This window comes from Streptomyces sp. NPDC034085, assembly GCF_055575555.1.
On the sequence record NZ_JBVISL010000015.1, the window covers coordinates 1 to 57,671 of the forward strand.

Here is a 57,671-nt window from a genome sequence, read left to right on the forward strand (position 1 = left end):
GCGATCGTCCGCGACCTCGACCTGCTGCGGCCCATCTACGCCCAGACCGCCGCCTACGGCCACTTCGGCCGCGAACTCCCCGACTTCACCTGGGAGCGCACCGACCGCGCCCAGGCGCTGCGCAAGGCCGCGGGGGTCTGACATGCGTATCGCGGTCACCGGATCCATCGCCACCGATCACCTGACGACCTTCCCCGGCCGCTTCACCGAGCAGCTGATACCCGACCGGCTCGACACGATCTCGCTGTCGTTCCTGGTGGACGACCTGGAGGTGCGCCGCGGCGGCGTCGCGGCGAACATCGCCTTCGGTCTGGGATGTCTGGGATTCTCGCCGCTGCTGGTCGGCGCCGCCGGCACGGACTTCGCCCCGTACGACGCCTGGCTTCGCGAGCACGGTGTCGACACCACCTCCGTGAAGGTGAGCGCGACACGCCACACAGCACGTTTCATGTGCACCACGGACGCCGACCAGAACCAGATCGCCTCCTTCTACACGGGCGCCATGGTCGAGGCCCGCGAGATCGGGCTGGCCGACGTGGTCCGTCGTTCGGGAACGCCGGACTACGTCGTGGTGGCCCCGGACGACCCGGAGGCGATGCTGCGGCACACAGCGGAAGCCCGTGAGCTGGGCATCCCCCTCGCCGCGGACCCGTCGCAGCAGCTGGCCCGGCTGAACGGCGAGGAGACCCGGCGTCTGGTGGACGGCGCGGAACTGCTGTTCACCAACGAGTACGAGGCCGCCCTGCTCCAGGAGCGCACCGGCTGGACCGAACGCGAGGTCCTTCAGCGGGTCGGCACCTGGATCACCACCCGCGGCGGCGACGGCGTCACCCTCCTGAAGGCCGGCGCCCAAGCGGTCAGCGTCCCGGCGGTCCCCGCCAAGGACATCGCCGACCCGACGGGCGTCGGCGACGGATTCCGCGCCGGCTACCTGGCGGGCCTCGGCTGGGGGCTGTCCCAGGAACGCGCCGCCCAGCTGGGCTGTGCGCTGGCGACGACCGTCCTGGAGTCGGTGGGCACGCAGGAGTACCGGCTGGACCCGTCCTCCTTCACGGCCCGGATGGCGGACGTGTACGGGAACGGCCCGGCCGCCGAGATCACTCCCCACCTGCAGGCCAAGCCGTGAGTGCGCGAAGCGACGCCCTCCGCGAGGCGCTCGCGACCCGCGTGGTCGTCGCGGACGGAGCAATGGGCACGATGCTCCAGGCGCAGGACCCGTCCATGGAGGACTTCCAGCAGCTGGAGGGCTGCAACGAGGTCCTGAACGTGACCCGGCCGGACATCGTCCGCTCGGTCCACGAGGCCTACTACTCGGTGGGCGTGGACTGCGTCGAGACCAACACCTTCGGCGCGAACTACGCGGCCCTCGCCGAGTACGACATCCCGGAGCGCAACTTCGAGCTGTCCGAGGCCGGCGCCCGCATCGCCCGCGAGGTCGCCGACGAGTTCACCGCGTCGACGGGGCAGCAGCGCTGGGTGCTCGGGTCCATGGGCCCCGGCACCAAGCTGCCCACCCTCGGCCACGCCCCGTACACCACCCTCCGCGACGCCTACCAGGCCAACGCGGAGGGCCTGATCTCCGGCGGCGCCGACGCGCTGCTCGTCGAGACCACCCAGGACCTGCTCCAGACCAAGTCCTCCATCATCGGTGCGCGCCGTGCCATGGAGGCCCTCGGCGTCACCGTCCCGCTCATCTGCTCCGTCACCGTCGAGACCACCGGGACGATGCTGCTGGGGTCGGAGATCGGGGCGGCGCTGACGGCGCTGGAGCCGCTCGGGATCGACATGATCGGTCTGAACTGTGCGACCGGTCCGGCGGAGATGAGCGAGCACCTGCGGTACCTGGCGCGCAACGCCCGCATCCCGCTGGCGGCGATGCCGAACGCCGGCCTGCCCGTCCTGACCAAGGACGGCGCGCACTACCCCCTGTCGGCGGGCGAACTCGCCGACGCCCACGAAAGCTTCGTCCGCGAGTACGGCCTCTCCCTGGTCGGCGGCTGCTGCGGCACCACCCCCGAGCACCTGCGACAGGTCGTGGAGCGGGTGCGGGGCGCGGCCGTCACCGAGCGCAGCCCGCAGCCGGAGCCGGGGGCGGCGTCGTTGTACCAGACGGTGCCGTTCCGGCAGGACACCGCGTACATGGCGATCGGTGAGCGGACGAACGCGAACGGGTCGAAGAAGTTCCGGGAGGCGATGCTGGAGGGCCGCTGGGACGACTGCGTGGACATGGCCCGGGACCAGATCCGTGAGGGCGCGCACATGCTGGACCTGTGCGTGGACTACGTGGGCCGTGACGGTGTGGCGGACATGGAGGAGCTGGCGGGTCGTCTCGCCACCGCTTCGACGCTGCCGATCGTGCTGGACTCCACGGAGGTTCCGGTCATCCAGGCGGGTCTGGAGAAGCTGGGCGGGCGTGCGGTCATCAACTCGGTGAACTACGAGGACGGTGACGGCCCCGACTCCCGCTTCGCGAAGGTCACCCGGCTGGCGCAGGAGCACGGCGCCGCGCTGATCGCGCTGACCATCGACGAGGAGGGCCAGGCCCGCACGGTCGAGCACAAGGTTGCCATCGCCGAACGGCTGATCGCCGATCTGACGACGAATTGGGGGATCCGCGAGTCGGACATCCTCATCGACACCCTGACGTTCACGATCTGCACCGGTCAGGAGGAGTCCCGCAAGGACGGCATCGCGACGATCGAGTCGATCCGTGAGCTCAAGCGCCGCCACCCCGACGTCCAGACGACGCTGGGCCTGTCGAACATCTCCTTCGGCCTGAACCCGGCCGCCCGTGTGCTGCTGAACTCCGTCTTCCTGGACGAGTGCGTCAAGGCCGGTCTGGACTCCGCCATCGTCCACGCCAGCAAGATCCTTCCCATTGCCCGGTTCGACGAGGAGCAGGTCACCACCGCCCTCGATCTGATCTACGACCGGCGCAGTGAGGGCTACGACCCGCTGCAGAAGCTGATGGCCCTGTTCGAGGGCGTGAACACCAAGTCGCTGAAGGCGGGCCGGGCGGAGGAGCTGCTGGCGCTGCCGCTGGACGAGCGGCTCCAGCGGCGGATCATCGACGGGGAGAAGAATGGCCTGGAGGCCGATCTGGACGAGGCGTTGCAGACCCGTCCGGCGCTGGACATCGTCAACGACACCCTGCTGGAGGGGATGAAGGTCGTCGGTGAGCTGTTCGGCTCCGGTCAGATGCAGCTGCCGTTCGTCCTCCAGTCCGCCGAGGTCATGAAGACGGCCGTCGCCTACCTCGAACCGCACATGGAGAAGACCGACGACGAGGGCAAGGGCACCATCGTCCTGGCCACCGTCCGCGGCGACGTCCACGACATCGGCAAGAACCTCGTGGACATCATCCTCACCAACAACGGCTACAACGTCGTCAACATCGGGATCAAGCAGCCCGTCTCGGCGATCTTGGAGGCGGCGCAGGAGCACAAGGCCGATGTGATCGGCATGTCGGGCCTGCTGGTGAAGTCGACGGTGATCATGAAGGAGAACCTGGAGGAGCTCAACCAGCGCAAGCTGGCGGCCGACTACCCGGTGATCCTCGGCGGCGCCGCCCTGACCCGCGCCTACGTCGAGCAGGACCTCCACGAGATCTACGAGGGCGAGGTCCGCTACGCCCGCGACGCCTTCGAGGGCCTGCGGCTGATGGACGCCCTCATCGCCGTCAAGCGCGGCGTCCCCGGCGCTAGCCTGCCCGAGCTGAAGCAGCGCCGCGTGGCCAAGCGGGACACTCCGGCCCTCCAGGCGGAAGAGCCGCAGGAGCCCGGCGGCCGCTCCGACGTGGCCGTGGACAACCCCGTCCCCACCCCGCCGTTCTGGGGCACCCGCGTGATCAAGGGCATCCCGCTCAAGGACTACGCCTCCTGGCTGGACGAGGGCGCCCTCTTCAAGGGCCAGTGGGGCCTGAAGCAGGCCCGCGCCGGCGGGGCCACCTACGAGGAACTGGTCGAGAGCGAGGGCCGTCCGCGCCTGCGCGGCCTCCTGGAGAAGCTGCACACCGAGAACCTGCTGGAGGCGGCCGTGGTCTACGGCTACTTCCCCTGCGTCTCCAAGGGCGATGACCTCATCATCCTCGACGAGAACCGTTCGGAGCGCGCCCGCTTCACCTTCCCGCGCCAGCGCCGTGGCCGGCGCCTGTGCCTCGCGGACTTCTTCCGTCCCGAGGACTCGGGTGAGGTGGACGTGGTGGGCCTCCAGGTGGTCACCGTCGGATCGAGAATCGGGAAGGCGACCGCCAAGCTGTTCGAAGCGAACGCCTACCGGGACTACCTGGAGCTGCACGGCCTGTCCGTCCAGCTCGCCGAGGCCCTCGCCGAGTACTGGCACGCGCGGGTCCGCGCGGAGCTCGGCTTCGGCGGCGAGGACCCCGACAAGGTCGAGGACATGTTCGACCTGAAGTACCGGGGCGCCCGCTTCTCCCTCGGCTACGGGGCCTGCCCCGACCTGGAGGACCGGGCCAAGATCGCCGACCTCCTCCAGCCGGAGCGGATCGGCGTCCACCTCTCGGAGGAGTTCCAGCTCCACCCCGAGCAGTCCACCGACGCGATCGTCGTCCACCACCCGGATGTCACGTACTTCAACGCGCGCTGATCCGACTGCTCCGTACCGAACCCCGAAGGAACCGACCACCATGGCAGCAGAGACGGCAGAGCTCCCGTACCGCGCCCGTCCGGGCAGTCTGGCGGACCTCCTCGGTGCGGGGCAGAAGTCGTACTCCTTCGAGTTCTTCCCGCCGAAGACCGAAGGCGGCGAGCGCACCCTGTGGCACGCGATCCGCCGCATCGAGCCCTTCGCGCCCTCGTTCATCTCCGTCACCTACGGGGCCGGAGGCTCGTCCCGGGACCGCACGGTCGAGGTGACCAAGCGGATCGCCGCGGAGACCACGCTGCGTCCCGTCGCGCACCTGACCGCGGTCGGCCACTCGGTCGCCGAGCTGCGCCACATCATCGGCCAGTACGCCGACGCCGGCATCCGGGACGTCCTGGCTCTGCGCGGCGACCCGCCGGGCGATCCCCGGGGCGAGTGGACCGCACATCCCGAGGGGCTGCGCCATGCGCACGAACTCGTCTCCCTGGTACGGGAACTGGGGGAGTTCTCGGTGGGTGTGGCGGCCTTCCCCGAGCGGCATCCGCGCTCCTCGGACTGGGACAGCGACATCCGCCACTTCGTCGCCAAGTGCCGGGCGGGCGCGGACTACGCCATCACCCAGATGTTCTTCCGGGTCGACGACTACCTGCGGCTTCGCGACAGGGTGGCGGCCGCCGGCTGCGACACGCCGATCATCCCGGAGATCATGCCCGCCACCGACGTACGGCAGATCCGCCGCTTCGCCGAACTCAGCAACGCGTCCTTCCCCGACGAACTCGCCCAGCACCTCGACGCCGCCCGCGACGACCCCTCCGCGGGCTACCGCATCGGCGTCGACCACGCCACCGCCATGGCCGAGCGCCTCCTTGCCGAAGGAGCACCCGGCCTGCACTACATCACCCTCAACCGGTCCACCGCGACGCTCGAGATCCACCAGAACCTCGGTGTGTCACAGCCCCGGCAGCTTGCCGCTGCCCACCACTGAACCGTCCCTCACCGCATCACGGAGTCATGATGACGAGCCTGTCCCCCGCCGATTTCAAGGTCGCCGACCTTTCCCTTGCCGCCTTCGGCCGCAAGGAGATCACTCTGGCCGAGCACGAGATGCCGGGTCTGATGTCGATCCGCAAGGAGTACGCGCAGTCGCGGCCGCTGGCCGGTGCGCGGATCACCGGTTCGCTGCACATGACCGTGCAGACGGCCGTCCTGATCGAGACGCTCGTCGCCCTTGGCGCCGACGTCCGCTGGGCCTCCTGCAACATCTTCTCCACGCAGGACCACGCCGCCGCGGCGATCGCCGTCGGCCCGAACGGCACCCCGGAGGACCCGCAGGGCGTCCCGGTCTTCGCCTGGAAGGGCGAGACGCTGGAGGAGTACTGGTGGTGCACGGAGCAGGCGCTGACCTGGCCGAACACCCCCACCGGCGGCCCGAACATGATCCTCGACGACGGTGGTGACGCCACCCTCCTGGTCCACAAGGGCGTCGAGTTCGAGAAGGCCGGCGCGGCCCCGGACCCGTCGACGGCGGACTCCGAGGAGTACGCCCACATCCTCACGCTCCTCAACCGCACCCTGGCCGAGTCCCCGCAGAAGTGGACGCAGCTCGCGTCCGAGATCCGCGGCGTGACGGAGGAGACCACCACGGGCGTGCACCGCCTGTACGAGATGATGGCCGAGGGCACGCTGCTCTTCCCGGCGATCAACGTGAACGACGCGGTGACGAAGTCGAAGTTCGACAACAAGTACGGCTGCCGCCACTCCCTGATCGACGGCATCAACCGTGCCACGGACGTGCTGATCGGCGGCAAGGTCGCGGTCGTGTGCGGTTACGGCGACGTCGGCAAGGGCTGCGCCGAGTCGCTGCGCGGCCAGGGCGCGCGGGTGATCGTCACCGAGATCGACCCGATCTGCGCGCTGCAGGCGGCGATGGACGGCTACCAGGTCGCCACGCTGGACGACGTGGTGGAGACGGCCGACATCTTCATCACGACCACCGGCAACAAGGACATCATCATGGCCTCGGACATGGCCCGGATGAAGCACCAGGCGATCGTGGGCAACATCGGCCACTTCGACAACGAAATCGACATGGCGGGCCTGGCGAAGATCGACGGGATCGTGAAGGACGAGGTCAAGCCGCAGGTCCACACCTGGACGTTCCCCGACGGCAAGGTCCTGATCGTGCTCTCCGAGGGCCGCCTGCTGAACCTGGGCAACGCGACCGGCCACCCGTCGTTCGTGATGTCGAACTCCTTCGCGGACCAGACGCTGGCGCAGATCGAGCTGTTCACCAAGCCGTCGGAGTACCCGACCGACGTCTACGTGCTGCCCAAGCACCTCGACGAGAAGGTCGCCCGCCTCCACCTCGACGCGCTCGGCGTCAAGCTCACCACCCTGCGCCCCGAGCAGGCCGCGTACATCGGCGTCCAGGTCGAAGGCCCGTACAAGCCCGACCACTACCGCTACTGAGCACGCCGGAACGGAGTGGCAACAAGGTGATCACCATCGAACCCACGGACGAGACGGACGCGCTGACCACCGTCACCGTGATCGGCACCGGGCTGATCGGGACCTCCATCGGCCTCGCGCTCACCCAGCACGGTGTCCGCGTCCACCTCCAGGACGTCCACGCGGAGTCGGTACGGATCGCCGAGGCCAGGGGGGCGGGCACCGCGCTCGCCCCCGAGCGCCGGACGGACCTGGCGGTCATCGCCGTGCCCCCGCACAGCGTGAACGCCACTCTGGCCGACGCGCAACGACGCCGGATCGCCCGCCACTACACGGACGTGGCCAGTGTCAAGGCGTCGCTCCCGGCCGCCGGGGCGGGCTCCGGCTGGGATGCCTCCCGCTTCGTCGGGGGGCATCCCATCGCCGGGCGGGAGCACCCCGGCCCGGGAGCGGCCCGCAGCGACCTGTTCCAGGCCAAGCCGTGGATCCTGACCCCCAGCGCGGACACCTCGCGGGCGACGACCGCCACCGCCCGCCGGCTGATCGGCCTGTGCGGGGCGGACGCGGTGACGATGCAGGCGGAGGCGCACGACCGCGCCATCGCGGTGACCTCCCACCTGCCCCACCTGGTCAGCAGTCTGATGGCGCGGATGCTGCGGTCCTACGACCAGCGGGCGCTGGGACTGTCCGGCTCCGGGCTGCGCGACTTCACCAGGATCGCGGCCGGCGACCCCGAGCTGTGGACCGACATCCTCGGTTCCAACGCCACCGCGGTGCTCGGCGCGCTGGAAAGCCTGCAGCACGACCTGGAAATGACCAGGCGCGTCCTGCGCGCGCTGGCCGGAGCCTCGGAGGCCGGCGTCTCGGACGCCCCGGCCTACCGCGAGCTGCTGCGCCGGCTGCTGGAGGAGGGCAGGGCGGGGCAGCTGCTGATTCCGCAGAAGTACGGGGCGGCGGGCCGCGCGTACGACAAGCTGCAGGTCCTCCTCACGGACCGCGAGGGCGAACTCGCCCGGCTGCTGGCCGATGTGAGCGAGCTGAACGTGAACGTCGAGGACCTCTGGATCGAGGACTCCGCGGACTCCCCCGTCGGCCTGGCCGTTCTCTCGGTCGACGCGAGCGTGACCACCGCGCTGTCGGACTGGCTGGAGGAGCGCGACTGGGCCGTGTTGAGGGAATCCCTCTCGGCGGGTCCGGTGTCCGAGCCGGTCTGAGCCGGGCCCCCGAGGGGGGCGGCCGGGCAGGGGAGAGCGGGGCGTGAGCCGTCAGCCGGCGGTGAGCGCCCCGTTCGCCGTTTGCGCCCGGCCCGCCTGCCCCGGCATGCCCTGCGTCAGCTCCTGGAGCAGGTAGCCGCGGCCCCACGCCGTGCTGATGCCCAGCCCCAGGGGGGCGATGCGCCGGCGTATCCGCATCATGTGCAGGTCGAGCGCGTTGCGGCTGGCCCGGGAAGCGTCCGTCAGATGCGCGAGCGACTCCCTGGCGACCAGTGACCCGTAGTTGCGCACGAGCTCGGCGACGATGGCGACCTCCGTGGGAGAGAGCACCACCGAGCCGCCGTCGAACTGCAGCTCCCCGTCCACGCCGAGGGTCGGGACGCGGTAGGTGCCGGCCTTGGCGCGCAGCGCCATGACCCGCGCCTCGAGGTCTTCTCTGCTGACCGGGGCCCTGACCCAGTCCTCCCGGAGGTCCGCTGTCAGCGGCGGCGTCGCGCCGTTCTCCACGAGAAGGATCCGCAGGGCTCCGAGTTCCCTGCACTTCTCCCGCTTCGCCGTTTCCAGCGGCCAGCGGACGATCCTCACCTTGTCTTTGTCCGGGGTGGTCGACATGGGGTCCTCTGCGGTGCGGCATGACGGAGGCCCGTGCAGCGGCCCGACCTCCGCCTGAGGGCGGGACCGGGCCGCTGCACGGGCCGTTGACTACTTGGTGGCGATGATGACGCCGTGGGGGGTCCAGCCCGGGAACTCGATCCGCTCGAAGGACTCGGGGTTGAAGCCGGCCTTCGTCAGGGACTCCTCGTAGGTGGCCCAGGAGTAGATCATCCCGCCCTCGGCCGGCAGCGCGGCGAAGTAGACGCTGTCGAGCGCCGCCACGACCGGGCCGTCACCCTCGTCGTTGGACATCGAGTTGAAGATGATCACCCGGCCGCCCTCCGGCAGGGCGTGGTAGGCCTTGCGCAGCAGCGCGGTGTTCTCCTCGGGGGTCCAGATGACGAGCTGGTGGGCGAACATCACCGTGTCGTAGCCGGTGGGGAACTCGTCCGCGTGCATGTCGCCCGGCTTGACCGTGATCCGGTCGCTGAGGCCGGCCTCGGCGATCTTCTTCTCGGTCAGCGGGGCGGTCGGCGGGATCTCCAGGATGCCCGCCTCGATGTGCGGGTTGGCCTGGGCCAGCGCGATCGAGTTCACGGCGTCGCCGCCGCCGCAGTCGAGCAGCTTGGAAGTGCCGGACAGGTCCAGGACCTCCACCAGGTGCTGGTTGGCCAGCTCCGACCAGGACCGCATGTACTTGTAGAAGACCTGCTCCATGTGCGGGTTCTCGTTGAGGCGGTGGTACAGGTCGCGGCCGGAGCCGCGCACCCGGCGCAGACCGACGTTGCTGTTGGCGCGCAGCGACTCGGTGAAGTCGATCTGGCCCTCGTAGCAGACGTACTGCTCGAAGCCGACGGTGTCCTTGAAGCGCTGCCAGTCGTCCGTCTTGAGGAGCTCGGCCAGGACGGTGGCGAGCTGGTAGCGGCCGTCCTCGACGGTGAGCATGCCGAGCGACGTGGCACCCAGCAGGAGGATGTCGTTGGCGCGGTCGGCCAGGCCGAGCTCGGCGCCGATCTGCGCCTTGGTCAGGCCGGGCTTGTTCTCCAGCAGCTCGAAGAGGTTGAGCTCGCAGGCCGCGTTCAGGTACTGGAAGGCGGAGGCGCCGAAGAGGATCCAGGCCAGCCCGTCCATGTCCAGGGGGGCCTTGCCGGTCGGGGGGCCGCCGACGAGGTTCTGGGCCGCGGAGGTGTTGTCGAGGGTGACGGTCATGGTGCTGTTTCTCCTTGTGTGGTGGTGCGGGGTCAGGCGGCGGGGGCGGGGGTGGGACCGGCCCATACCGTCTCTATGTGTGCGAGGCACGCGCTGCGCGGACCGTCGAAGCCCGCCGACCGCCAGCCGGCGGGAACGGGGCGGTCCTGCGGCCAGATCGAGTACTGGCCGGCGTCGTTGACTACGACCGCGCAGGGGACGAGGTCGTCTTCGCCCAGGAAAGTGGCCAACCCGGTCACTCCTTTCGTTTTCATGCCGGCCCTTCCTGGACCGGAAGGTGCACCGTCCGTACGACGAGCGAGGCGTTGCCCCAGGTGTCCACGTCGAGGGCGGCCGCCGGGCTGATGTGCTCCGGGATCCCGGCGGTGGGATCGGTGCCCGGAGCCGCCGCGAGCTTCTGCGGCAGTCCGTCGATCCGGTCGAGAACCCGCAGCCGGGTCGCTTCGGACGACGGAAGTTCGAGTTCGACCCGGATGCCCGAGTCGGGTACGGCGTGCAGCCACAGCTCCCAGCTGTCGTCCTCGGCCGGTGCGGCGGAGGCGGGCTCGGACCACGCGCCGTCCTCGACGCGCCAGCGGCGCACTGCGCCTCCGACGACGGCGAGGGACAGCTGGCGGGCGCCGCGCGGCGAGCGCAGCCGGAGCAGCAGGCGGCGCCGGCCGGCCTCGCCGGCCCCGTCCTCCAGCACGGTCACCTCGGGTGCCGGCAGGTCGAGCCGCGGGGCCGGGGCGTACAGGAAGTCCCGCTCCCAGCCGGGGAAGTGCTCCGGCAGGCGGCCCTTGGCGGGCTGTTCGCCGAGGAAGGCGCGGGTCCGCTCCGAGGCGGACTCGTCACTGCTGATCCACAGCGCCTGGGAGCGCTCCGGGTCGAGGAGGTGGCTCAGGGTCTCCGGCGGGGGAGCGCCCTTCCCGCGCCGCAGGAAGCGCCGCGCCGCCACCCCGCCGGCCAGCAGCAAGCCCGCGGCCGCGGTGGCCCTGCGGGCGCGCCGGGGCAGCTCGGCCAGTGCCGGGGCGGCCAGTTCGCCGCAGAGCTGCAGGGCGACGACAGCGGTACCCGCCAGGCGCGGGGTGAGCCCCTTGAAGAGGAGCCGGGACAGCGGGACGAGCAGGGCGGCGGCCGGGGCAGCCGCGGCCGCGGCGCCCATCGCGTGGCGTACGGAGGGGGCCGGGCCCGCCCCGGTCGCGGGCGCTGCCGGCCGTTCGGAGCCGAGCAGCCACAGCCCGGCGCCCGCGCCGGCCAGCGGCCAGGTCGTCAGGTAGCTTCCGCCCGGCAGTCCCGCGGCGAGCGCGGCCGAGGCGGCCGCCAGCGGCAGGGCGGCCGCGGCGGTGCGGGCCGTGGCCGCCGTACGGTCGCCCGGCCCCGCGAGGACCGCGGCGCAGGCGAGCCCGGCGACCGCGGCGTAGATGTCGCCGGAGCCGTGGAAGTCGCCGTGCCGGCGGAACTCGGGGGCCAGCTTGCCCATGGCTGCGGTGAACACCGTCCCGGCGGCCGCGCCGGCGGCGATCCGGCCGGCCAGCAGGGCCCCGGTGCCCCCCAGCCGACGGCCGGTCAGGCCGCCCTTGCGCAGGGCGTGCCCGAGGCCGCCCGCGCACAGCAGGCCGGCCGCGACGGTGAGCGGGACGACGGCCTTGCCGGGGACGCGGACCAGGTGCCCGCGTCCCAGGGGGAAGAAGACCGCGTCCTCGCCGCCGAGTTCGGCCAGGTCGGCGGAGCCGAGGCGGCGGGTGAGCGCCAGGGCGAGCTCGCCCTGGTGCTGGAGGGCCGAGGGGTCCACGTGGTCGATGTCGTCGAGGGGCCCGTGGTAGGCGGCGAACCCGCCGATGTGGGCGAAGTTGAGTCCCGGGATGCCCTGTTCCTTGACGAGGGCGAAGTCGGTGGCGTTGGGCATGCGCCGGTAGATGGCGTCGAAGAGGGAGCTGGCGAACACGGGCACCCCCGTGCGGGCCAGTTCCTCCAGCATGGGCCCGTTGCCCGGACCGGCCTCGAACATCAGCACGGGGCCTTCGGTACCGCGTGCCTCGAAGTTGAAGGCCACGCCCACCGTCTTCGCCAGCGGGTGCCGGTCGAAGAAGGCACGGGCGCCGAGCAGCCCCGCCTCCTCGCCGTCGGTGAACACCACCAGGACGTCGTTGACGGGCTGTTCGCCCTCCGCGCGCAGCGCGCGGAGCGCCTCCAGCAGCGCGGCCACCGGAACGCCCGCGTCGCTGGCCCCCGGGCCCTGGGACACCGAGTCGTAGTGCGTCATCAGCAGCACGGCGTGCCCGGGCACCGAGCCCGGCAGCCGGCCGATGACGTTGCGCACCACTCCGCCGGTCAGGTACCGCGGCCCGTAGGGCGTGGGCCCCAGGTCGTGGCCGGCGACGGCCTCTTGGACCTGTGTCTCGAAGCCCAGGTCCTTCAGTTCGGCGAGCAGGTAGTCGCGGACCCGGGCAGCGGCCGGCGAGCCGACAGGGTGGGGCTCCCCCGCCACCGCCCGGACGTGGCGCATGGCGCGCTCGGCGGAGAACTGCTCCTGGGGAGCGCTGTCCGGGCGGGGTCGCGGCGAGGTGAGCGAGGTGGCGGCGTACGCCGCCGCGGCGCAGGCCGCGGCGGCCGGTCCGTAGCGGGCCAGGCTCCTGCGCAGGGCGTCGGCACCGCGGTTCACGAAGGGTCTCCCTCAGGTGTGGCGGGCTGCTCGGGAAGCGAGCTGAGCCGGATCTTGCGGAACTGCCCGATGACGCCGACGGCGGACCGCGACGAACCCTGCGCCGCCAGCAGGCTGGGCGACTGGTCCCCGACGAAGTGGTCGCACACACCGATGTGGGAGTCGTAGGCCTCCCCGAGTGCCGCCCGGAACGCGGCGGGCCGCACGGATCCCCGGGCTGCCAGCCACTCCCAGGCGTCACGGGAGCGGGCGAGCTCCTTGATCAGCACCTCGTGGTCGCGCCAGTGCAGGCCACTCATCTTCGGGGGTGCGACCGGAGGCATGAGGGTGGGGCGGATCTGCTGGTTGTACTGTTCCCGGTTGGCGTCGCCGGCGTAGAGCAGTGCTCCCTGGCAGCCGCGCATCAGCGCCTCGGCGGCGGCGGCCGAGGCCTCCGCCCCGGGCAGGTCGCCGCGGGCCGCGCTGTCGCGCATGCAGGCCGTGGCGAGCGCGCAGCCCTGTGCGAGGACCATGAAGACGTGGTGTCCGCGCACCCACCGGCGCAGGGCGTCCTGGTGGACGGGCGGGCCCGGCGGGGCGACGGCCGGGACGGGCCGGGGCCGGGGCGCGCTGTGCGGGTCGGCGAGCCAGTCGAGCAGCGCGTCGAACCCGCCGAGGAGGCGCTCCCAGGCCGGCTCGTCCAGATGGGAGCCGCGGTCCGCGGCGACTTCGAGGATCCCGACGAGCGCGGCGAGGGCCGCGTCCACGAGGAGCTCGGTCACCGGTCCGCGGGTGCGCACGATTCCGAAGGCCAGGTCGTTGTCCCGGTTGGCCTCGGACTCCGCCGGATCGTCGCCGACCGGGGCGGTGCCGGCCGGGGCCAGGGCCGCTCGGGTCTGCCTGACCTGCGCGAGCAGCGCGTCGAGGTCGGACCGGGCGCCCGGGCGGGCGAGGCCGCGCACGGCCTCACCCGCCCGGGCCGCCGCGGCGGCCCGGACCTCGTCGAGCGTGCCGGGCAGCTCCTCGGGCCGTCCCATGCGGAAGGGCACGGTGGCCACCTGGGCCACGTAGTCGGGCTGGCCCTCGGGGTGGACGGCGGTGTCGGCCGGCGCCGTCATCGTGCCTCCAGCGTGGCGGCCGGGTCGTCGTGGACGACGTCCGCGGGTGCCGGCATGAAGCCGGTGCGCACCAGGTAGTCCATGACGGCGTGGGCGTCGGCCTCGGTGGTCGGCGGGCAGGCGATGTCGCTGCCGGCCAGCATGCGCAGGGTCTCGGCGCATTCGAGGGCGGGCTGGACCTCGTCCATGTACTTGGGGTCGAGGGCCCGGTGCGGTTCGGCCTCCGCGTCCTTGATGAGGGGCACGAGCGGGTACAGGAGGTGGCTGGGGCCGACTCCGAGGGCCCGTCGCCTGCCCTCCTCGAAGGGCACGATGTCGAACTCGTACCCGTAGCCCTTGATCCAGTCGCAGAAGGTGCGCAGGGGCACGGGCGCCGGGTTGAAGAGGTGGTAGAAGCCGGCGAGCGCTTCCCTCTTGCCGGAGATGTGCACGATGGCGGAGGCCACGTAGTCGACCGGGATGACGTCGAAGATGCGGGGGTAGTCGGGCAGGATGCGCATGGGCAGGAAGCCGCGGAGCGCGACCAGCAGGTAGTCGATGGTCTGGGTGGCGCCGTTCTTCGTGTGGCCGAGGATGAGGCCGGGGCGGAAGACGGTGACCGGGATGCCGCGGCGGCGGGCCTCGTCCACGACCTTCTCCGCCACCCACTTGCTGCCGGTGTAGCCGGCCGGAACGCCGACCGCCGAGTGCAGCGGCGCGTCGTTCTCCAGGAACGGGCGGGGCATGTGCGTGGCGAGCAGGGTGTCGATGGTGGACACGTGGTGGACGGCCTTGAGCCGGGTGGTGCAGGCCAGCTCCAGCACCCGCTGGGTGCCGCCCACGTTGGCGGCCTTGAGCGCGGAGTAGGGGTACACGAAGTTGACGAGCGCACCGTTGTGGTAGATCACGTCCACGGTGGCGGCCAGGTCGTCCCACTGCTCCTGCGTCAGGCCCAGGCGCGGCTCGGCCAGGTCGCCGGTGACGGCCGAGACCCGGTGGAGCTGGTCCTCGACGTCGATCTCGTAGAGGGCGAAGCCCTCCTTCAGACGTTCGAGCGCGTGCTCCTCGTCGCGGGCCCGGCACAGGGCCACGACTTCCGCGTCGGTGCGGCGCAGCAGCTGCTCGACCAGGTGCAGGCCCAGGTAGCCGGTGGCGCCGGTGAGGAAGACGCGCCGCGGGTTCTCCCAGTCGGCCTCGGGCAGTCCCTCGGGGCTGATGGAGGGGTCGAGGGTGCCGTCGCCCTCCAGGGTGGCGGCGTGCTTGCGGCCCAGGACGCCGGCCAGGCCCTCGCGGCGGTAGACCTCGATCGTCTCGGAGACGCCGGCCACGGTGGGCGTACGGAAGAACTCGTGCAGCGGGATCTCGACGTCGTGCTTGCGGCCCAGCAGGGAGGCCAGCTTCGCCAGGATGAGCGAGGTGCCGCCGATGTCGAAGAAGTCGGCGTGGATGTCGATGTCCGGGAGGCGCAGCACCGAGGCGAAGGCCTCGGCGACGGAGCGCTCCAGCGCGTTGCGCGGCTCGACGGGCCCGCCCTGGCCGGCGGCGGGCGCGGCGGTCTGCCGGGCCAGCAGTTCGGCAACGCCCCGGCGGTCGGTCTTGCCGTTGGGGGTGAGCGGCAGCTCGTCCAGCACCGCGAACCGGTCGGGCACCAGGTAGCCGGGCAGCTCGTCGGCGAGAGCCGAGCGGACCTGCTCGACGGACGGGCCGTCGCCGTCGGCGACCAGGGCGGCCGCCAGACGGGCGTTCTCGGTGCCCGCGTCCAGGGCCACCACGGCAGCGTCGCGGATGCCGGCCACGGCCTTCAGCACCGACTCGACCTCGGAGAGCTCGACGCGGTGGCCGCGGATCTTGACCTGGTCGTCGACGCGCCCCAGGAACTGGATGGATCCGTCGGGGAGCCTGCGGCCCAGGTCACCGGTGCGGTAGAGGCTGCCGCCCGCGGCGTCGGACGCCTGCGCGAACGGGTCGGGCAGGAAGCGGACGGCCGTCAGCGCCGGCCGGTCGTGGTAGCCGAGGGCGACTCCCGCGCCGGTGACGACGATCTCGCCGGGGACGCCCTCCGGTACGGGCCGCAGCTCGGCGTCCACGACGTGCACCGCCGTGTTGGACACCGCGCGCCCGATCGGCACCGGAACCGTACGGTCGCCGCGCGGCACGCGGTGGCCGGTGGCATCGATGGTGGCCTCGGTCGGGCCGTAGAGGTTGGCGACCTCGGCGGACCAGGTCGATTCGACGGCCTCCAGCAGGGTGTCGGTGAGGGGTTCGCCGCCGCTGAGTACCAGGCGGATGCGGGTGCAGGTGCCCGCCTCGCGGTGGTCGACCAGCAGGGACAGCAGGGAGGGAACACCGCCGAGAACGGTGACCTGGCGCTCGCGCAGCGTCGAGATCATCTCGCCGGGGTCCTTCATCTGCTCCTCGGTGGCGAGGACGATCGAGGCGCCGGTGGCGAGCGGCCAGAACGTCGCCCAGACGGAGGGGTCGAAGCAGAAGCTGTGGTTGTGCAGCACCCGGTCGTCTTCGGTGAGCCGCCAGTTCGCCTGGCGCCAGGCGATGTTGTTGACGACGTTGGAGTGGCGCACGACGACGCCCTTGGGGCGGCCGGTCGTGCCGGAGGTGTAGATGAGGTAGGCGGCGGCGTCGGCGGGGACCCGGTCGGGGCGGCGCGCGCCGCCGTTCGCGGCGGCGCCGGACAGCTCGTCCAGCAGCAGCGCGGGGACGCCGAGGTCGCCGAGCAGCTGTACGGAGCTCTCGGTGATCACCATCGAGGGCCGTGAGTCGGAGAGCAGGTAGCGCACCCGCTCCTCGGGGTAGGCGGCGTCGACGGGCACGAAGGCCGCGCCGGCGGCGAGCACCGCGAGCAGTGCCGTGACCGTGGAGGGGCCGCGGCGCAGCCACACCGCGACGCGGTCGCCCGGGCGCACCCCGCGCGAGGCCAGTTCGTCGGCCAGCCGTGTGGCGTCCGCCCACAGCTGGGCGTACGTGACCTGGCTGTCGCCCTGCCGCAGCGCGACGGCCTCCGGCGTGGCGGCGGCCTGGGCCTCCACGAGGTCGACGAGCGAGCGGGGGTCGGCCGCGGTCCGCTCACCGCGGCCGGCCTCCAGGGCGAGTCGGGCGCCCTCGGCGTCGAGCAGCGGTACGACGGCGCCGGTGACCTCCGGGGAGCCGCCGGGCAGGATCGCCTCGAGGACCGCGGTGAGCTGGTTGCCCAGCGCGCGCACCCGCTCCTCCGAGTACAGCTGGACGTCGTAGTCGATCTGGGCGAGGACCAGGCCCGGCAGGAGGCGGACGGTCACCTCCAGGTCGTACTCGGTGCCGGAGGCGCAGCCGCCGACCTGTCGGCCGGTGCCCAGGGCGCCGCCGAGCGGTTCACGGGCGTCGACGGCCCGCACGACGCTCTGCGCGTACGGGGTGCGGCTGAGGTCCCGGCGGGGCGGGGCCACTTCGAGGAGATGGGCGAGCGGCACGTCCACGGCGGGGGCGCGCAGCTGTCCCCTGACGGCGGCGAACAGGTCCGACAGCGGTGCCTCGGCCGCGTCGTCGACACGGACCAGGCGCAGGGTGTCGAGCGGGCCGACGACCTTGGCCGACTCCGCGCCGCGGGCGGTGCGGACACCGCACACGGCGGCGCCGGTGGCCTGGGAGCGCATGAGGACCACGAGCCAGGCGGCGGCGACCGCGGCGTCCCAGTCGGCGGCCTCGGCGGCCTCGGCGGCGCGCGACGCGAGGGCGAGCGGCAGCGGCAGTGCCAGGGAGGCGTAGGAGTTCCCCTTGATCTCGGGGCGCGGGCCGTAGCCGGGGATCTCGGTGGCGGCGGGGCGGGCCAGTTCCTCGGCCCAGCCGGTCACCGCGTCCGCGAGACCGGGCTCGGCAAGACGCTCGCGCTCCGCCGTGAGGGCGGCCTCCAGGGCGTCCGGAGCGCCCGCAGTGCTTTCCGCGTCGTCGTCCGCGTCGCCCAGCAGTTCGGCGACGAGCAGGTCCAGCGAGGTCGCGTCGAGGACGAGCCGGTGCCCGGCGAGGACCAGTTCGGCGGCGCCCCCGTCGGCCGAGCTCAGCAGCAGGGCGCGCAGCAGCGGTCCGTGGCCGAGGGAGAACTCCTCCTCGACCAGGTGGCGGACGTGCTCCTCGGTCCGCGCGGGGTCCGTGGACTCGGGCGCGTTCACCGTGCGCAGTGCGACCTCGGCGAAGGGCTGGACCAGGCGCACGGGCCGCCCGGCGACTTCGACGAACACGCTGCGCAGCGCCTCGTGGCGGGAGACCAGGGAGGCCAGGCGCAGTTGGAGCCGTGCGGCGTCCGGAACCCCCTTGAGGCGGTACCGGCCGGTGACGACGGCCCAGGAGCCGCCGGCGATCCCGCCGAGCAGCCACAGGCGGCGTTGCTCCACGGACAACGGGGTGGCCGATTCCGCTCCGCGCTCTTCGAGTACGCGGTGCAGGGTGTCGGTGAACGTCTCAGTGGAATCGTGCCGGGTCACGGCGAAACCTCCAGGGGAACGGGGTCGGAGCCGAGGACGGGGGCGGAGCGGCGGACCGTGGGGAAGTCCCATCCGTCGTCGTCGGCCGTACGGCCCTCGGGCAAGGGCTCTGCGGTCTGCTCCGCACGCCCGTTTGGGTCTTGGGGTGGTGTCTGGTTCGCGGCGCCGCTCAGCTGGCCGACGGTTCCGGCGAGGCGCGCGACCGTCGGTTCCATGAAGAACTCGGCCACGGGAACGCGGGCGCCGAGGTCGCGTTCGATGCGCTGGAGCAGGTCGGCGGCGAGCAGCGAGTGGCCGCCGAGGCCGAAGAAGTCCTCGTGGACGCCGACTTCGGGAACGTCGAGGAGTTCGCACCACAGTGCGGCGACGGCCCGTTCCGCTTCGGTCGAGGGGGCGACGCGCTCGCTGCCGCCCTCCAGGCGCCGGCCGGTGCCCGCCAGGGCACGGCGGTCGATCTTGCCGTTGGGGTTGAGCGGGATGGCCGGCACGGCGTACAGCTCGGACGGCAGCATGGACGCGGGCAGCACCTCGGAGAGCGCCTGCCGCAGCCGGGCCGCTTGTCCGGCCGTGTCGAGGGCGCCGTGGTCGGCGACGAGGTAGCCGGCGATGCGGGCGTTGCCGCGCGGGTCGAGCACGGTCGCCGCGGCGTCCTGCACTCCGGGCAGGCCGCGCAACGCGCTCTCGACCTCACCCAGTTCGATGCGGTGGCCGCGGACCTTGACCTGTTCGTCGACACGGCCGACGAACTCGATCAGCCCGTCGGAGCGCAGGCGTACGACGTCACCGGTGCGGTAGAGCCGCTCGCCGGGATGGCTCGGGTCGGGCACGAACCGGGCGGCGGTGCGTTCCGGGTCGTCGAGGTAGCCGAGCGCGACTCCGGGGCCGCCGATGAGGAGTTCACCGCAGACGCCGGGCGGTACGGGGCGCAGGTGCGCGTCGGCCACCAGGACACGGGTGCCCGGGATGGGGCGGCCGATGGTGACGGGTTCCCCCGGGCGGACCATGGCGGCGCAGGACCAGATGGTGGTCTCGGTCGGGCCGTACAGGTTGTGCACCTGGGCGGGGGTGGCGGCCAGCAGGTCGGCGAGGTCCGGCGGCAGCGCCTCGCCGCCGCACAGCAGCTTGAAGCCGGCGCGGGGCCGCCAGCCGGCGGACATCGCCAGGCGCCACACGGCCGGGGTGGCCTGGGCGACGGTGAGGCCGGGAGTGCTGAGCCGGGCGGCGAGATCGGCGGCGCCGCGCTGGGCGGTGGAGGGTGCGACGACGACGGTGCCGCCGGTGACGAGCGGGCCGAGGAGTTCGAGCAGCGAGATGTCGAACGCCGTCGTCGTCAGCGCCAGCAGCCGGTCGTCCGGTCCCAGTCCCAGACGCCCGGTCAGGGCGTGCAGGAACGAGGTGAGGGAGGCGTGGCTGACGGCGACGCCCTTGGGGCGGCCGGTGGAGCCCGACGTGAACATCAGGTACGCGGGATCGTGCGGTCGTACGGCCGGCTCGGCCGGCACGGCGTCGCCGTCGCCGGCCGGGCCGGTGAGGGCGCCGATCGCCACCGCGCGGTCCCGGTGGACCGGTGCCAGCCGGCCGGGGTCTTCGCAGACGAGGGCCGCGGGAGCGGCCTGCTCCAGGATCAGCTCGCGGCGCGGCAGCGGTGCCGCGGGGTCGACCGGCACGTACACGGCGCCGGCCCGCCAGCAGGCCAGCATCGCGACCACGGCGCGGAGGCCGCGTTCGGCGAGGACGACCACGCGGTCGCCGGCGCCCACCCCGCCGGCGCGCAGCCGCGCGGCGGCGGCGTCGACGCGCCCGGCGAGCGACGCGTAGTCGAGGGAGCCCTCGTCGTCGCGCACGGCCTCGGCGTGCGGCCGGCTCCCGGCGAGTTCGCGGATCCGCGGCCACACCAGCGGCCAGGGCTGTTCCAGCGGGCCGCCGTCGAGGAAGGCGTCGAGGGCGGTGCCGGGACCGTTCCCGGCAAGGTCCACGGCCGAGACCGCGACACCGGCATCCCGCAGGATCTGCCGGAGCACGGTGTGCAGCTGGTCGGCGAAGCGCTCGGCGGTGGTGCGGTCGAAGAGCGCCGAGGCGTATTCGAGGAACCCGTCGATCGCCCCGGTGCCCTCCTCGAAGAGGAACAGGGAGAGGTCGACGCGGGCGTTGCCGCAGTCCACGTCCTCGACGTCCACGCGCAGGCCCGGCAGGTCCCAGCCGCGCCGGACGTCCTGCTGGAGGCCGAACATCACCTGGAAGACGGGGTTGCGCTCGGGCATCCGCGGCGGTGCCAGCAGCTCCACCAGCTCCCCGAAGGGCAGGTCCGCGTGCTCCAGGACGCCCGTGAGCCGGTCGTACAGCTGCCGTACCAGTTCCTCGAGGGTCGGGTCGGCGCGCAGGTCGGCGCGGAGCGGGCAGGTGTTGGCGAGGTAGCCGACGGTCCCGGCGAGGTCCGCGTGGGCGCGGTTGGCGACGGGCAGGCCGACCAGCAGGTCGTCGGCGCCGGCGTTGCGGGAGAGCACGACGGTGTACGCGGCCAGGAGCGTGGTGAAGGGGGTCACCCCGCGCTCGGCGGACCAGTCGCGCACCCGGTCGGCCAAGGCGGTGTCGAGGCGCACGGGGACCCGGGCCCCGGCGTACGACTGGAGCGGCGGCCGGCGCCGGTCGGTGGGCAGGTCGAGGAGCTGGGGGGCTCCCGCGAGGGTTCGGCTCCAGTGGTCCCGGGCGGCCTGGCGCCGCGCGGACCACTCGGGGTCGGGGGACTCCTCGCCGCCGTTGTTCCACACCACGTAGTCGGCGAACTGCAGGGGCTCGTCGGCGCCGGCGGGGCGGCTGCCGGTGTACTCCTCGAGCAGTTCGCGCAGCACGATCTGGAGGGACAGCCCGTCGCAGACGGCGTGGTGCACGCTCAGCAGCAGGACGTGGTGGTCGTCGGCGAGCCTGGCGAGCAGCCCGCGCAGCAGGGGCGGCTGTGCCAGGTTCCAGCCGCGCTGGGCCTCCTGGCGCGCCAGTCGCTGCACCTCCCGGTCGAGTTGCCCGGCCTCCAGACCGCGGCCGCCCAGGTCGACGAGGGGCAGCGAGACGGTGACGCCGGGGACGACGACCTGCGTGAGCGTGCCGTCGATCCGGCGCAGGCCGGTGCGCAGGGCCTCGTGGCGTTCCACGACGGCGCTGAGGGCGGACTGGAGGGCGGTGCGCTCCAGGGCGCCGCGCAGGTCCATGCGGACGGCGAGGCCGTACGCCTTGCCGGCCGTCTCGTTCATCCGGTCCAGGAACCAGAGCCGTTCCTGTCCCGGGGATGCGGGGAAGAGATGGGCGTCGGGTGGGATCCGGTCGCTCACGAGTGCTCCAAAACGTTGCGTCGGGCGGGGGTCGGGCAGTCCTGACGGGGACGGCTCATCAGGCGGTCCGGCCGTTGCCTGCCGCGGTGTACCTGGTGCGGTCGAGCCGGCGCACCGACCGCGGTCCGGTGGCGCCCGGGGGCGTGGCGGTGGTCAGCTCGTCCAGGTACCTGGCCTGCTCGGCCACCGTCGTGTAGGTGCGCAGGGCGGTCAGCGGGACCTGGACCGAGAACTCCCGGCCGATCAGGTGGGCGATCGTGGTGAGCATCAGGGAGTGCCCGCCGACGTCGAGGAATTCGTCGGTCACCCCGATCTCGGGGACCGGCAGGACCTGCGCCCAGCACGCCGCGACACGGCGTTCGGTGTCGTCGCGGGGAGCGATCCGGCCGCCCGTGACGAGCGGGACGGTGGCGAGGGAGGCGAGCCGGCCGCGGTCGAGCTTGCCGTGGCGGTTGCGCGGCAGCTCGTCGAGCACCGCGAACTCGCCGGGCACCATGTAGCCGGGCAGTTCGTGGCCGAGGCGGCGGCGCACTCCGCGCAGCCAGCCGGCCGGATCGCCCTCCAGCTTCTGTTCGGGCACGAGGTAGGCGGCCAGGCGGCGTTCGGTGCCCTGGCCCAGGGCGAGTACGACGGCTTCCCGGACCGCTGCGGCGCTGGTGAGCGCGCGCTCCACGTCACCCAGTTCGATGCGGAACCCGCGGACCTTGACCTGGTGATCGGCTCGGCCGATGAACTCCAGCTGCCCGTCGGACCGCCAGCGCACGAGGTCACCGGTGCGGTAGAGCCTGCGTCCGGGGTGCTCCGGGTCGGGCAGGAACCGGGCCGCGGTCATGTCCGGGCGCCCGGCGTACCCGAGGGCGACGCCCGCGCCGCCGATGAGGAGTTCGCCCGTACCGCCCTGCGGCAGCGGTCGCATCCCGGCGTCGACGACGCTGAGGGAGGTGCCGCCGACCGGCCGGCCGATGGGGACGGATCCGGTGGTGTCCGGGCCCAGTTCGGCGTACGTGGAGTAGGTGGTGGTCTCGCTGGGGCCGTAGAGGTTGACCATGCGGACGCCGGGGACGCTCCGGTGCACGGCCCGGACCAGCTCGGCGGTGAGCGGTTCGCCCGCCACGTTGACCACGCTGAGGCCGGCGGGCAGCGCGTCCTGTTCCAGGAGGCTCGTCACCGCCGAGGGGACGGTGTTGAGCAGCGTGGCGCCCTCGGCGTGGGCGGGGCCCTCCAGCAGGTCCAGGACGCTGTCGAGGAGCCGTACCTCGCAGCCGTGCGCGAGGGGGGTGAAGAGTTCGAAGACGGACAGGTCGAACGTGGTGGGGGTGACGGCGAGGGTGCGGGCGAGGGCGTCGGTGCCGAACTCCAGGCCCGCCCAGCGCACCAGATTGACCGGGCCGCGGTGCGGGATCACGACGCCCTTGGGGCGGCCGGTGGATCCGGAGGTGAAGAGCAGGTAGGCCGGGTCGTCGGAGGTGATCGACGGCTGCGGTACGACCGGGTCCGGGGCGCCGTCGGCGAGGATCGCGCCCACGTCCATGGTGCGGACGGGGAAGAACTGGCCGCGGTCGACCGGGCCGTCCCCCACCAGGACGTGGCCGCAGCCCGCGTCCTGGACCGCCGCGGCGAGCCGGGCCGGTGGGGTGGCCGCGTCCAGCGGCAGGTAGGCGGCGCCGGAGCGCAGCACCCCGAGCAGGACTGCCGGCAGGTCGCGGCCGCGGGGCATCAGCACGCCGACGGTGGATCCGGGGCCGGCGCCCGCCTCGGCGAGCGCGGCCGCCACGGCGGCCGAGCGGTGGGCGAGCTCGCCGTAGCTGAGGCTGCCGTCCCCGGCGACCACGGCGGTACGGCGCGGGTGGCGGGCGGCGGCGTCCAGTACGAGCTCGTGCAGGGTGCCCTCGCCGTCCTCGGGCACGGCGGACAGCGACCACCGGCGCAACCGCTCGGCCTGCCCGGCGCTCACGGCGGAGGCCTCGGCGAGCGGGAGCTCCGCACCGCGGGCCACGGAGTCGGCGACGGCGAGGAAGGCGTCGGCGAACTGCGCGGCCAGCCAGCCGGCGTAGCGGCTCGGGTCGACCTCGACACGACCGGTGAGCGTGCCGTCGGTCTCGGTGAGCAGGGTGGTCAGTCCGAAGGGGCCGATGCTGGGCGGTACGACGGCCACGCCCAGTTCCACGTCCGCGAGCCGCACTCCGCCTCCGAGCAGGCCGGCTCCGACCCCGCGCGGTGCGCCGGGGGTGTCCTGCTGGAGCAGCAGCGCGGCGTCCGGGGCGGGCACGTCCGGGCCGCCGCGGGCGGCGGACAGGGCGACCAGCTCGGGGTAGCCGACGGTGCGGTGTGCGAGCGCGCCCCGCAGGGCGTCGGCCGCCCGGGCGACCAGGTCGCGGACGGTGCCGGCAGCGGTCTCCATCGGCAGGGGGACCGTGGAGACGAGGTAGTCGACGGCCCGGTGGGTGGCGGACCCGCGGCCGTGCAGCGGTACGGCGACCGCGACGCGGTCCGTGCCCGTGAGCCGGGACAGGGTGAGCGACTGCACGGCGAGCAGCACCGCGTAGAGGGTGACGCCGCACTCCTTGGCGAGGGCGGTCAGGGCGGCGGTGAGCCGGGTGTCCAGGGTGAGCGGGGCGTGGACGGCCGGTCGGGCGCGGCCGGCCGGGACGTCCTGCGCCGGGCCGTCGGCGGATGGCAGCTGGAGGGGGCCGACCCCGTCGGCGAGCAGGCCCTGCCAGAAGTTCCAGGCCCGGTCCAGGCGCCGCTCGTCGGGGACGTCGTGGGAGACCGCAGGGGCCGGCGGCAGCGTCAGCGCCCCGGCCGCCGGGTCGCCGGCGGCCAGCAGGTGGGCGAGCTCGGCCGCCAGGACGCCGATGGACCACAGGTCGGCGACGGCATGGTGGACGGTGATCACCAGGTGGGCGCCCCGGCCGTCCGCGAGGACCACCTCGGCCTGGAACAGCGGGCCTTCGGCGAGGTCGGGCACCCGCCGACAGCGCTCGGCGAGGGCGTCTTCGAGCTCCCGCTCGTCGACCCTGCCCAGCCGGGTGAGGGTGCAGTACCTGCCCCAGGGTGTACCGGCGGCCGCGTCCGCCGGGTCGACGACGCGCGTCCAGTGCTCGCCGGTGCGCACCAGGCGGGTGCGCAGCGCCGGGTGGCGCGCCACCAGCGCGGCCAGGCCGCGGGCGACGTCCTGCGGGTCGGCGGCCTCGGGCAGGGTGAAGGCGATGCCGAGGACGAGGCCGGGCGCGGCCGGGTCGAGTTCCTGGAGCAGGCAGAGGGTCTCCTGGCGGGCGGTCGCGGGGTACTCGGCGGGCGCGCCGGACCCGGCACCGGGGCCGGGCAGGGGCTCGGCGGAGCGGATGAGCGCGGCGAGCGCTTCGGCGTCGACGCCGGCCAGGATGCCGGAGATGGGCAGGGCGACCTTGAAGACCTGCGCCGCCTCTCCGGCGAGCCGGGCCGCGCCGAGCGAGTCCAGGGTGGCGGTGGTGCCGTTCTCTGCGCCGAAGTGCGCGATGAGGGTCGCCGCGAGGTTCACGAGCAGGTCGTCGGAGGCGGCTGCGGGGAGCCCGGAGTGGGCCCCCGCGTCCACTGCCCCCGCCGTCCGGGGGGCCGCCGTGTCGCACAGGACGGTGGTCAAGGAGCCGTCCAGGTGGGCGGCGCGCGCGGCGGAGCGCTGCACCTTGCCGCTGGAGGTCTTGGGCAGGGTCGAGGGGCGGATCAGGTGGACGCTGGCCACGGGAGCCGAGTGCTCCCGGGTGACGGCGTCGCGGACTTCCCGGGCGATCCTGCGGGCCTGCCCGGCGTCGTCCGCGGCCTCGGGCCGCAGCTCCGCCACGACCAGGATCTCCTCGCCGCCGTCCGGCCCGGGTACCCCGGCGGCCGCGACGCAGCCCTTGCGGATGCCGGGGTCGGTGTTCTGCACGGTCCGCTCGATGTCCTGCGGGTGCAGGTTGCGGCCGCGGACGACGATGACGTCCTTGATCCGGGCCACCGGCACGAGTTCGCCGTCCGCGGTGAGGAAGCCGAGGTCGCCGGTGCGCATCCAGCTGCGCAGCGAGCCGGGCACGGACACGCCGAAGGTGCGTGCCGTCTCCTCGGGGTCCTCGAAGTACCCCTCGGCCACGCTGTCGGAGGCGACGAGGACCTCGCCGATCTCACCGGGTCCGACGGGCAGGCCGGTGGCGGGGTCGGCGATCTGCACCTCGGTGCCGACCACCGCCGGCCCGCTCGACACGAGTTCGGTGGCGGGGGCGTCCGGTCGGGCCGGTTCGGCCCTGCCCAGGGCGAGGGCTTCGGGATCCAGGCGGTGTGTACGCAGCCCCGCGCCGGGCCGGCCGCCGCTGACGATCAGCGTGGACTCGGCGAGGCCGTAGCAGGGCAGGAAGACGTCCGGGCACAGGCCCGCGGGTGCGAAGCGCTCGGCGAACGCCCGCAGGGTCGCCGCGTCCACCGGCTCGGCGCCGGAGAAGGCCACCCGCAGTCCGCTGAGGTCGAGGGCGGCCACGTCCTCGTCGCGGGCGCGGCGGGTGGCCAGCGCGTACCCGAAGTTGGGCGCGCCGGTGTGGGTGGCGCCGGTCTCGGAGACCAGCCGGAGCCAGCCCATCGGGTCGGAGACGAAGGACAGCGGCGAGAGCAGGTGGATGGGGAAGCCGGTGACGAGCGGGGTGAGCACTCCGCCGACGAGCCCCATGTCGTGGTACGGCGGCAGCCACAGCGCGCCGGTGCTCGAGGTGTCGAGGCCGAACCGCCCCGTGATGGAGGCGACGTTGGCCAACAGGTTGCGGTGGGAGACGAGCACGCCCCGCGGGGTGCCGGTCGAGCCGGAGGTGAACTGGATGAACAGCGGCTCCTCGGGCCGGACGGCGGGTGCCCGCCAGTCGTCCTCGGCGCCTGCCGCGACGCCGGTGTCCACCAGCCGTTCGGGGCGCACGTCGGGCAGGCGCTCCGCGAACAGCTCCCGCAGCGGCTCCAGCAGCCCCGGCTCGGTCAGCAAGGTGGCGTCCGGCAGCTTGGCGAGGATCGCGCCGAGCCGGACGAAGTCGCGGCGCACGTCGGCGGGGTTGGGCGGGTAGACCGGTGCGGCGGGCAGTCCGGCGTAGACGGTGGCCAGGAACGCCTTGAGGTAGTCCGGCCCCGGCTGCATCAGCAGCAGGACGGGGCCCGTGGCCACCTCGCGCAGCTTGACGGCGAGCGCCCGGGCCTCACGGTCCAGCTCCTCGCGGGTGAAGCGGACTTCCCGGGCGAGCCCGATCGCCGGCTGGGCGGGGAAGACGGCCGCGGTCGCGCCCGGGTCGGCCTCGCAGACCGCCCGCATGACACCGAGAGCAGTCTCCTGGCCCGTCCTCGCCTGCATTGTGTCCCCACCTGTCTGCCGATGACATGCACCCTTTGGTGCGTGCAGCGGGGAGGGGCGATCCGCTCCCGAAGCCCGCGTCACCGAAGCTAGAGGCGGCTCGGACGCCCTGGGCAATGTCTTTCGAAACCATGAGGGATTCCGGAAAGAAGGCAGCGAGGAACATCTTGCGGAGTTCTTTCCGTCCGAGCCGAGGGCGGACTTCCCTCCGGTACAAGGAAGACTCGTCACCATTCCGTTCCGGAGGAGAATCACCGTGCCTGGAAGCCCTGTTGCGCAGAATCCGGCGGACCGACTGACCGGCCCGGCCGACCCTCTCGGTCTGCGCAGGCTCTCGGCGGGACTGAGTCTCCTCCGCCGTCCGCTGCCCTTCCTGCGGGAACTGGAGAGCAGGTACGGCGCCGTGTGCGCGATGCCCGGCCGCAGCCCCCGTACGGTCTTCGCGTTCGGGCCCGACCAGGCCCGCCAGGTGCTGACCGGCAAGGCCTTCGTCTCGGACTCCTTCCGGCACCTGCGCCTGCCGCCCGGCTCGCCGATGATGCTGCTGACCAGCGGGCTGCTGCGGCTCAACGGCACGATCCACCGCAAGCACCGCCAGGCCATGCAGCAGGCCTTCTCACCGCGCCACGTCGCCGTCTACACCGACACGATCGTGCGCTTCGCCGACGACATGCTGGAGCGGTGGACGCCGGGCCGCGCCGTGGACCTGCACGAAGAGCTCGCCCGCCTGGTCACGCGCATCTCCTTGGCCACCATGGCCGGCCTGGAGGACGAGGGGGCCGCACGCCACCTCAACGACAAGATGGTCGAGCTCGCGGCCGCGGCCGGGCACCCGCTCACCGCGGTGCTCCAGGCACCGCTGCCCGGTACGCCGTTCCGCCGCATGACCCGGATCGCGGGCGAGATCGAGGACATCCTGCGCGCGCTGATCGCCGCGCGGCGCTCCGGAGCGGCCGCCCCCGACCTGCTCAGCAGGCTGACCGTGCCCGACGGGGACCCTGCCTCGGAGGCGCTGACGGACGAGGAGCTGCTGGGCGAGGCGTACACCGCGCTGTGCCACGACAGCGTCGCGTCCTCCCTGTTCTGGACCCTCTTCCTGCTCGACCAGCACCGGGAGTGGTGGGAGAAGCTGCGCGCCGAGGTGGCGGAGGTCGCCGGTGACGCGGCTCCGGGGCCTGACGTGCTCGTCCGGATGCCCGTGCTGGACCAGGTCGTCAAGGAGAGCGTGCGGCTGATGCCGCCGGCCGGATTCGGCGTGCGCTACGCGGCGGAGGGCGCCGAGATCGACGGCCACCCGATCCCCGAGGGAGCCATGGCGATCTTCAGCTCCTTCGTCACGCACCGGGACGCCAGGACCTTCCCCGAGCCGCTGCGCTTCCGCCCGGAGCGCTGGGAGAGCGCCCAGCCGGCGCAGCACGAGTACTTCCCCTTCGGTCTGGGCCAGCACAACTGCATCGGGCGCAACCTCGCCCTGCTGGAGAGCAAGCTGGTGCTCACCCGCATCATGCAGCGCGCCCCGGTCGTGCTGCCCGCGGGGACCGAGGTCAACCCGGTCGTGCGGATCTCCACCGTCCCCGACGGGCAGGTGCGGGCCGTCGTCACCGAGCCGGGTGGGCCGGCGCCGCGCGCCCACCGCGTCACCGGTTCGGTCAACGACATCATCGACCTGCCGGAGCACCCCTGACGGGCGGCTGACGGGCACCGGTATGGCCGAAAACTGTCGGAGTTCTGCCATCTCCGCCGTACGGCGCGAACACAGTCACCACACTCTGGGCCGTCAGAACCGAGCGAGACCCCCGTCCGGACAAGGGAGACCTGTATGAAACGCCGCACTTTCCTCGGGACAGCAGCGGCCTCCGCAGCGGGCGGCCTGCTCCTGCCCGCCACCACCGCGTCGGCGGGAAACCCGCCCTGGGACGCCCTCCAGCGGAGCCTCGACGGCACCGTGGTACTGCCGGGTGATCCCCGGTACGACAGCGTCCGGACCCTGGCCCTGCGACAGTTCGACTCGGTCAGGCCGCAGGCCGTGGTGCGCTGCACCACCGTCGAGGACGTCTCCGAGGCCGTGCGGTTCGCCGCGCGCCACCGCATACCGGCCGTCGCGCGCAGCGGCGGCCACTCCTTCGCCGGGTACTCCACCACGACCGGGATGGTCATCGACGTCTCCCCCATGAACAGCGTGCGGCTGGCCGGTTCGGTCGCCCGGATCGGTCCCGGCTGCCAGCTGGTCGACCTGGAGGAAGCGCTCGCCGTGGAAGGGGTCGCCGTGCCCACCGGCTGGTGCCCCACGGTCGCCATCGGCGGTCTCGCCCTCGGCGGCGGCCTGGGCTTCCTCACCCGGATGTACGGGGTCGCGAGCGACCGGATGCGCCGGGCCCAGGTGGTCCTCGCCGACGGGCGGGTGGTGGAGAGCAACGCCCACCGCCACGAGGACCTGTTCTGGGCCCTGCGCGGCGGCGGCGGCGGCAACTTCGGCATCGTCACCGAATACGACTTCGAACCGGTGCCCGCGCCCGACATGACGAGCTTCACCCTCACCTGGAAGTGGGCCTCGGTCCGTGCGGTGCTGGCCGCCTGGCAGCGCTGGACCGCCGACGCCCCGGACCCGCTGACGCCGCTGCTGAACGTCTCGACGTACGGCGCCGACGCGGGCGCCGAGCCCGGCGTGACGGTCTCCGGCGTGTGGCTCGGCGCGCCGGCCGCCCTCGGCCCGCTGCTGGACCGCCTGACCGCGGCCGTGGGAACCGACCCCGCGACCAGCGAGCGGCGCACCGACTCCTACCGCTTCGGCATGCGCCACTGGTTCGGCTGCGACAACCTGGAGCCGGCCGCGTGCCACCGCGTCGGGCACAACCCGCAGGCCCAGCTGGCCCGCTACGGATTCGCGCTGGCCCGCGGCAACTTCTTCGACAGGCCGCTCGACGCCGCGGGCATCGACGCCGTCCTGGAGTCCTTCGCGGCCGCCCGCAACGAGGGGGAGGCCCGCAGCTTCGACCTCCAGGGCCTGGGCGGCGCCCACAACCGCGTCCCCGCGACCGCCACCGCGTACGTCCACCGCAGCGCCCTGTTCTACGCCGGGTGGTCGGTGGGCGTCGACGTGCCGGAGGGCGAGGTGCTGCCCGCGGACCGCAGGCGCGGGTGCCAGGACTGGATCGACCGCAGCTACGCGCGGGTGCACCCCTGGTCCTCCGGCCAGGCGTACCAGAACTACATCGACCCCGACCTCACGGACTGGCGGCAGGCCTACTACGGCGTCAACTACGAGCGGCTCGTGGAGGTCAAGCGCGCCTACGACCCCAAGGGGTTCTTCCGCTTCCCCCAGTCGATCAACTGAGCCGGAACGCGCCGGAGGGCGGCGGACGTCCCGTCCGCCGCCCTCCGGCCGTCCGCGCGCGGGTGTGCCGCCGCCCCGCGCGCCTCAGGCCGTGCCCTCGACCCGCTCCCCCGTGGCCAGGTCGGTGATCTCGATCGCTTCGGCCGGGCAGAACTCCGCGGCCTCCAGCAGCCGCCCGTCGGGCGCGGACCGGTCGGTCAGCGCCACGGCGCGGTGGCCGTCCTCTCCGAAGACGTCCGGCGCCAGCGACATGCACAGCCCCGACATCAGGCAGGCTCCGCTGTCGACCCGCACGCTCCACTCGCTCCCCGGGCCCACGGCTACCACGCCACCGGCAGCGCCTCGACGCCGCGCAGTACGACCCCGGCCTTCCACCGGAGCTCCTCGTCCGGGACGGCCTGGCGCAGGCCGGGGAAGCGCAGCAGCAGGGAGCGCAGCGCCGTGACCATTTCGAGCCGCGCCAGCTGGGCGCCCACGCAGTGGTGCGCGCCGTGGCTGAAGGCCAGGTGCGGGTTGTGCTCCCGGGTGACGTCGATGCGCTGCGGGTCCTCGAAGACGTCCTCGTCGCGGTTCGCGGAGTTCATCGACGGCACCACCGTCTCGCCGGCCCGGATCAGCACACCGCCCAGCGTGACGTCCTCGCGCGCGACCGAGGGCTGGTCCACGGCGAGCAGCGGCACGAAGCGCAGCAGCTCCTCGACCGCGTTCGGCACCAGTTCGGGCTTGGCGCGCAGCAGCTCCAGCTGATCGGGATTGCGCAGCAGCAGGTAGAGGAAGTTGGCGAGCTGGGAGGCGGTGGTCTCCATGCCGGCGACGAGCAGGCCGAAGCTCATCTCGATGAGCTCCTTCTCCGAGAGCCGGTCGTCCTCGTCGCGCGCCCGGATCAGGGCGGTGAAGAGGTCGTCCGTGGGCGCGGCCCGGCGCTTCTCGATGAGCTCGCCGAAGTAGGAGTGCAGGTCGCCGATGGCCTGGCGGATCTCGTCCGGGGTCTTCGACGTGGTCGAGACGACCGAGTCGAAGAACGGTACGAAGCGGTCCCGGTCCTCGTACGGGACGCCCATGAACTCGCAGATCGAGATGCCCGGCAGCTGCCAGGAGAAGTCGGCGTAGACGTCGGCGGGGGCTCCCTTGGCCTCCATCGCGTCGAGCAGCTCGTCGACGATCGCCTGCACGCGCGGCTCGAACTCCTGGACCCGGCGGGCTGTGAAGGCCTTGGCGACCAGCTTGCGCAGCCGCGTCTGCTCCGGGGGGTCCATGATGCCTATGCCCTCGACCACGGGCTCGGGGAAGAAGCGCGGGCGGCCCGCCTCGGTCTGCAGCTGACGGCTGAACCTCGGGTCGGCGAGCACCTCCTTGACGTCCGCCATCCGGGTCACCAGCCAGGCCTCGCCGCCGTACGGCATGGTCACCCTGGAGATGGGCTCGTCCTGGCGCAGCCTGCTCAGCTCGGCGGCCTCGTCAAGGTATTTCGCGGGGAAGGGATAGCTCGGTGCGGGCGTTGATGTCATGCCCTTTCTCTAGCACCGGGCCCCCCGACGGTCCGCCTTTCTTTCAGGGATCTTTCAGCGGTTTCCGCGGGCCCCGACAGGGTCGACTGAGGCTCCAATTCCCGCCATTGACCGGCCGGGAACCGACTGGTAGCCATGTCCCCGACCTCATCGCGACAGGTATCACCACGACCGGTATCACCCGACGATTACGAGGAAGTATGCCAGCCACCCTTTCCGGCGAAGTGAACCGTGTTCTGCGCCGTGTACGTGCCTGCGAATTCTCCACCCTGGCCAAGACCGGCCGACCGGTGACCTGGCCCATGGCCTTCCTGTGGAAGCCGGAGGAGAACGAGTTCGTCCTCAGCTCCAGCATCTCGGTGGCCCGCAAGGCGGAGCACATCAACCGCGACGACCGGGTCTGCCTCCTCATGTCCGACTTCACCGGCAGCGCCCTGCCCGGCAGCGCCCCGGCCGTGCTGGTCCAGGGGCGGGCCACCGCCCCCGAGGAGATCCTGACCGTGGAGGGCCTGGAGGACTTCTGGGCCGAGCTGTTCCGCAAGCGTCCCGCCGGCGCGGTCGAGACGCTCGACCCCGAGATCCGCAAGCAGTTCCATCCGAGTTTCTACTGGCGCCTGCGCATCACCGTGACCCCGGAGAAGGTCTGGGCCTTCCGCAAGGACGCGATGGGCGCCACGGAGCTGGAGCGTGTGGCGTGAGCGTCTGGCACGAGATCGACACCTACCTGCACCTGTTCAGCAACCCGGTGCTCTCCTTCCGGGACACCGGCGGCTTCCCCTTCAGCCTGCGCTGCCGCCCCCGGCAGGACCGGGACACGGGCCTCATGCTGATCGACCTGCCGCAGGGCACCCCGGTCGCGGAGGGGCCCGCCTGGCTGCTGTGGCACAGCCACGACGAGGACTTCGGCTCCCTCCAGGCCCTCGCCGTGTCCGGGGACCTCGCCTCCCGCGGCGACCGCTGGTCCTTCAGACCCGAGCGGGTGCTGCCGGGGCCCGGCCTCGGGCCCGAGGGCTGGGCGGGCGTCGTGGAGAAGATCGAACGGGACACGGACCGGTTCCTGGAGAGCCGTGGCCTGACCGCCCCCCGGGACATCGACTGGGCCGCCCTCGAGCGGATCGCCGCCGACGCCCGCAGGGACAACGAGGAGCGCGCCCGCGCCTGGGCCGAACTGCCCTGACAGCCCCGCGTACGGGCGGACCGGCGGGACCCCGGGCCGGCGCGGCCACCGCGCCCGGGGTTCCTTTCCACGACCTGTCCGCGTCCGCCCGGGCGGGACGCGGGCTCCCTAGCGTGGGAACACCATCGGCACCGAGAGCTGGAGCGGACTCATGGCAGATCCCGGGCACGTGGAGACCTTCAACCGGATCGCGCCGCGCTACGACGCCAAGTTCGGCAAGGACTGCGAGACCGCCCACGACGCCGTGCTCGGCTGGGCGGCCGAAGCGGGTCTGCGGCCGCGGACCGTGCTCGACATCGGCTGCGGCACCGGAAAGCTCCTCGAAGAAGCGGGTTCCCGCTGGCCCGGGGCGCGCTTGTACGGCATCGACCCCGCCGACCGCATGGTGGAGATCGCCCGGAGGCGGCTGCCCGGGGCCGAGCTGGCGGTCGGCCGTGCCGAGCGCCTGCCGCTGCCCGACGCGAGCGTCGACCTCGTGGTGAGCACCACCGCCTTCGGTCACTGGTCGGACGCCGCGGCGGGGCTGCGGGAGGTGCGCCGGGTCCTGTCCCCGGGCGGCTCCGTCATGATCGCCGAGCACGCTCCGCCCGGAGTGCTGCTCGGGCTGCTGCTCAAGGTGATGGGGCGCCTGCCCCGGCTGTACGACGTCGACGGGATGCGCGCCCTGGTCGAGAACGCCGCGCTCACTCCCGAGCGTCTGGAGACCGTCCCCGGAACCTTCGTCGTCACCCACGCGACCCGCAACGGCTGATCCGGGCGCCGCCGCCCGGACCCGCCGCGCCAGACCGAGTTGGACCAAGGAGAATCACATGGCCAGTTCCCCGTCCGTGCTGATCGTCGGCGCGGGGCCGACCGGTCTCGCCCTCGCCGCCGAGCTCGCCGCGGCCGGGATCGCCTGCCGTGTGCTCGACAAGCGGACCAGCCCCTCGCCCCACTCGCGGGCCTTCGGTCTGCTGCCCCGCACCCTCGAACTCCTCGACATGCGCGGGCGTGCCGAGTCGTTCGTGGCGCAGGGCCTGCCCTGGGCGCACGCCGCGCTCGGAGACGGGAAGCGCTGGCTGGACTACCGCGACGTCGACAGCCCCTTCCCGTACATGCTCGTCATCCCGCAGAGCCGCACCGAGGAGCAGCTGACCTCCTGGGCCCTGGACTCGGGCGCCGTCATCGAGCGCGGAGTGGCCGTGACCGGGCTGCGGCAGCATGAGCAGGGCGTCGAGGTCGAGGTGGAGGGGCCGCAGGGCGCGCGCACCGAGCACGCCGACTTCGTCGTGGGCTGCGACGGGGTGCACAGCACCGTGCGCCGGCTCTCCGGCATCTCCTTCCGGGGCTCCTCCTACGACAGCTCCCTGATCGTGGCCGACGTCCGGCTGGCCACGCCGCCGGACCCCCAGGTGTACGCCCGTACCGGCAAGCGCGGCATGGTCGTCCTCTTCCCGTTCGGCGACGGCACCTTCCGGCTGATCGCGCTCGACCACGCGCGGATGGGGGCACCCGTGGACGAGCCCGTGACCGTGGACGAACTGCGGGAGAGCTGCCAGGCCGTCCTGGGCACCGACTTCGGGCTCCACGACCCGCTGTGGATGTCCCGCTTCCGCAGCGACCAGCGGCTCAGCGACCGCTACAGGCTCGGCCGGGTCCTGCTCGCGGGCGACGCGGCGCACACCCACATACCGTCCGGCGGGCAGGGCCTGCAGACCGGGATCCAGGACGCCATGAACCTCGGGTGGAAGCTCGCCGCCCACCTGTCGGGGCGGGCGCCGGCCCACCTGCTCGACACCTACCAGCGCGAGCGCCGTCCCATCGCGGCCGCCACCTTGCGCCGCACCGACCTGGTCTACAAGTTCGAGGTCTCCGCCTCCGCGGGGGCCCGCCTGTTGCGCGGGCTCACCACCCGCCTGATGGGTATGGCGCCCGTACAGAACTCCGTCCTGGAGGAGCTGTCCGGGCTGACGCTGCGCTACCGGCCGCTGCCCGGCGCCCCGGACGGGGCCGTGCACCGGCTGGTCGGCCGGCGGATGCCCGACACCGCGCTGCGCTCGCGCGACGGGGTGGAGGGCCGTCTGTACACCCACTTCCGCGCGGGTGCCTTCGTCCTGCTCGACCAGTCCCACGGCGGCTTCTGCGCCGATGTGGCCGAGGAGGGCTGGGCGGACCGCGTCACGGCCGTCCGCTCGGTGAGCGTCGGCCGCAGGATCCCGAAGGCCCTGCCGGAGGCGGTGCTGGTCCGCCCGGACGGCTACGTCGCATGGGCGGGCCACGCCGGAGACACCCCGGCCCTGCGGGCCGCGCTGCGCCACTGGTGCGGCGAGCCGCAGGCCCCGGGCGCGGGGCGGGAGCGGTCGGCTGTGCCGGCCGTGGCCCCCGCAGCGGTGTGATCTGATTTTCAGCAGGCCCCCGGTCGCCCCGGGGGCCTGTTCCCGTACGCCCCGAACGAGCGGAAACAGGATGCCGGACAGCCCCTTCCCCCACAGCAGCACGGAATGGATCAGGGTGGTCCGCGCCCGGACCCACAACCTGAAGGACGTCACCGTGGACATTCCACGGGGCGGCATCGTCGCCTTCACGGGGGTCAGCGGCAGCGGAAAGACCTCGCTGGCGATCGACACGGTCCACGCGGAAGCCCAATTGCGCTATCTGGAGGGCCTCTCCCCCTTCGTCCGCCAGTACATCACCCCCAAGGACCGTCCCCAGGTGGACCGCATCGACGGCCTCGGCGCCACCCTCGCCGTGGACCAGCGCCGTCTCAACCGCCACTCGCGGTCCACCGTCGCCACGATGACCGGCATCGACTCCTACCTCGGACTGCTCTACTCCAGGCTGCCCGCGGTCGCCGGCGGCGGACCGGAGCTGTCCAGCGGCCACTTCAGCCGCTACAGCCCGGAAGGCGGCTGCCCGGCCTGCCACGGCGCCGGCGCCACGCCCCACGCCGACCCCGACCTGATCATCACCCACCCCGGCCTGCCGCTGCTGGAGGGCGGATCGCCGTGGTTCGACAAACTGCGCTCGCCGGAGCAGGTCGCGGTGCCCTTCCTGGCCGAACGCCACGGCGCCGACCTCTCCCGGCCGTGGCGGGAGCTGCCCGAGTCCTTCCGCCACGCCCTGCTCCACGGAACGGGCGAGGAGCCCGTGAGCGTCAGCGTCCAGGTCCCCAACAAGAACACCGACGCCGAGGTCGTCTACCAGCTCAACCAGCCGCTGCGGGGCGCGCTGGCCGAGGTCGAGCGGCTGTTCGCCGCCGCCGGCACCGAGAACGCCAAGCAGCGCTACCTGCCGTACATGCGCCAGGTCCCCTGCCCGCAGTGCGGGGGCAGCGGCTACGGGGAGGCCGCCCGTACGGTGTCCCTGGCGGGCGTCACGTACCAGGAGCTGTCGGCCCTGCGGGTCCACGAGGCGCAGGAGTGGGCCGCCGAGCTCTCCGGAGTCCTCGGCGGCGTCCAGCGCGAGATCGGGGAGGCGCTGCTGCCCGAGGTGACGAACCGGCTGCGGCTGCTCGACCGGCTGGGCCTGGCCCACCTCGAACTCGGCCGCACCGCCCCGACGCTCTCCGGCGGGGAGCTCCAGCGGGCCCGTACGGCCGCCCAGTTGAGCACCTCGCTGACCGGCATCGTCTTCGTGCTGGACGAGCTGGGTTCCGGGCTGCACCCCGCCGACAAGCAGAAGCTGCGCGACATCCTGGAGCACCTGCGGGACTCCGGCAACACCGTGCTGCTCGTGGAGCACGACCCGGACATCGTGGCCCAGGCGGACTGGGTCATCGACCTCGGCCCCGGCGCCGGCCGCGGCGGCGGCCGGGTGATGTTCTCCGGCCCCCCGCACGAGCTCGCTGCCCACCCCGACTCGGTGACCGGCCGCTACCTGGACCGCAGCCGCCCGCGGATCACCCGCGCCCGGGCCGGCGCCGCCGCCGGGAAGTGGCTGGAGTTCAAGGACATCCGGGCGCACACCGTACGGGTGGACGAGCTGCGCATCCCGCTGAACACCCTGACCTGCTTCACGGGCGTCAGCGGAAGCGGCAAGAGCAGCCTGCTGGGCCATGCGGTGGCCCCCGCCCTCACCGCCGCCCTCGCCGGCTCCGCCCATCCCGGTGTCGGCGCGGTCACCGGGATCGAGGCCGTGGCCTGGGTGGACTGCGTCGACCAGAGTCCGATCGGCCGCACCCCGCGCTCCAACCCGGCCACCTACACCAAGGCCTTCGACGCCATCCGCAAGCTGTACGCCGCCACTGACCGGGCCCGCGCGCTGGGCCTGGGCGCCTCGGCCTTCTCCTTCAACGCGGCTGCGGGACGCTGCGAGGCGTGCACCGGCTACGGCAAGAAGCTGGTGAACATGCACTTCCTGCCCGACGTGTGGGCGACCTGCGACGTGTGCGACGGACGCAGGTTCACGCCCGAGGTCCTGTCGGTCACCTACCGGGGACTGGCCGTCGACCAGGTGCTCGACCTGACCGTCGACGAGGCGGCGGAGTTCTTCGGCGAACCGCGCGCGCTGAACGCCATGCTGCGGGCCCTCCAGCAGGTCGGTCTCGGCTACCTCCAGCTGGGCCAGAGCGCCACCGACCTGTCGGGTGGCGAGGCCCAGCGCCTGAAGCTGGCCGAGGCGATACGCCGGGGCGCCGTGGGCGGCCGCGGCGGCGTGGTGCTGCTGGACGAGCCGCTGACCGGGCTGCACCCGGCCGACGTCCAGCGGATGGTGGGTGCCTTCGACGCCCTGCTGGCGGCGGGCCACACCCTGCTGGTCGCCGAGCACGACCTGCACCTGGCGGACAGCGCCGACTGGCTGGTCGACATGGGTCCGGGAGCCGGTGAGCACGGCGGGCGCGTCGTCGCCGAAGGCACTCCGGCGCAGGTCCGGGCGACCGACAGCGCGACGGCCGGCCACCTGCGCCGTCTGGTGGACGACCGGCGCGGCTGAGCGACGCGAGAACGCCCGGCCGGTGGTGTCCACCGGCCGGGCGTTCCCGTGCGGGGCCGCGAGGGGCGCCCCGTGAGGGTCAGACCGTTTCGCGCTGCTCCGCCGCGGACTCCTGCTGCGGTTCGTCCTGCTTCCTGGGCAGTGCGAGGAGGCACAGCACGATCAGCACCGGGATACCCAGCGACCACAGGAACCCGGCCTGGAAGCCCTCGGTCAGCGCCTCGGGGGTCTCGCCGCCGAAGGACGCGGACACCGCCGCCGTCACCCCGCTCAGGATGGCCAGGAAGAGCGCCGCACCGATCTGCTGCGAGGTGCCGAGCAGACCCGAGGCCAGCCCCTGCTCCTCGTCGGGGACGCCCGTGGTGCACAGGATCATCGACGGGGCGAAGCTCAGGGCCGCGCCGATACCGCCGATCGCGAGGCCGGGGAAGACCTGTGCCCAGTACGAGCCGTCGACCGTGACGAAGCTCAGCAGCAGCGAGCCCACGGCGAACAGCACGGCCGAGGCCAGCAGCAGGGTCCGCACGCCGAACTTCTGCACCAGCGGGCCCATGCGCATCGAGACGCCCAGGATGAGCACGGTGACGGGAGCGAAGCCCAGACCCGCCATCATGGGGCTCATCCCGATGACCTGCTGCATGTAGAGCGTGCCGAGGAACACCGATACGGTGGCGCCGCCCGCCGTCAGCATGCAGATCATGTTGCCGTAGCGCACGTTGGGGTTGCGGAACATCGACAGGCGCAGGACGGGGTTCTCGACGCGTCCCTCGTGCACCACGAAGAACACCAGCAGGACCGCGCCGAGCACACCGCTGATCAGTACGGGCAGGCCCACACCGCGCTCGGCGGCCTGCGACACGGCCGTGACGATCAGCACCACTGCGGCCGTGAGGAGGCCGGCACCCGCCATGTCGATGCGCCCCGTGGTGCGCGACTGGTCCTTGCGGACCAGCCGGGCCACGGCCATGATCACGATCAGGCCGAGCGGCACGTTGATGAGGAAGATGGACCGCCAGCCCGCGAGGTCGGCGAGCACGCCGCCGAGCAGCTGGCCGGCGATGGCACCGCCCGAGGAGACCGCTCCCCACAGCCCGAGCGCCTTGTTGCGCTCCTCCCCCTCCCCGAAGCTGGTGGTCACCAGCGACAGGGCCGCCGGCGAGACCAGCGCGGCGCCGAAGCCCTGCACCGCGCGGGCCACGAACAGCGTCAGCTCGTTGGGGGCGATGCCGCACAGCCCCGAGGCGAGGGTGAACAGGGAAAGACCGATGAGCAGGATCCGCTTGGGGCCGAACAGGTCGGCCGCGCGGCCGGACGCGACCAGGAACCCGCCGAAGGCGAGGCCGTACGCCGTACTGACCCATTGGATGTTGGCCGCGGAGATGTTCAGCTGCGACTGCATCGAGGGGACGGCGACCGCCACCACCGCGACGTCCAGGATCAGCATGAACTGGGCCAGACACAGCAGTGTGAGGAGGGTCTTCCCCGCCTTGGCGCTCGTCGCGCCCTGCTCGGCGACCATGTGTTTCACCTCTCGGTTGGAATTGCTGGGAATCAGGCGATTCCCTGCGCGAAGGAGAAGACCTGGTGCCGGTCGTACTTGCGCTTGACCGTGAGCAGCCGCGCGTAGTTCTCGCCGTAGTAGGCCGTCTTCCAGTCGGTCAGGGAGGGGTCGATGAAGTTCTGGTAGCTCTCGCGGTTCGAGTACGGGTCGATGGCCTTGAACCCGGCCTCCGCCCAGGCCCGCCCGGCCGCCTCGTCCTCCGGCGTGTACTTCGCGTCGTTGAGGCCCAGCGAGTAGCCGGCGTAGAACTCGGTGTCGCGGTGCACGAAGGCGGTGTCGGTCCGGCCGGGCTCCTTGGCGGCGCCGCCGAGGGCGAAGAAGCTGAGGAAGCGGAACTGGCCCGCCCGCGGGTTGGCGACGAAGGCCTCCAGCGCCTTGTCGATGCCGGAGTCCGGGATGGCCGCGGAGAAGAGCCGGCTGCGGTCGATCGCGAAGTTCGTGCGGGGCACCGCCGCCTCGGGCGAGTAGCCGACCGTGTGGCACTGCTCCGGCGTCAGCTCCGCGCAGCCGTAGTAGGACATCATCGCCTTCTGGTACGGCTGCTCCTCGACCGAACGGGTGGTGGGAGCGCTGCCGGCGTCGCGCACGAAGGCGTCGAGCACGGCGGTGAACGCGTCGGGGCGGCCCAGCCAGCCGCCGTAGACCAGCAGTTCGGGACGGCCGGTACCGGCGTCCAGCCACTGCACGCCGAGTCCGGCGCCGAGGTCGCGGGAGCCGCCGATGACCCAGCGCTGCCATGCCGCGATGACCTTCTGGGCGGCTTCCCAGGGCCAGGTGAGGTTGAAGTTCACGATGGACGGCACGTGCGTGGGCTTGACCTCGAAGCTGGTGACCACGCCGAAGTTGCCGCCACCGCCACCGCGCACCGCCCAGAACAGGTCGCAGTTCTCGGTGGCGGAGGCGGTGACGCGGCGGCCGTCGGCGAGCACGACCCTGGCCGAGACGAGCCGGTCGAGCGCCATGCCGAACTTGCGGGTCTGCCAGCCCAGTCCACCGCCCTGGATGAACCCGCCCGGGCAGACGCCCGGGCACAGTCCGCTGACGACCGAGACGCCGCGCGGCGCCAGCTGGGTGAGGGCGTCGACCTGCTGGATGCCGGGGCCCATGACCACCGTGTCCGCGGTCAGGCGGACGGAGTTGAGGCGGGAGACGTCGAGGACCAGTCCGGTCGTCGTGGAGTAGCCGCCGAAGCTGTGGCCGCCACTGCGCGGCACCAGACGCAGGCTGTTGTCCTGGGCGAAGGCGAGCGCCGTGCGCACGTCCTCCTCGCTCTGGCAGTAGGCGACGGCCTGCGGGCGGATGGCGTCGAACTGTCCGATGGCCAGTCGGCTGGCCTGCTCGTAGCGCGCGTCGGCGGGCAGGACGAGGTCGCCGGACAGCCGGCTGCTGAGCTTGCTCCAGTCGATGCCCGCACGGCGCCCAGGGCTGACGTCCGCCGCCGCGGCGGACGCCACACCCGCGACCATGGAGCCGCCGACGGCGGCGGCCGCCGCTCCTGCACTCATCCGCAGTACGGCACGGCGCTCAAACATGGTTCTCCCCCTGGTGGATTCGGCGCGGGCACGGGAAGTGAAGGCGTCAGATCCGCATTCACGTCGGCAGCGATTGTGAATGCGGCGTGATCCATCCGCACTCGAATCTTTCGGGGTGCTGACAGACGACCGCTACGAGGCCGCGTCGGCCGGCTCCAGGACGTAGCCCCGCCCCCACACCGTGCGCAGGCCGAGGCCGAGCGGGTTCACCCGTCGCCGTATGCGCATGATGTGAAGGTCCAGGGCATTGCGGCTGGGCTGCGAAGTGCGGGAGAGCGCTTCCAGCAGGATTTCCCGCGGGACGACCTTGGAAAACGATTCTGCGAGGCGGTTCACGAGGTCCGTCTCGGTCGGGGACAGCACCGCGGACATCCTCCGGAAGCGCAGCACGCCGTTCGGGTCCACGGTCGGCACGTGGTCGGCGCTCCCCTTGACGCGCAACGAGTCGATCCGTGCGCGCAGGTCGCTCCTGCTGACCGGCGTACGCACCCAGTCCTCCAGGATGTCGGTGCACACCGGAGCCTCGACCCCCGCCTCAAGCACCAGCAGCCGCATGACCCCCTGGTCCCGGCACGCCTCGCGCCGGGCTGCGTCCACCGGCCACCGGATCAATTCCACTTTGGTCTCAAGTGTGTCGAGCACAGAAGCAAACCCTCCCTGTGTCATTGGCACGGCGCTATTCCGAATAGACACGGTCGCCTCAGCACGGTAGCCAGGACGCTCCCCGCCCAGCAGGCGTCTCCAGTTGGTCTCAAGCGGTTTTCCGCGCGGGAGTGGAGAACCGCTCGGGAGAATCGAACAAGGGGCGCGCGCGGGCATAGCGTCGTCCCTTACGGGAAGTTCCGGCCGAGGGATGGAGATCCGTGCCCGTCAACGCCAGTCCTGCGTCCGTCCGGTCGCCGTCCGACACCGACGTCGGTGTGCGCCTGTTCGTGTTCCACCACGCGGGCGGCTCCCATTTCCTGTACCGGGACTGGCCCGGCCTCTTCCCGGCGGGCTGGGACGTGCGGCTTCTGGACGCGCCGGGCCACGGGCGGCTGATGGGGCAGCCCCCGTACGTCGACGCCGCAGCCCTCGCGGACCACTTCCTGGCGGCCCTCGACTCCGAACTCGACGTCCCTTACGCCCTGTTCGGCCACAGCATGGGCGGCCTGATCGCGTACGAGCTGGCACTGCGGCTGAGCGGGGCGGGGCGCACCCCGCCGGCGTGGCTGGGCATGTCGGGTCGCGGCGCACCGGGGCACGGCAGTCGCCGCCGCGTCCCGCGCCACCTGCTGGCGGACGAGGACCTGCGTCGGGAACTGGCCGCCCTGGGCGGCACTCCCGCCGAGGTACTCGACCATCCCGGGATGTGGCAGATGTTCGAGCCGGTGATCCGGGCGGACCTGAGGCTGGTGGAGACCTGGCGGCCCGACCTGTCGGCGGCGCCGCGGACGGCCGTGTCGGTCTTCGGCGGGATCTCGGACCCGAGCGTCCCGCACGGGCACCTGGCCGCCTGGGCGGGCCGGACCGAACATTTCATCGGCATGCACCTGTTCGAGGGTGGCCACTTCTACTTCCTTCCCGACCCCCGGGACCTGATCAGCCGGATCACCGGGGACATCCGGATCGCCAGGCACCTGTCCGGCCCGGCCCGGCCCCGCTGAGTTCCTGCCGCGTCCTGCCCCCGGGACCTACAGGGGGGCGCCGAGCGGCCCGAGCCGCGGTTCCAGGACCCGTGCCCAGTGGGCGCCGAAGTCCGGCTGCGTACCGTCGGCGTCGGTGAACCCGTACTCCTCGTACAGGCCCCAGGTGGACAGCGCCCGGCCCGTCTTCGCCATGACGTCAGGGTCCGCCGCCAGCGCCGCCACGGCCCGGCCCAGGTAGGCGGGGGTCTCGGAATGGGCGAAGTCCGGGTCCTTGGCCACGGCGTCCCGCCAGTTGGCCTCGGTGACGCCGAAATGCTCCAGCATCGCCTCCGAGCGCAGGAAGCCGGGGGTGATCGCGACGGCGGCGACGCCGTGGTCCTTCAGGTCGGCGGCCTGGGCGAAGGCCAGCCGGATGACCGTGGACTTGGCGACGTCGTAGAAGAAGGACCCCCGGTACCGGGCGGTGTTGCCGTCGGTGACCTCCACGACCAGGCCGCTGCGGCGGGCGGCCATCAGCCCCACCGCGTACCGGCTGGTGATCACGTGGGTCTCGACGGCCTGGCGCAGCAGCCGCAGGCCTTTCTCCAGGTCCTGTTCCCACAGCGGACTGCTCCAGTCGGTCAGCCGGTCCCCGCCCCAGACGCAGTTGACCAGGACGTCCAGGCGTCCGTCCTGTTCGGAGTCGATCCGCTCGACCAGCGCGCGGACCTCCTCGGCGCTGCTGTGGTCGGTGCGCACGGGGATGCCCACACCTCCCGCTGCGGTGACCGCGCGCGCCGTCTCCTCGATGGTCTCGGGGCGGCCCATCTCGGAGCGGCCGGCCGAGCTGCTGCGGCCGGTGACGTACACCGTCGCCCCGGCGGCCCCGAGCTCGACGGCGATGCCCCGGCCGCCGCCGCGGGTGCCTCCGGCGACGAGCGCCACCTTGCCGGCCAGCTTCCGGCCGCTGCCGGTCATGACCCCTCCGTGTCGGAGCCGCCGTGCGGGGGGACGTGGGGGGCGAGGGCGGTGATGATCTCGCGCTCGAGCCGGTGCGGCAGCGTGCCCTCGCGGTCCAGGGCCCAGGTCAGTCCCGCGCCCGCCACGACCGTCTGGATCGTGGCGGCCAGTGCCGCGACGTTCGTGCCGGCCGACAGCTCTCCGTTGTCCACCGCCTCGGCGAGCAGGGACTCGTACACCCGTCGCTGGGCCCGGTGGATGGTGAGGGCGTGCTCGTGCAGCTCCGGATCCGCGAGGTCGAGGCACAGGAAGGCCAGATGGTTCGCGTAGACCTCCGGCGTGGTCATCACGGCCATGGTGGTCACGGCGAGGTCCGTCACGGCCATGAGGGCGGTTGCGTGCTCGTCGCGCGCGCCTTCGTACATGGATTCGGCGTGCTTGGCGGACTCCTGCGCGAGGGCCAGCATGAGCCCCCGTTTGGAGCCGAACCGCTGTACGAGGGTGCCCGGGACCACTCCCACCTCGCGGGCCACGGCGGCGAGCGTGAGCCCTGCGGGCCCGACCTGACCGATCACGTCCGCCGCCGCACGCAGGATGGTCAGGTCGTCGACTCCCCGGGGACGTCCCATCACGGTTCCCTCCACGCCTTTGAGTAAATGACTGTTCATTTATTAAAGCAGCCAGGCGCCCTCTCCGCCAAACTCCGGCGGTGCAGCCGGGAGTTCAGGCACTCGCTTCCGCGGCCGCGCGGGAACGGACGGTGGCGCGCAGCTCACCGCGTACGGGCTTGCCGACGGGGGTGCGCGGCACGGCGTCGATCGCCTCCACCCGGCGGATGCGCTCGAAGGGCGCCAGGCGGGTGTTGGCGCGGGCGGCGATCTCCTCCAGTACGGCGGGGCCGGCGCCGGCGTCGCGCAGCACGATGCCCGCCCACGTGACCGATCCGTGCACGGCGTCGGGCCAGCCGACGACCGCGCACTCGGCGACCCGGGGATCGGAGCCGAGGACCCGCTCGACGGCGCTGGGCGAGACGAGTTCGCCGTCGTGCAGGAACACGTCGCCGAGGCGGTCGACGAGGAACAGCTGCCCGTCCGGGCCGATCCGGCCGACGTCCCCGGTGGAGAACCAGCCGCCCTCCGCCACGGGCGGTCCCCCCTCCCCGAGGTAGCCGGCCATCAGCTGCGGCCCGCGCACCTGCACCTCACCGGTCTCCCCCGGACCCAGCGGCACCCCCGTCCCCGGGTCCACGACACGGCACTCCGTCCCGGGCACCGGCGCGCCCACCGAACCGGGCGCCGGGCGGTCCGGGGTCTGGGAGTGGGTGAGCGGGGACAGTTCGGCCAGGCCGTAGCCCTGGAGGACGGGTACGCCGAGCCGCTCTCCCAGGACCCGGGCGGCGTCCGGGGCGAGGGCGCTGCCGCCCGACAGGACGGCGGTCAGCCGGGGCCCGGCGGGGACGCCGGGGAGCGGGGCGCCGTGGAGGCGTTCGTCGGCGGCGAGCCGGTGCAGGCGGGCGGGCAGCCCGTAGTAGTGGGTGGCTCCGGTGCTCTCGGCGAGCGCGAGCGAGGCCAGCGGCTCCGGGTCGGGGCACAGGACCTGGCAGGCGCCCGCGTACACGGCCGAGTTGAGGTGCATCGGCAGGTGGAGCGGCAGGTGGTTGAGGGTGACGGAGTCCGCCCCGAGGCGGTGCGCGGTGGCGGTCTGCGCGGCGTTGGCGACGAGGTTGCGGTGGGTCAGGCGCACCCCCTTGGGCCGGCCCGTGGTGCCCGTCGTGAACTGTACGCACACCTCCGCGTCCGGATCGAAGGCGGCGGGCTCGCCGGAGGGCGCGCAGCGGGCGGCCGCGGCGACGGCGTCCAGGACGAGGTCCAGCGGGACGGTGTCCCCGGGGACGGGACCGTCCCCCGCGCCGGTGACCAGGACGAGGGACAGGCACGGCGGCCGGTCGCCGGGGTCGGCGAGCAGCGCGGCGGTGGTGCGGGGCACGACGGCCAGCTCCGCCCCCGCCGACGCCAGCACCTTCCCGAGCCGGGTGGGCGAGACGAGCGGGTTCAGCAGGACGACGGTGTTGCCGCTGCGGACGGTGCCGTAGTAGGCGGCGGCGAAGTCGGCGTCGAGGGTGTTCGCGATCCCGACGCGGGCCCCGCGGCGGCCGACCGAGCACTCCAGGTAGGCGGCGATCCGGTCGGCCCGGGCGTCGAGTTCGCCGAAGCTCAGCGTCCGGTCGCCCACGCGGAGCGCGGGGGCGCCGGGGGCGCGCTCGGCGGCCCGGCGGAGCAGTCCGTCGAGCGGAAGGTGCGGCAGGTGCGGCAGGTGCGGCGGTTCCGGTTGGGCCAGGGCCGGCACGGCTCTGCTCCCCTCTGCGCTGGGCGCTCCCGGTGACAGGGCCCTCCCACGGTCCGCGCCGGGGCTTGAAAGGCCGTCGAAGACCGCTCGAACCGGGCTGGGGGGTCCGCACAGGAGACGTCGCAGCGCAGGCGGGACTGTGCGGACACCCCCGTGCCCCTCCCCGGGGGCGCGGTCAGCCGAGGTTGGCGAGGGCCCGGGCGAGGGCCCGGGCGAGGGCCCGGTCGGATCCGGCGACCAGCACCGGCGGGGTGCTCCAGCCGTACGCGCCGATCCGCCGGGCGACCTCGTGCGCGAGCTCCGCCGCGCCCGGGTGTCCGCCGAGCGCGACCGGTTCCCCGGCGGCCAGGGCGGGCGCCAGCGCGGCCAGGGCGGCCGCCGCGGTCGGGGCGGTGGTGACCAGCTCCGGTGCTCCGGGGTACCGGAGCGCGAACCGGTCGTAGCAGTCCTCGGCGGCGCCCGGCGGCGGGAGCAGGCAGACCCGGCCGGCCCCGGCCGCGGCGGCCGGGCGCAGGGTCCGCGCGGCCGGCACCGGGTCCGGGGCCACCCGGGGCAGCGGTGCCCCGTGCAGCGGTGTCAGCGCTTCGCCGACGGTCGTGCTCGGCCCGGCCTCGGACGGCAGGCGGCGCAGCAACAGGGCGGTCTGCCACAGCAGTTCGGCGGCGTCCCCGTCCGCGAACCGCGTCCGGTCGTGCACGGCGGTCAGCGTGAGCCCGCCGTCCCGGTCGTGCCGCGCCGAGACGGCGACGGGCACCCCGCTGCAGGCCCCGACCAGCTCTCCTTCCCCGTCCGGCAGACCCGGCTCCGGCGGTGGCTGCGGGTGGGGCCGGGTCCGGGGGCCGGACCCCGGCCACGGCGCCGCACCGGCCCGGCCTCCCCCCTCCGGCGGGAGGAAGGCCAGCACCGACTCCGTGACCGGGCTCCCGGGGGCCCACTCCCGGATCTGCCCGGCGGAGACCCACTCGTACGCCGCGAGGTCCACCGCCCGGCCGCCGAGTTCCCCCAGCAGCTCCGCCACCGTGGCGTCCGCGCGGACCTCCACCGCCACCGGCAGGGCGTTCCCGAGCGGTCCCGGCAGCTCCCCGGCCCCCTCCAGCGGGATCCCCCGCCCGGAGACGGCCGCCGAGAAGGCCACCGGCACGGCCGCCCCGCCCGGCCCGCCGCCCCCCGCCCGGTACAGCAGCAGCGCCCACACCGCGTGCAGCGCGGTGCTCTCGGCGGCGCCGAGCAGCGCGGCCCACGCGCGCAGCCGGCCGGCCTCCGCCGGGGTGAGCCGCTGGCGGGTGCGGCCGTGCCCGCGCTGGTGGGTGGGCCCCCGGTCCAGGGCGGGCAGGGTCACGCTCCCGGCGGGCGGCGCGGCCCGCGACCAGTACGCCCGGGCGGGGGCGAGGTCCCGGCTGCCGACCCACCGGAGGTGGTCGCGCAGGTCGGGCCGCCGCTCCCCGCCCCGGGGCCGGCCGTCGGCGGCGTAGGCGCGGTGGAAGGAGCGCACCAGGTGGCCGGCGCCGACCCGGTCGAGCAGCGCGCGGTGGTAGGTGAGCAGCACCCGCGTGCCGCCGTCCGCCTCGTCGAGCAGGGCGATCCGCAGCGGCCCGGGCCGCGTCAGGTCGAACTCGCGCTTCCGCTCGGCGGCGAGAAGCGCGTCCCAGGCCTCGGGGCCGGCGCCGTCCGGCCGGTGCCGGGTGATCCGCGGGGCGGCGTACGGGTGCACGGCGAAGCCCGGCCGGGCTCCCGCAGCGGGCTCCGCGAGCCCGGTGCGCAGGACGGCCTCCTGGTCGGTGACGGTCTGCCAGGCGCGGGCGAACCGCTCGGGGTCGAGCGGCCCCGGCCGGCGCCAGTGCAGCTGCTCGGCGTGCAGGCCCCGGCCGGGGTGGGTGAGGCCGTCGAGCAGGAGGTCGAGCTGGAGGGGCGCCGCGGGGAGGGTCCGCGGCCGGGGGGCGGCGGCCCGGGCGGCGGACAGCGGCGGGCGGTCACCGGGGGCCGGGCTCATCGCCCCGGGATCAGGGTGCGGACGGCCGTTTCCGCGTGCCGCCGGGCGAGGTGCAGGACGCGGGTGCTCGCGCCGCCGAGGGCGCGGCGTACGTGGTCGCGGGCCTGGGCGAGGTCGGCGCCGGGGCCGAGGACGGGCTCGATGTCCTCCTCGCGGAGCAGGACCTGGTGGCTGGCGACGGCGGTGACCCCGCTCTCGTCGGGGTTGACCGCCCACTCCCCGGTGTGGGCGGCCAGCAGCCGGGGGGTGCGGGTCTGCTTGAAGACGATCCGGCCGGCGTGCGGGAAGCAGACCCGGACCGACTCGGTGGTCTCGGCACGGCCGTCGGCGCCGAGGGTGTCCGCGCTGAGCAGCTGGACGCCCTGGCGGTCCTCGACCACGTCGGCCCGGGTGATCTCGGGGAGGTGGACGGGCCAGTCACCGGCGCGGTAGAGGAAGTCGTAGACGAGCTCGGAGGGGCCGTGGACGCGGACCGAGTCCTCGAAGGTCAGCAGCAGGCCGTCGAGCTTCGCCCACAGCTCCGCGGTCTCCTTCAGCTGGTCGAGTTCGGCGCGGCTGTTGGTGTCGGTGGCCCGGGTGAGCCATTCGGCGCCGGCCGGGTCGTCGCCGCGGACCGCGAACCGGTGCAGCAGGGTCAGCCGGGAGCGGGCGGCGCCCAGTTCCTCGACGGCCCACCGGCCGCCCATGGCGGTGGCCGGGGGCGCCGGCACCTCCTGGTGGAAGTCGATGGTCCGCCGGCGGGGGTCCAGGGAGCGCTGGGAGACCCAGGAGGTGACCGTTCCGTTGGCGGTGGCCCACATGCCGAAGCGGTCCCTGGTCCCGTCGAAGTCCAGCCGCTCGACGTGGACGCTGGGCGGGACGAACAGCGGCCACTGGGTGGTGTCCGCGATCAGCGCGTAGACCACGCCCGCGGGGGCGGCGACGTCCACCGAGTACGACGTGTGCTGCACACGCTCATCCGACATCGGATCACACCTCTCTCAACCTCGCTCCCGACCATCGCGGGCGGCGGCGGAGGAGCACTCGAAGGGGCCTGGACCCCGGCTGCACCGGTCGTCCACGGGCCCTCGCGAGGAGGCCCGCCCGGTCGTCCGCGCGCCCGCGCGAGGACGGCCCGCCCGGTCGCCTGCCCCGGGACGCCGGGCTCAGACCCCGCGCGGCCCCCGGCTCGAGCGCCGCTCAGGCGTCCGCCTCAGGCCCCCGCCTCGGCTGCCGCCCGCCGGCGCAGGCCGCGGCGCAGCGAGCGCCGCTCCGGCTTGCCCGTGGGCGAGCGCGGGACGGCGTCGACGACCTCGACCCGCCTGATCTGCTCGTGCGGCGCCAGCCGGGCGTTGGCGCCCTCCACGATCGAGTCCAGTACGTCGAGCAGTCCGGGGGCGGTCGGGTCGGCGAGGACGATGCCGAGCCAGACGACGGCTCCGTGGACGGGGTCGGGCCAGCCCACGACCACGCAGTCCTCGACCCGGGGGTCGGCGGCGACGACGGCTTCGACGGCGGTCGGCGAGACGAGTTCGCTGTCGTACGAGAAGACGTCGTCGAGGCGGTCGACGAGGAACAGCTGCCCGTCCGGGCCGATCCGGCCGACGTCCCCGGTGGAGAACCAGCCGCCCTCCGCCACGGGCGGTCCCCCCTCCCCGAGGTAGCCGGCCATCAGCTGCGGCCCGCGCACCTGCACCTCACCGGTCTCCCCCGGACCCAGCGGCACCCCCGTCCCCGGGTCCACGACACGGCACTCCGTCCCGGGCACCGGCGCCCCCACCGAACCGGTGCCGGTCACGCCGTCGGGCCGCTGGGAGTGGGTGAGGGGGGAGAGCTCGGCCATGCCGTAGCCCTGGAGGACCGGTACGCCGAGCCGCTCGCCCAGCAGCCGGGCGTCTGCCGGGGCGAGCGCGCTGCCGCCGGAGAGGACCACGGTCAGCCGCCTGGGCCGGCCGGGGAGGGGGTCCGGCAGGCCGGCGCCCGCCGGGCCCTCGGCGAAGCGCAGGTCGGCGGCGAGCTGGTGCAGGCGGGCCGGCAGGGTGTAGAGGTGCGTCGCTCCGGTGCGGTCGGCCAGGTCGAAGGCGGCGGCCGGGCGGGGGCAGGGGCACAGCACCTGGCAGGCGCCCGCGTACACGGCCGAGTTGAGGTGCATCGGCTGGTAGAGCGGCAGGTGGTTCAGGGTCACCGCGTCGGCGTCCAGCCGGTGGGCGGCGGCCGTCTGCGCCGCGTTCGCGACGAGGTTGCGGTGGGTGAGCCGCACCCCTTTGGGCCGGCCCGTGGTGCCCGTCGTGAACTGCACGCAGGCTTCCGTGTCCGGGTCGAAGGCCGCGCGGGGGCGGGGCGGCGCGGGCGGCGCGGAGTCCAGGGCGACGGACAGCGGCAGGGCGTCGCAGGGGACGATCCCGTCGGGTGCGTCGGTGACGACGACCGCGCGCAGCAGGGGCAGCCGGTCCGCCATCTTGACCAGCTGTTCGGCGGTGACGGTGGGCACGAAGGCGGTCTCGACCGCGGCGTCCTCGCAGACGTGGCGCAGCCCGGCCGCCCTGACCAGCGGGTTGAGGAGGACGACGGTGTTCCCGCTGCGCAGGGTGCCGTAGTAGGCGGCGGCGAAGTCCTCGTCGAGGGTGTTCGCGACGCCGACGCGGGCCCCGCGCCGGCCCAGGGCGTGTTCCAGGTAGGCGGCGAAGCGGTCGGCGCGGGCGTCGAGTTCCGCGAAGGTCCGCAGGCCGTGGGCGGTACGGACCGCGCAGGCGGCGGGGTCGCGCCGCGCGGCCAGCCGCAGCAGCCCGTCAACGGGCAGTTCCGGGTATCTGAAGATCGGCACGGTGCTGTCCTCCTGATCGGGCTGATCCCGGCCCATCAGGGTCCTCACCTCCGGTTGAGGCCCCTTGGAAGGGCACTGGATCCGGCCGCACCGACCGCCCGCCCGCGCCGCCCGACCGTTAACGCCGTTAACGCCGCCACCCCTCAGGACGGCAGATACCGTTAACGCCGTTAACGCCGTTAACGCCGCCAACCCACAGAACGGCAGGGACCGTTAACGCCGTTAACGCCGTCAACGGCCTGCCCGTTCAGGCCGAGCAGGCGGGCAGGCCGCCGTGGAAGGCGACCATCTCGCGGAACATCCCCTCGATGTCGAGCGGCCGGCCCGGCGGTGCTCCCGCCGCCTCCGCGTAGGCGCGGTGCAGGTTGGGGACCAGGCGCTCGCTGTCGAGGAGCTCCGCGTAGGGCCCGAGGTCCGCCTCGTGCGCGGTCTCCAGCGGGGTCAGTCCGGCCGCGATGCCCTCGGCGGCCAGCCGCTGTACGTGGCGCAGGTACCCGGCGGTGGTGTCGAGGAGCTCGGGGCCGCCGACCGGGCCGTGCCCGGCGACGACGGTGCGCGGGCCGAGGGCGCGCAGCGCCTCGACGGCGGCGAGCGAGCCGGCGACCGAGCCGGACAGGCAGAACGGTGTGGCTCCGGACATCACGACGTCCCCGGTGAACAGGACCCGCTGCTCGGGCAGCCACACCACGGTGTCGCCGGCGGTGTGCGCGGCGGTGCCCGGGTGCAGCAGCTCGGCCCGGGTGTCCCCCACGGCCAGGGTGAGCGCGTCGCGGAAGGTCAGCCCGGGCAGCTCCACGCGGACCTCGCCCCAGGGGACGTCCGGCCACAGGCCGGTCAGGTGCAGCCCGGCGAGGGCCATCTCCTCCCGGGTCCTCTCGTGCGCGACGACCAGCGCCCGGTCGGCGAAGAACCGGTTGCCGAAGGTGTGGTCGCCGTGCGCGTGGGTGTTGACCACGAAGCGCGGGGCCTCGGGGGTGACCCGTGCGACGGCCTCCTTCAGCGCCCTCGCCCGCGCCTCGGTGGCGGCCGTGTCGATCAGCGCGGGCTCGCCGCCCGCGCCGCGGCCGCCGGTGACCAGGCCCGCGTTGTTGAGGCACCAGCCGCCGTCCGGCTGGACGTACGCGTACACGTGCTCGGCCACCTCCCGCATCCGGGGGGCCGCGGCGGGGCCGGTCACCGGCCCCGGACCACCAGGGCCGCGTTGAAGCCGCCCCGGCCGCGCGCGAGGACCAGGGCCGTGCGCATCCGCCCGGGCGTACGGACCTCGGTCACCAGGTCGATCGGGCAGTCCCCGGCGGGCGGCCCGGTGTGGACGGTCGGCGGGATCACCCCGTCCCGCAGGGAGAGCAGGGCGGCGGCCAGGTCGAGGGAGGAGCCGCCCGCGGCGAGCCGGCCCGTCATGGTCTTGGGGGCGGTCACCGGGACCGCGTACTCCCCGAAGAGGTCCGCGATGGCCCGGGCCTCGTCCCGGTCGGCGGCGCGGCGGCCGGCCGCGTCGGCGAAGACGACGTCGACGTCGGCGGGGGCGAGCCCGGCCTCGCGCAGGGCCAGCGCGGCGGCGTCGCCGAGGCGCGGGGCTCCGCCGGAGCCGGGCGGCGGGTCGAAGGTGGCGGCGTAGCCGGCGACGGTGCCGTACACGTCGGCGCCCCGCTCCCGGGCGGCGGCCGCGTCCTCCAGGACGAGCAGCGCACCGCCCTCGCCGACCACGTGCCCGCCGGCGTCGGCGGAGAAGGGCAGGTAGGCGCGGGCCGGGTCCTCGGCGGTGCTCAGCTCGCCGGTGGCCAGGTGGGCGGCCCAGCCCCAGGGGCAGAGGGAGGAGTCCATGCCGCCGGTGACGACCAGCCGGATGCCCTTGCGGATCTGGCGGCGGGCCTGGGCGACCGCGTCGAGCCCGCCGGCCTGCTCGCTGACGAGCACGCTGTTGGGGCCGCGCATGCCGTTCCTGATGGAGATCTGGCCGCTGTTGACGGCGTAGAACCAGGCGAAGGACTGGTACGCGCTGACGTACTGGCCGCCCTTGCTCCACAGGGCCTGGAGCTCCCGCTGGCCGAACTCGTAGCCGCCCGCGGAGCTGGCGGTGATCACGCCCGCCGCGTAGTCGGGCAGCTGTGCCGGGTCCACGCCGGCGTCGTTGAGCGCCTCGTCGGCCGCGGTGAGGGCGAGCCGGGTCACCTGGTCGGTCTGCGGCAGCAGCCGGCCGGGCAGGTGCTCGGCGGCGTCGAAGCCGGGGACCTCGCCGGCCAGCCCGACGGGGTACGGGGAGGCGTCGAAGCGGGTGAGGGGGCGGATGCCGTTCTCGCCGCGCAGGACGGCGGCCCACCAGGCCCCGGTGCCCAGGCCGTTGGGGGCGGCGACGCCGATTCCGGTGACGACCGGGTCGGCGGAGGCCGCCCCGGCCGACATGGCGGGAGCGGGGGCGGGCGCGGTGACGGTGTCCGTGGTCATGCGGCATCTCCCAGACGCGGGCGGGTCAGGATCATGGCGCTCTGGAAGCCGCCGAAGCCGCTGCCGACGCTGAGCACGGCGTCGGTGCGGTGCTCGCGGGCGGTCAGCGGGATGTAGTCCAGGTCGCAGCTCGGGTCGGGGGTGCGCAGGTTCGCGGTCGGGGGGACCGTGTTGTGCTCGATGGCCAGGGCGCTCGCGGCCACCTCCAGGGAGCCGATGGCGCCCAGGGAGTGGCCGATCATCGACTTGATGGAGCTGACCGGGACCTCGTAGGCGCGCTGTCCGAGGGCGCGCTTGAAGGCGGCGGTCTCGTGCCGGTCGTTCTGCTTGGTGCCGGAGCCGTGGGCGTTGACGTAGTCGACGGCGCCCGGGTCGAGGCGGGCCTCGTCGAGGGCGACGGTGATGGCCTCGGCCATCTCGCGGCCCTCGGCGCGCAGTCCGGTCATGTGGTAGGCGTTGCCGCGGCTGGCGAAGCCGGCGATCTCCGCGTACACGTGGGCGCCGCGGCGCCGGGCGCTCTCCAGCTCCTCCAGGACGAGGACGGCCGAGCCCTCGCCGAGGACGAACCCGTTGCGGGTGGCGTCGAAGGGCCGGGAGGCGGTCGCGGGGTCGTCGTTGCTCGGCGAGGTGGCCTTGATGGCGTCGAAGCAGGCGACGGTGATCGGGGAGATGGGGGCTTCGGTGGCGCCGGTGACCATCACGTCGGCGCTGCCCTCGCGGATCAGCTCCACGGCGTGGCCGATGGAGTCCAGTCCGGAGGTGCAGCCGGTGGAGACCATGGAGACGGGCCCCTGGGCGCCGACCCGCCAGGCCACCTCGGCCGCCATCGAGCTGGGCACGAAGTAGTCGAACAGGTGCGGCACGGCGAGGGTGTGGTCGACCTCCCAGGTGGAGCCGCCCTTGCTCACCGCGTTGTACTCGGTGTCGAGGCCGGTGGTGCAGCCCACCGCGCTGCCGAGGGTGACACCGGTGCGCGCCGGGTCCAGGGCCGCCGTGTCGAGGCCGCTGTCGCGCACCGCCTCGTCGGCGCTGACCAGCGCGAACTGCGCGGCCCGGTCCAGGCGGGCCGCGTCCTCGGGGGTGAAGCCGTGGGCGAGCGGGTCGAAGTCCACCTCGGCCGCGATGCGGGAGCGGAAGCCCGTGGCGTCGAAGAGGCTGATGGCACGGGTCGCGGTCCGGCCGGAGGTGAGCCGGGCCCAGTACTCCCCGGTGCCCACTCCCCCGGGTGCGACCACGCCGATCCCGGTGATGACGACGCGTCGGTTCATGGGGTGTCCTTCACGGTGAGTCCTTCTTCTGTGCTGGCTTCGGCGAGCCGCGACCGGACCGCGCGGCGCAGGGAGCCGATGACGGCGGCCACGTCCTCGTCGCTGAGGCCGGGGTGCAGGGGCAGGCGCACGGTGCGGTCGACGGCCCAGTCGCAGGCGGGGAGCCGGGCCGCCGGGGCGTCCTCGGCGGGGTCCTGGACCCGGACCCGGTGCAGGGGGGCGTAGTGGGAGGTGGTGTAGATCTCCTCGGCGAGCAGGTCGGCGACGACCTTGTCCTTGATGGCGGGGTCCAGCTGCACCCAGTACAGGCAGTGGGTGGTGTCCTGGCCCTCGGGCAGCGGCGGGGGCGTCAGCAGCCCCTCGGTCCCGGCCAGCTCCCGGTCGTAGCGCTCGGCGATCCGGGTGCGCCGCTCCACCATCTCGGGGAGGCGGCGCAGCTGTACGTGGCCGATGGCGGCGGTCAGGTCGTTGCCGACGATGCCGCGCCCGTACTCGGGCAGGTCGGGCTCGCCCCCGCCGGCGGGGGTGGTGTGGCCGAAGCTGGTGGCCCGTACGAGGCCGCGGTGCGCGAGGAGCCTGGTCCGGGCGGCGCGCTCGGGGTCCTTGGCGTACACCATGCCGCCGTCGCCGGTGACGATGACCCGGCCGGGGTCGAAGCTCCAGACGGCGAGGTCGCCGAAGGTGCCGGCGGGCACGCCGTCGACGCGGGAGGCCACTGAGCAGGCGCCGTCTTCGATGAGCAGGACGCCCAGTTCGCGGCAGCGCGCGGCGATGCGGACGACGTCGCCGGTGCGGCCGCCGTAGTGCAGCAGCAGGACGGCCCGGGTGCGCTCGGTGAGGGCGGCCTCGATGTCCTCCAGGGACGGGTTGAGCGTGCGGCGGTCGACGTCGCAGAAGACGGGGCGCCCGCCGCGGGCGGCGATGGCCTCGGCGGTGGGGGGCAGGCCGATGGACGGCAGCACGACCTCGTCGCCGTCCTGGAGGCCGAGGGTCTCGAAGGCCAGGTGCAGGGCGGAGGTGCCGGAGCTGGTGAAGACGACGTGGTCGGCGGGGATCCCCAGGTGTTCGGCGAAGGCCGCCTCGAAGGCCCTGGTCCGCCGTCCGCTGCCGAGCCGCCGGTCGTGGAACACCCCGGCGACCGCGTCGAGTTCCTCCGCTCCGACCTGGGGCTGAAACAGGTTGATCATGGTCGCCTCTCACGTGCGGGTGTCCGTCCGAGCTTGTGGACGGCCGCTCGACGCCCGATGGAGGCCCGGTGGTCCCCGTACCGGCGGACCGCCGTCCGGGGCAGGTGGCGGCGCTGCGCCGACGGGGTGGCCCGGCCCGGTCCGAGAGCCCTTCGAGCACCCCTCCACCGAGGTGGCGGAGTCTCCGCGTGCGTCACCCGTCGAAAACCGCCGAGGAGTTCACATGCCGGACCAGGACCAGGACCAGACCAAGCGTGTTGCCGTTGTCACGGGCGCGACCAGCGGTATCGGCCTGGAAGTGGCCCGCACCCTGGCCTCCTCGGGCCACCGCGTCTTCATCGGCGCCCGCGACGCGGACAACGTCGCCCGGACGGTGAAGGAGCTCACCGCCGAGGGCCTGGAGGTCGACGGCGCGAGCGTGGACGTCCGCAGCGGGGAGGGCGTACGGGCCTGGATCGAGGCCGCCGTGCAGCGGTTCGGCACCCTCGACGTGGTGGTCAACAACGCCGGCCGGTCGGGCGGCGGCGTCACCGCCGACATCGCCGACGAGCTGTGGAACGACGTCATCGAGACCAACCTCACCAGTGTCTTCCGGGTCACCCGCGAAGCCCTGAACACCGGCGGCCTGCGCGCCAAGAACCGCGGCCGCATCATCAACATCGCCTCCACCGCGGGCAAGCAGGGCGTGGTCCTGGGCGCCCCCTACTCCGCGTCCAAGCACGGCGTGGTCGGCTTCACCAAGGCGCTGGGCAACGAGCTCGCCCCGACCGGCATCACCGTCAACGCCGTCTGCCCCGGCTACGTGGAGACCCCGATGGCCGAGCGCGTCCGCCAGGGCTACGCGGCCGCGTACGACACCACCGAGGAGGCCGTGCTGGAGAAGTTCCAGGCCAAGATCCCCCTCGGCCGCTACTCCACGCCGCAGGAGGTCGCCGGGCTCGTGGGCTACCTGGCCTCCGACACGGCCGCCTCGATCACCTCCCAGGCCCTCAACGTCTGCGGCGGTCTCGGGAACTTCTGAGTCCCCCGTCCCCGCGCGTCCCCTCACGACCCCCGAACCCGAGGAGCAAGACCATGCCGCAGCAGGGCCTGCGCGAAGTGGAGCACGAGATCACCGTCTCGGCCCCGGCCGCCGCCGTGTACCGGTTGATCGCCGAGGTCCGGAACTGGCCGCGGATCTTCCCCCCGACCCTCTACGTGGACCACGTCCCGCAGGGCGGCAACGAGGAGCGCATCCAGATCTGGGCGATCGCCAACGGCGAGCCCAAGAACTGGACCTCGCGGCGCACCCTGGACCCGGAGCGGCTCACCATCACCTTCCGCCAGGAGATCCCCGCGCCGCCGGTGGCCGCCATGGGCGGCACCTGGATCATCGAGCCGGTGTCGCGGTCCGAGTCGCGGGTGCGGCTGCTGCACGACTACCGGGCGGTGGGCGACGACCCGGCGAGCCTGCTGTGGATAGACCAGGCCGTCGACCGCAACTCGCGCTCGGAGCTCGCCGCGCTCAAGGCCAACGTCGAGCACGCCCACGCCACCGAGGACCTCACCTTCTCCTTCGAGGACACGGTGCGCGTCGACGGCTCCGCCAAGGACGTCTTCGACTTCGTCAACGAGGCGGACCGGTGGCCCGAGCGGCTGCCGCACGTGGCGGTCGTACGCCTCACCGAGGACACCCCGGGCCTCCAGGAGCTGGAGATGGACACCCGCGCCAAGGACGGCTCGGTCCACACCACCAGGTCCTACCGGGTGACCTTCCCGCACGAGAAGATCGCCTACAAGCAGACGACCCTGCCGGCGCTGATGAGCCTGCACACCGGTTACTGGACCTTCGCCGAGGACGGGGAGGGCGGCGTCCTCGCCTCCTCCCAGCACACGGTCACCCTCAACACCGACAACATCGCCCGGGTGCTGGGCCCCGGGGCCACGGTCGAGGACGCCAAGGAGTACGTGCGGACCGCCCTCAGCACCAACAGCACCGCCACCCTCCACCACGCCAAGGCCTTCGCCGAGCAGCGGGCCCGCGCATGACCGAGGGGACGCCTCGGGTCTGGCTGGTCACGGGCGCCTCGCGGGGCCTGGGGCGGGCCGTCGCCGAGGTCGTCCTCGAATCGGGTGACACGGT

The 57,671-nt window shown here is 73.5% G+C and carries 40 protein-coding genes (1 of these 40 running past the window's edge); 17 read left to right on the forward strand and 23 right to left on the reverse strand.

Going from position 1 to position 57,671, the window contains the following annotated elements; all coding sequences use genetic code 11:
• The 6 genes from ACZ501_RS32740 to ACZ501_RS32765 form a co-directional block, all read left to right on the forward strand.
• Window positions 1–141 (forward strand): methionine adenosyltransferase domain-containing protein (locus ACZ501_RS32740; RefSeq protein WP_468800287.1); only part of this gene is annotated, 141 nt, incomplete at its 5' end.
• A 1-nt stretch (window position 142) separates the two neighbouring features.
• Window positions 143–1,126: a carbohydrate kinase family protein gene (locus ACZ501_RS32745; protein ID WP_468800237.1), complete on the forward strand. Its 984-nt coding sequence runs from the start codon at window positions 143–145 to the stop codon at window positions 1,124–1,126.
• Window positions 1,123–4,605 carry a methionine synthase gene (metH, locus tag ACZ501_RS32750; RefSeq protein WP_468800239.1) on the forward strand — a complete coding sequence of 1,161 codons (3,483 nt, stop codon included), beginning with the start codon at window positions 1,123–1,125 and terminating at the stop codon, window positions 4,603–4,605. Before ACZ501_RS32745 ends, metH begins: the two co-directional genes overlap by 4 nt.
• A gap of 40 nt (window positions 4,606–4,645) precedes the next feature.
• A complete protein-coding gene (gene metF, locus ACZ501_RS32755) occupies window positions 4,646–5,587 on the forward strand; it encodes a methylenetetrahydrofolate reductase [NAD(P)H] (RefSeq protein WP_361611656.1) in 942 nt (313 codons plus the stop codon).
• Window positions 5,588–5,616: 29 nt separating this feature from the next.
• Window positions 5,617–7,071 (forward strand): adenosylhomocysteinase, encoded by a 1,455-nt coding sequence (gene ahcY, locus ACZ501_RS32760; protein ID WP_468800241.1) that lies wholly within the window; start codon window positions 5,617–5,619, stop codon window positions 7,069–7,071.
• A 26-nt stretch (window positions 7,072–7,097) separates the two neighbouring features.
• Entirely contained in the window at window positions 7,098–8,264 is a 1,167-nt protein-coding gene (locus ACZ501_RS32765; RefSeq protein ID WP_361601533.1) for a prephenate dehydrogenase, read from the forward strand.
• 51 nt (window positions 8,265–8,315) lie between these two features.
• On the opposite strand, the gene ACZ501_RS32770 is transcribed toward ACZ501_RS32765, so the two are convergent.
• The 8 genes from ACZ501_RS32770 to ACZ501_RS32805 form a co-directional block, all read right to left on the reverse strand.
• Entirely contained in the window at window positions 8,316–8,876 is a 561-nt protein-coding gene (locus ACZ501_RS32770; RefSeq protein WP_361601530.1) for a winged helix-turn-helix domain-containing protein, read from the reverse strand.
• A gap of 90 nt (window positions 8,877–8,966) precedes the next feature.
• Window positions 8,967–10,067 (reverse strand): methyltransferase, encoded by a 1,101-nt coding sequence (locus ACZ501_RS32775; RefSeq protein ID WP_361601527.1) that lies wholly within the window; start codon window positions 10,065–10,067, stop codon window positions 8,967–8,969.
• A gap of 32 nt (window positions 10,068–10,099) precedes the next feature.
• Entirely contained in the window at window positions 10,100–10,297 is a 198-nt protein-coding gene (locus ACZ501_RS32780) for an MbtH family protein (RefSeq protein WP_361601524.1), read from the reverse strand.
• A gap of 20 nt (window positions 10,298–10,317) precedes the next feature.
• Window positions 10,318–12,711: a M20/M25/M40 family metallo-hydrolase gene (locus tag ACZ501_RS32785; protein ID WP_468800243.1), complete on the reverse strand. Its 2,394-nt coding sequence runs from the start codon at window positions 12,709–12,711 to the stop codon at window positions 10,318–10,320.
• Complete coding sequence (locus ACZ501_RS32790; RefSeq protein WP_468800245.1) at window positions 12,708–13,808, reverse strand: hypothetical protein; 1,101 nt, start codon at window positions 13,806–13,808, stop codon at window positions 12,708–12,710. Before ACZ501_RS32790 ends, ACZ501_RS32785 begins: the two co-directional genes overlap by 4 nt.
• Window positions 13,805–18,259 (reverse strand): amino acid adenylation domain-containing protein, encoded by a 4,455-nt coding sequence (locus ACZ501_RS32795; RefSeq protein WP_468800247.1) that lies wholly within the window; start codon window positions 18,257–18,259, stop codon window positions 13,805–13,807. Before ACZ501_RS32795 ends, ACZ501_RS32790 begins: the two co-directional genes overlap by 4 nt.
• The gene (locus tag ACZ501_RS32800) at window positions 18,256–21,582 is read right to left on the reverse strand and encodes a non-ribosomal peptide synthetase (protein ID WP_468800249.1); all 3,327 of its coding nucleotides are present in this window, start codon (window positions 21,580–21,582) and stop codon (window positions 18,256–18,258) included. The genes ACZ501_RS32795 and ACZ501_RS32800 overlap by 4 nt, the downstream gene beginning before the upstream one ends.
• A gap of 58 nt (window positions 21,583–21,640) precedes the next feature.
• A complete protein-coding gene (locus ACZ501_RS32805) occupies window positions 21,641–26,920 on the reverse strand; it encodes an amino acid adenylation domain-containing protein (protein ID WP_468800251.1) in 5,280 nt (1,759 codons plus the stop codon).
• Between the two features lie 256 nt (window positions 26,921–27,176).
• Here ACZ501_RS32805 and ACZ501_RS32810 point away from each other — a divergent pair, with 256 nt between their 5' ends.
• Window positions 27,177–28,604: a cytochrome P450 gene (locus ACZ501_RS32810; RefSeq protein ID WP_468800253.1), complete on the forward strand. Its 1,428-nt coding sequence runs from the start codon at window positions 27,177–27,179 to the stop codon at window positions 28,602–28,604.
• Between the two features lie 135 nt (window positions 28,605–28,739).
• Entirely contained in the window at window positions 28,740–30,254 is a 1,515-nt protein-coding gene (locus ACZ501_RS32815; protein ID WP_468800255.1) for an FAD-binding oxidoreductase, read from the forward strand.
• A gap of 84 nt (window positions 30,255–30,338) precedes the next feature.
• Here the strand turns inward: ACZ501_RS32815 and ACZ501_RS32820 are convergent, their stop codons facing one another.
• Both ACZ501_RS32820 and ACZ501_RS32825 read right to left on the reverse strand, forming a co-directional pair.
• Window positions 30,339–30,548 carry a ferredoxin gene (locus ACZ501_RS32820; RefSeq protein ID WP_361601500.1) on the reverse strand — a complete coding sequence of 70 codons (210 nt, stop codon included), beginning with the start codon at window positions 30,546–30,548 and terminating at the stop codon, window positions 30,339–30,341.
• Window positions 30,549–30,574: 26 nt separating this feature from the next.
• Window positions 30,575–31,762 carry a cytochrome P450 gene (locus ACZ501_RS32825; protein WP_361601497.1) on the reverse strand — a complete coding sequence of 396 codons (1,188 nt, stop codon included), beginning with the start codon at window positions 31,760–31,762 and terminating at the stop codon, window positions 30,575–30,577.
• Between the two features lie 200 nt (window positions 31,763–31,962).
• On the opposite strand from ACZ501_RS32825, the gene ACZ501_RS32830 reads away from it, so the two are divergent.
• The 5 genes from ACZ501_RS32830 to ACZ501_RS32850 all read left to right on the forward strand — a co-directional run bounded on the left by ACZ501_RS32830 (window position 31,963) and on the right by ACZ501_RS32850 (window position 37,850).
• Window positions 31,963–32,460 carry a pyridoxamine 5'-phosphate oxidase family protein gene (locus tag ACZ501_RS32830; protein ID WP_361601494.1) on the forward strand — a complete coding sequence of 166 codons (498 nt, stop codon included), beginning with the start codon at window positions 31,963–31,965 and terminating at the stop codon, window positions 32,458–32,460.
• Complete coding sequence (locus ACZ501_RS32835; RefSeq protein ID WP_361601491.1) at window positions 32,457–32,939, forward strand: hypothetical protein; 483 nt, start codon at window positions 32,457–32,459, stop codon at window positions 32,937–32,939. Before ACZ501_RS32830 ends, ACZ501_RS32835 begins: the two co-directional genes overlap by 4 nt.
• Window positions 32,940–33,090: 151 nt before the next feature.
• Window positions 33,091–33,690 carry a class I SAM-dependent methyltransferase gene (locus ACZ501_RS32840; RefSeq protein ID WP_361601488.1) on the forward strand — a complete coding sequence of 200 codons (600 nt, stop codon included), beginning with the start codon at window positions 33,091–33,093 and terminating at the stop codon, window positions 33,688–33,690.
• A 58-nt stretch (window positions 33,691–33,748) separates the two neighbouring features.
• A complete protein-coding gene (locus tag ACZ501_RS32845; RefSeq protein WP_468800257.1) occupies window positions 33,749–35,314 on the forward strand; it encodes an FAD-dependent monooxygenase in 1,566 nt (521 codons plus the stop codon).
• Between the two features lie 70 nt (window positions 35,315–35,384).
• Window positions 35,385–37,850 (forward strand): excinuclease ABC subunit UvrA, encoded by a 2,466-nt coding sequence (locus tag ACZ501_RS32850; protein WP_362457567.1) that lies wholly within the window; start codon window positions 35,385–35,387, stop codon window positions 37,848–37,850.
• A 79-nt stretch (window positions 37,851–37,929) separates the two neighbouring features.
• On the opposite strand, the gene ACZ501_RS32855 is transcribed toward ACZ501_RS32850, so the two are convergent.
• The 3 genes from ACZ501_RS32855 to ACZ501_RS32865 form a co-directional block, all read right to left on the reverse strand.
• Complete coding sequence (locus tag ACZ501_RS32855; RefSeq protein WP_468800259.1) at window positions 37,930–39,369, reverse strand: MFS transporter; 1,440 nt, start codon at window positions 39,367–39,369, stop codon at window positions 37,930–37,932.
• Between the two features lie 32 nt (window positions 39,370–39,401).
• Entirely contained in the window at window positions 39,402–40,943 is a 1,542-nt protein-coding gene (locus tag ACZ501_RS32860) for an FAD-binding oxidoreductase (protein ID WP_361601476.1), read from the reverse strand.
• Between the two features lie 132 nt (window positions 40,944–41,075).
• On the reverse strand, window positions 41,076–41,585 hold the full coding sequence (locus ACZ501_RS32865) for a winged helix-turn-helix domain-containing protein (RefSeq protein ID WP_361601473.1): 510 nt from the start codon (window positions 41,583–41,585) through the stop codon (window positions 41,076–41,078).
• Between the two features lie 221 nt (window positions 41,586–41,806).
• Here ACZ501_RS32865 and ACZ501_RS32870 point away from each other — a divergent pair, with 221 nt between their 5' ends.
• Window positions 41,807–42,589, forward strand: a complete 783-nt coding sequence (locus tag ACZ501_RS32870; protein WP_468800260.1) for a thioesterase II family protein — start codon at window positions 41,807–41,809, stop codon at window positions 42,587–42,589.
• A 27-nt stretch (window positions 42,590–42,616) separates the two neighbouring features.
• Here ACZ501_RS32870 and ACZ501_RS32875 read toward each other — a convergent pair whose 3' ends face one another.
• The 10 genes from ACZ501_RS32875 to ACZ501_RS32920 all read right to left on the reverse strand — a co-directional run bounded on the left by ACZ501_RS32875 (window position 42,617) and on the right by ACZ501_RS32920 (window position 55,549).
• Entirely contained in the window at window positions 42,617–43,528 is a 912-nt protein-coding gene (locus tag ACZ501_RS32875) for an SDR family oxidoreductase (protein ID WP_361599386.1), read from the reverse strand.
• A complete protein-coding gene (locus ACZ501_RS32880) occupies window positions 43,525–44,139 on the reverse strand; it encodes a TetR/AcrR family transcriptional regulator (RefSeq protein ID WP_361599383.1) in 615 nt (204 codons plus the stop codon). The genes ACZ501_RS32875 and ACZ501_RS32880 overlap by 4 nt, the downstream gene beginning before the upstream one ends.
• A gap of 94 nt (window positions 44,140–44,233) precedes the next feature.
• On the reverse strand, window positions 44,234–45,856 hold the full coding sequence (locus tag ACZ501_RS32885; RefSeq protein ID WP_468800261.1) for a class I adenylate-forming enzyme family protein: 1,623 nt from the start codon (window positions 45,854–45,856) through the stop codon (window positions 44,234–44,236).
• Window positions 45,857–46,031: 175 nt separating this feature from the next.
• The gene (locus ACZ501_RS32890; RefSeq protein ID WP_468800262.1) at window positions 46,032–47,846 is read right to left on the reverse strand and encodes a condensation domain-containing protein; all 1,815 of its coding nucleotides are present in this window, start codon (window positions 47,844–47,846) and stop codon (window positions 46,032–46,034) included.
• Window positions 47,843–48,811 (reverse strand): aromatase/cyclase, encoded by a 969-nt coding sequence (locus tag ACZ501_RS32895; RefSeq protein WP_468800263.1) that lies wholly within the window; start codon window positions 48,809–48,811, stop codon window positions 47,843–47,845. The genes ACZ501_RS32890 and ACZ501_RS32895 overlap by 4 nt, the downstream gene beginning before the upstream one ends.
• A 227-nt stretch (window positions 48,812–49,038) precedes the next feature.
• Window positions 49,039–50,649, reverse strand: coding sequence for a class I adenylate-forming enzyme family protein (locus ACZ501_RS32900; protein ID WP_468800264.1), 1,611 nt, complete (start codon window positions 50,647–50,649; stop codon window positions 49,039–49,041).
• A gap of 247 nt (window positions 50,650–50,896) precedes the next feature.
• On the reverse strand, window positions 50,897–51,799 hold the full coding sequence (locus tag ACZ501_RS32905) for an MBL fold metallo-hydrolase (protein ID WP_468800288.1): 903 nt from the start codon (window positions 51,797–51,799) through the stop codon (window positions 50,897–50,899).
• Between the two features lie 23 nt (window positions 51,800–51,822).
• On the reverse strand, window positions 51,823–53,094 hold the full coding sequence (locus tag ACZ501_RS32910; RefSeq protein WP_468800265.1) for a ketosynthase chain-length factor: 1,272 nt from the start codon (window positions 53,092–53,094) through the stop codon (window positions 51,823–51,825).
• Window positions 53,091–54,362, reverse strand: coding sequence for a beta-ketoacyl-[acyl-carrier-protein] synthase family protein (locus ACZ501_RS32915; RefSeq protein WP_361599368.1), 1,272 nt, complete (start codon window positions 54,360–54,362; stop codon window positions 53,091–53,093). Before ACZ501_RS32915 ends, ACZ501_RS32910 begins: the two co-directional genes overlap by 4 nt.
• On the reverse strand, window positions 54,359–55,549 hold the full coding sequence (locus ACZ501_RS32920; RefSeq protein WP_361599365.1) for a DegT/DnrJ/EryC1/StrS family aminotransferase: 1,191 nt from the start codon (window positions 55,547–55,549) through the stop codon (window positions 54,359–54,361). The genes ACZ501_RS32915 and ACZ501_RS32920 overlap by 4 nt, the downstream gene beginning before the upstream one ends.
• Window positions 55,550–55,772: 223 nt before the next feature.
• Between ACZ501_RS32920 and fabG the strand changes: the two genes are divergently transcribed.
• The 3 genes in view from fabG to ACZ501_RS32935 are tightly spaced (at most 53 nt apart) and all read left to right on the forward strand, a layout consistent with a single transcriptional unit that may run on beyond the window.
• Complete coding sequence (fabG, locus tag ACZ501_RS32925) at window positions 55,773–56,570, forward strand: 3-oxoacyl-ACP reductase FabG (RefSeq protein WP_362457547.1); 798 nt, start codon at window positions 55,773–55,775, stop codon at window positions 56,568–56,570.
• Window positions 56,571–56,623: 53 nt separating this feature from the next.
• Window positions 56,624–57,577 carry an aromatase/cyclase gene (locus ACZ501_RS32930; protein ID WP_362457544.1) on the forward strand — a complete coding sequence of 318 codons (954 nt, stop codon included), beginning with the start codon at window positions 56,624–56,626 and terminating at the stop codon, window positions 57,575–57,577.
• Window positions 57,574–57,671, forward strand: partial view of an oxidoreductase gene (locus ACZ501_RS32935; RefSeq protein ID WP_361599356.1) — the start only. Its footprint extends 760 nt past the window's final position; the window shows 98 of its 858 coding nt (coding positions 1–98); its start codon is at window positions 57,574–57,576; its stop codon lies beyond the right edge, outside the window. Before ACZ501_RS32930 ends, ACZ501_RS32935 begins: the two co-directional genes overlap by 4 nt.

What these genes read in the sequence shown, in the direction of transcription:
- ACZ501_RS32745 (WP_468800237.1), top strand. Translation starts at nt 143, where the DNA reads ATGCGTATCGCGGTCACCGGATCCATCGCCACCGATCACCTGACGACC.
- metF (WP_361611656.1), top strand. Translation starts at nt 4,646, where the DNA reads ATGGCAGCAGAGACGGCAGAGCTCCCGTACCGCGCCCGTCCGGGCAGT.
- ahcY (WP_468800241.1), top strand. Translation starts at nt 5,617, where the DNA reads ATGACGAGCCTGTCCCCCGCCGATTTCAAGGTCGCCGACCTTTCCCTT.
- ACZ501_RS32770 (WP_361601530.1), bottom strand. Translation starts at nt 8,876, where the DNA reads ATGTCGACCACCCCGGACAAAGACAAGGTGAGGATCGTCCGCTGGCCG.
- ACZ501_RS32775 (WP_361601527.1), bottom strand. Translation starts at nt 10,067, where the DNA reads ATGACCGTCACCCTCGACAACACCTCCGCGGCCCAGAACCTCGTCGGC.
- ACZ501_RS32790 (WP_468800245.1), bottom strand. Translation starts at nt 13,808, where the DNA reads ATGACGGCGCCGGCCGACACCGCCGTCCACCCCGAGGGCCAGCCCGAC.
- ACZ501_RS32805 (WP_468800251.1), bottom strand. Translation starts at nt 26,920, where the DNA reads ATGCAGGCGAGGACGGGCCAGGAGACTGCTCTCGGTGTCATGCGGGCG.
- ACZ501_RS32815 (WP_468800255.1), top strand. Translation starts at nt 28,740, where the DNA reads ATGAAACGCCGCACTTTCCTCGGGACAGCAGCGGCCTCCGCAGCGGGC.
- ACZ501_RS32825 (WP_361601497.1), bottom strand. Translation starts at nt 31,762, where the DNA reads ATGACATCAACGCCCGCACCGAGCTATCCCTTCCCCGCGAAATACCTT.
- ACZ501_RS32830 (WP_361601494.1), top strand. Translation starts at nt 31,963, where the DNA reads ATGCCAGCCACCCTTTCCGGCGAAGTGAACCGTGTTCTGCGCCGTGTA.
- ACZ501_RS32840 (WP_361601488.1), top strand. Translation starts at nt 33,091, where the DNA reads ATGGCAGATCCCGGGCACGTGGAGACCTTCAACCGGATCGCGCCGCGC.
- ACZ501_RS32845 (WP_468800257.1), top strand. Translation starts at nt 33,749, where the DNA reads ATGGCCAGTTCCCCGTCCGTGCTGATCGTCGGCGCGGGGCCGACCGGT.
- ACZ501_RS32850 (WP_362457567.1), top strand. Translation starts at nt 35,385, where the DNA reads ATGCCGGACAGCCCCTTCCCCCACAGCAGCACGGAATGGATCAGGGTG.
- ACZ501_RS32855 (WP_468800259.1), bottom strand. Translation starts at nt 39,369, where the DNA reads ATGGTCGCCGAGCAGGGCGCGACGAGCGCCAAGGCGGGGAAGACCCTC.
- ACZ501_RS32860 (WP_361601476.1), bottom strand. Translation starts at nt 40,943, where the DNA reads ATGTTTGAGCGCCGTGCCGTACTGCGGATGAGTGCAGGAGCGGCGGCC.
- ACZ501_RS32875 (WP_361599386.1), bottom strand. Translation starts at nt 43,528, where the DNA reads ATGACCGGCAGCGGCCGGAAGCTGGCCGGCAAGGTGGCGCTCGTCGCC.
- ACZ501_RS32880 (WP_361599383.1), bottom strand. Translation starts at nt 44,139, where the DNA reads ATGGGACGTCCCCGGGGAGTCGACGACCTGACCATCCTGCGTGCGGCG.
- ACZ501_RS32890 (WP_468800262.1), bottom strand. Translation starts at nt 47,846, where the DNA reads ATGAGCCCGGCCCCCGGTGACCGCCCGCCGCTGTCCGCCGCCCGGGCC.
- ACZ501_RS32895 (WP_468800263.1), bottom strand. Translation starts at nt 48,811, where the DNA reads ATGTCGGATGAGCGTGTGCAGCACACGTCGTACTCGGTGGACGTCGCC.
- ACZ501_RS32905 (WP_468800288.1), bottom strand. Translation starts at nt 51,799, where the DNA reads ATGCGGGAGGTGGCCGAGCACGTGTACGCGTACGTCCAGCCGGACGGC.
- ACZ501_RS32910 (WP_468800265.1), bottom strand. Translation starts at nt 53,094, where the DNA reads ATGACCACGGACACCGTCACCGCGCCCGCCCCCGCTCCCGCCATGTCG.
- ACZ501_RS32915 (WP_361599368.1), bottom strand. Translation starts at nt 54,362, where the DNA reads ATGAACCGACGCGTCGTCATCACCGGGATCGGCGTGGTCGCACCCGGG.
- ACZ501_RS32920 (WP_361599365.1), bottom strand. Translation starts at nt 55,549, where the DNA reads ATGATCAACCTGTTTCAGCCCCAGGTCGGAGCGGAGGAACTCGACGCG.
- fabG (WP_362457547.1), top strand. Translation starts at nt 55,773, where the DNA reads ATGCCGGACCAGGACCAGGACCAGACCAAGCGTGTTGCCGTTGTCACG.
- ACZ501_RS32930 (WP_362457544.1), top strand. Translation starts at nt 56,624, where the DNA reads ATGCCGCAGCAGGGCCTGCGCGAAGTGGAGCACGAGATCACCGTCTCG.